Consider the following 57671-nt stretch of genomic DNA (forward strand, 5'->3'; position numbering starts at 1 on the left):
CTTGCGGCCACGCTCGATGCACTTGTGAACGACTACATCGGGCCTACGGAACGAGAACCCCGGAGTATGCGGCCGAATTCGCTGATAGTGCATCTCGAAGTCGGTGACGACCCGGATGCACGGCTCCTGCGGGCGTGCCGCTTCGAACGCATTGGCCAGCCTGCGGGCCACGATATTGTGCTCTGCACTTCCACTGCGGCAGAAGATCACTCGACCGTCGATGACTTCGATCTGCTTCTGCACCTCATCGGGAAGCGCGTCGTAGCCGTCCTCGGTGATGAGCAGCATCTCCGGATCGTTCGCCCAGGCAGGCAATGTGGTCATGGAGTCCTCGCTCTCGAGCAGGCGGCACCGCACATCCTATGCGGAAGGCCGGTCCACCTGGTGGTGGACCGGCCTTCGCGACTAGCGAGAACTCGCTGATCCGGGGATCAGAAGTCCATGCCGCCCATGCCACCGGTCGGGTCGCCGGCGGGAGCGGCGGCCTTCTCCGGCTTGTCGGCGACGACGGCCTCGGTGGTGAGGAACAGGGCCGCGATGGAGGCCGCGTTCTGCAGCGCCGAGCGGGTGACCTTGACCGGGTCGGCAACGCCGGCGGCCAGCAGGTCCTCGTACTCGCCGGAGTCGGCGTTCAGGCCGCTGCCCGCGGGCAGGTTGGCGACCTTCTCGGCGACCACGCCGGGCTCGAGGCCGGCGTTGAAGGCGATCTGCTTCAGCGGAGCCGACAGCGCGACCTTCACGATGTTCGCGCCGGTGGCCTCGTCACCGGTCAGGTTCAGCGCGTCCAGCGCGGGGGCCGACTGCAGCAGGGCCACGCCACCACCGGCGACGATGCCCTCTTCGACGGCGGCCTTCGCGTTGCGGACGGCGTCCTCGATGCGGTGCTTGCGCTCCTTGAGCTCGACCTCGGTGGCCGCGCCCGCCTTGATCACCGCGACACCGCCGGCCAGCTTGGCCAGACGCTCCTGCAGCTTCTCACGGTCGTAGTCCGAGTCGGAGTTCTCGATCTCGGTGCGGATCTGCGCAACGCGGCCCTTGATGGCCTCCGCGTCGCCCGCGCCCTCGACGATGGTGGTCTCGTCCTTGGTGACGACGACCTTGCGCGCCTGGCCGAGCAGCTCGATGCCTGCGGTCTCCAGGGAGAGGCCGACCTCTTCGCTGATGACCTCGCCACCGGTCAGGATGGCGATGTCGGCGAGCTGAGCCTTGCGGCGGTCACCGAAGCCGGGAGCCTTCACGGCGACGGACTTGAAGGTGCCGCGGATCTTGTTGACCACCAGGGTCGACAGGGCCTCGCCCTCGACGTCCTCAGCGATGATCAGCAGCGGCTTGCCGGCCTGGATGACCTTCTCCAGCAGCGGCAGCAGGTCCTTGACGGTCGAGACCTTCGAGCCGACCAGCAGCAGGTACGGGTCCTCGAGGACCGCTTCCTGACGCTCGGGGTCGGTCACGAAGTAACCGGAGATGTACCCCTTGTCGAAGCGCATGCCCTCGGTCAGCTCCAGCTGGAGGCCGAAGGTGTTGCTCTCCTCGACGGTGATGACGCCTTCCTTGCCGACCTTGTCCATGGCCTCGGCGATCAGCTCACCGATGGACGCGTCGCCCGCCGAGATACCGGCGGTGGCAGCGATCTGCTCCTTGGTCTCGACCTCCTTGGCGGTGTCGAGCAGCTTGGCGGTGACGGCCTCGACGGCCTTCTCGATGCCGCGCTTCAGACCCAGCGGGTTCGCGCCGGCCGCGACGTTGCGCAGGCCCTCGCGCACCAGCGCCTGAGCCAGGACGGTGGCGGTGGTGGTGCCGTCGCCCGCGACGTCGTCGGTCTTCTTGGCGACTTCCTTGACCAGCTCGGCGCCGATCTTCTCGTACGGGTCCTCCAGCTCGATCTCCTTGGCGATGGAAACACCATCGTTGGTGATCGTGGGGGCGCCCCACTTCTTCTCCAGGACAACGTTGCGACCCTTGGGGCCCAGCGTCACCTTGACCGCGTCGGCGAGGCTGTTCAGACCCCGCTCGAGGCCGCGACGGGCCTCTTCGTCGTACGCAATTGTCTTGGCCATTGCGTTGAGATCCTCCATTAGTAATGGGGCTGACACACAGGGCGACCCCTTTCGGATCGTCCCATTTACGCTGGCCAGGTTCGGTGCCCGCGACGGACGACCGAGGGTGTCGATGAAACCCGGTCTCACCGTCCCGACCCTGGCACTCACAGGTCGAGAGTGCCAAAGCCATTTCTAGCACTCGGGGGTGGCGAGTGCAAGGTCCCGGGGGCGGACCGGGCACCCCCGCGACGATCTCGGGTCTCAGCGCCGGTTGTCGAGGCGCATAACCAGCGCGACGAACGCGTCGGCGCGGCGCTGTTCCTGCGTCCTCGGTTCCTCGTCGTCCAATGTGACGAGCTCGGCGTCGTGCAGCAGGAGTTCGGCCTCGATACGCATGACCGCGCGGACGAAGGGCGGCGCCACCTCCGGGGGCAGATCGCCGTTCAAGATGTATTCGCCGTCCGGCCCGGATTCGGTGTGCACATACGACATGGCGCGCACAAGATCGGCGCGACTTTCGCCCGCAATTAGGTCGGAATCCGTTTCTGTCGATTCATCCGCCATCGCTATAGCTTAGCGGTCGGCGGTGACGACACCGGGCCGAGCAACCCGCAGGCACACCCCGCGACCTCCCCTCACGCGGCGACCCGGACCCGAATCAGGGGCTGGCGGCGGAGTCTGCGGAAATTCGCGCCTGCGCCGACCCCCTAAAGTGACCGGGTGAGTGTTGGACCCGGCCGGGATGCGATCGATGACGTCCTGGCACAGCTGTACGGCGAGCTACAACCGGTGCACTGGACGGTCGGGCACCCCTGGTCGCTGGGCGGACCCGACCCGCTGGAGGGCGTCAGCGCGTACCCGAGGACCGATCCGGTGCCGCACTGGCACTACATCGGGTACGGCATGAGCGAACTCGGTCAGAAGGAGTGGGACGACCCGGCGGTCTCCGGGTGGGGGTTCGAGTTCACGTTCCGGCTCGCGGGCGATCCGGGGGCAGCGCAGGCACCGATCTGGCCCGCGCATTTCCTGCAAGACCTCGCCAGGTACGTCTTCCAATCGGGCAAGTGGTTCGAGCCAGGCCACACCATCAAGGCGAACGGACCGCTCGCCGCAGACCGGCCCGATTCGGCGCTCGAGGCCGTCGGCTTCGTCACCGACCCCGAGCTGGGCGCCATCGCGACCCCCAACGGCCGGGTCACGTTCCTCCAGATCGTCGGGCTGACGATGACCGAGTACCAGGCGGCGCTGGGCGGAAAACTGCTCGCCCTGCTGGACGGCCTCGCGCCGCGACTGCCATTGTTCGTCACCGATATCGACCGGGAATCGCTGGTCGCCGCACCCAAGCCGCAGGCGCAGTGGCCGCGCTGGGGCGGCGGTTTGCGCGGGCGCGCGTAGATTCCGCAGTGGAACACGATCGCGTTCGGCCCGAAAGGGGACGAGATGGACGGACTTCCGTTCGATTCGCTGTACCGTCACGGGTTCGCCCGGGTAGCGGTCGCGGTGCCGCGGATGCGGGTCGCCGATCCGGCGTACAACGTCGACGAGACGCTGAATCTGGCACGGCGGGCGGCCGCCGACGGCGCGGTGCTGACGGTGTTTCCCGAGCTCGGCCTCTCCGCCTACACCGCCGACGACCTGTTCCATCAGGACGCGCTGGACGACGCGGTGGACGCGGCGCTGCGCAAGGTGGTCGCCGAGAGCGCCGATATCGACACCGTGCTCCTCGTCGGCGCGCCGGTGCGCTCGCAGGGACGGCTGTTCAACTGCGGCATCGCCGTCTGCCGCGGGCGGGTGCTCGGCGCCGCGCCCAAGAGCTATCTGCCGAACTATCGCGAGTTCTACGAGAAGCGCCAATTCGCCGCGGCCAGAGAGAATCTCGCTGGACACATCACGATCGCGGGGCAGCGCGCGCCCTTCGGCGCGGATCTGCTCTTCACCGCGACCGATCTGGCCTCCTTCACTTTTCACCTGGAGATCTGCGAGGACGGCTGGGTGCCGCTACCGCCGAGCGGCTACGCGGCGCTGGCCGGGGCCACGGTGCTGGTGAATCTCTCGGCCAGCAACATCGTGATCGGCAAGGCCGACTACCGCAGGGCGCTGTGCACCTCGCATTCCGCGCGATTCCTCGCGGCCTACCTGTATTCGGCGGCGGGACACGGGGAATCGACGACCGACATGGCCTGGGACGGGCAGGCGCTGGTCTGCGAGAACGGCGATCTGCTCGCCGAGGGCGAACGCTTCGCCGACCACCCGCAACTGGTGACGGCCGACATCGATCTACAACGGCTGGCCGCCGACCGGCTCCGCACCACCAGCTTCGCCGACAACGTGCACGACCACCGCGAGCGATTGAGCGCCATGCGCCGCGTCGAATTCGATCTGCCCGTGCCGCAGGACGCGGTGCCGCTGAGCCGCGAAATCCAGCGCTTCCCTTATGTTCCCGCCGATCCCGCCGCGCGCAACGAACGCTGCGCCGAGGTGCACCACATCCAGGTGGAAGGACTGAGCACCCGGCTGCGCGCGACCGGCTCGGGGCGGCTGGTGATCGGCGTCTCCGGCGGACTCGACTCGACCCAGGCGCTGATCGTCGCCGCCAAGACCATGGACCGGCTCGGACTGCCACGCGCGAACGTGCTGGCCTACACCATGCCCGGATTCGCGACGAGCGCACGCACCCGCACCGACGCGCACCGGCTGATGGCTGCCCTCGGGGTGACCGCGACGGAGATCGACATCCGCCCCTCGGCGACGCAGATGTTGCGCGATCTGAATCACCCTGCGGCCGACGGTGTTCCGCAGTACGACGTCACCTACGAGAATGTACAGGCGGGCGAGCGCACGTCGCATCTGTTCCGGCTGGCCAACCAGCACGGCGCGCTGGTGGTCGGCACCGGCGACCTCAGCGAACTCGCGCTCGGCTGGTGCACCTTCGGCGTCGGAGACCACATGGCCCACTACAGCGTGAACGCCTCGGTGCCGAAGACCTTGATCAAGTACCTCATCGCCTGGTCCGCCGACACCGGGCAGTTCGGCCCCGAGGCGTCGGAAGTCTTGAAATCCATTCTGCGGACCGAGATCTCACCTGAACTCGTGCCGGGCTCCGATACCGACGCCGACGGGCCGAGTCAGAGTTCCGAGGCCACGGTCGGCCCGTACGAGCTCCAGGACTTCCACCTGTACTACCTGCTGCGTTTCGGCTATCGGCCGAGCCGGGTGGCGTACCTGGCCAGGCACGCCTGGTCGGACCGCGAGCGCGGGCCGTGGCCCGACCTGATCCCGGCCGATCAGCGCAACGCCTACGATCTGCCGACCATCAAGCGCTGGCTCGCCGAATTCCTGCGGCGGTTCGTCCAAACCAGCCAGTTCAAGCGGTCGACCTTGCCCAACGCGCCCAAAGTCGGCTCCGGCGGCTCGCTCTCGCCGCGCGGGGACTGGCGCGCGCCGAGCGACGCCTCGGCCGCCGCCTGGCTGGACGAGCTCGAACGCAACGTGCCCTGATCACGGCGACGCGCGGTACGCACGATCCGGCGACGCCGCGCACATTCGGCATACGCGTACCGAAAACCTTTGAACAGCAGTAGGATCCGCCCATCGCGCAAGCGCCCGCGCGTGCCGGCGACCGACCGGAGTGCCATGGCGACCAGGGCGGCGGAGAACGCCACCCAAGCGCCGCGACGCCCCTTTTTCATTGCTTCTGGGCGGCGATCACCGAAAGCAGTTCCACCAGGTGCGCTTCGGTCTTCGCCTTGTCCATGCCGAGGCCGGTCAGCAGGCCCGCGCCGTTCTCCTGTTCGAGCAGGGCGAGCAGGATGTGCTCGGTGCCGATGTAATTGTGACCCAGGCGAAGCGCCTCGCGAAAGGTCAGCTCGAGCGCCTTCTTGGCCTCGGCGTCGAAGGGCACCAGAGCGGCGGGGCCGCCCTCGCCGTCCGGCTCGGCGGGCGGAAGCGCCGCGGTCGCGGCCGCGCGCACCTCGTCCAGGTCGAGGCCCGCGGTGAGAATCTCCTTGGCGGCAAGACTTGCGGGCTCGCTCAGCAGTCCGAGCACCAGGTGGACGGGCCCGATGAGCTTGTTGCCCGCGGTCTGCGCGGCCTGCTGAGAGGCCATCACCACCGCGCGGGCGCGCGGAGTGAACTTGGCGAATCCGGCGTTCGGATCCATCGCCGCGGCCTCGGCCGGGTCGCCGGGTCCCTTGGCCACGAACCGTTTCTGCGCGGCCTGCTTCGTGACGCCCATGCTGGCGCCGATATCGGTCCATGACGCGCCGGAGCGGCGAGCTTGGTCGACGAAGTGGCCGATCAGGTGATCGGCCACTTCGTCGAGATGACCCGCGGCGATGACCGCGTCGGAGAGCTGCTCGAGCACGTTGTCCGGCCGAGCCTTCTTGATGGCGGAGATGAGGTCGTCGAGGCGAACGGAAGAAGTCATGCGTCAACCATAAGTTGACGCCGTATCATCGTCAACCTTTAGTTGACGATCTTGATCGGACGCTCCCCCGTCGCCGCTAGCGCAACCCCGCCGCGGCCGCCGCGCCGCGCACGATGAGCTCCTTGACCCGGGCGCCGAGACGCCCACGCAGCACGGTCCGCGCCGGTGTGTCGTCGGCGTGCAGCAGCTGGACGACCGCGTCGCGCCTGCCGAGGCTGATGCACTGGAGGACATACCGGAACCGCAGATCACCAGGCTCGCGTCCGCGCAGCCGCGCCGCGACCACGTCGGCCGCGTACTTGCCGGTGGGCAGCGCCGTCGCGCACGCCATCCGCAGCGAGCGCTCGCCCGGACCGGCGATCACCGCGCTGTCGCCCGCGGCGTAGATCTCCGGGTGCGAGATCGAGCGCAGGGTTTCGTCGGTCAGCACCCTGCCCGCGCCGTCCACCGCGAGACCGGCGCGGGCCGCGAGCTCGGGCACGGCGAAACCGGTTGTCCAGACCGTTGTCTCGGCCGCGATGAACTCACCGCCCGCGAGCCGGACACCGTCCGCGGTCACCTCGACCACCTTGACGTCCGCGCGGATCTCGACGCCGAGCTTCTCCAGCACCGCCCGGATGTGCGCGACCGCCTTCGCCGAGAGCCAGGCGCCGGGTTCGTCGGCGCTGAGCAGGACGACGCGCGAATCCCGCTGAGACTCGGCGATTTCGGCGGCCAGCTCGATGCCGGTGGCGCCCGCGCCGACGACGGCGATCGTTCCACCGTTCGCGGTCCAGGACGAAACCTCGGGCGTGGCAACGGACTTGGCGAACTCCGCGGCTCCTGGGACGCCACCGGGATCGGCGAGGCTGCCCAGTGCGTAGATCAGCACGTCGTAGCCGACGGAATCGCCGCCGTCCAACTCGATCCGCTTACCTACGGCATCGATCCGCGTCGCCCGCGCCTGGACGAATCGAATGCCCTTGCGCTCCAACACCTCCGCCAAGCTCCACCGGCGCAACCGCTGCCCGGCGACCTGCTGGTGCAACCGCACCCGCTCCACGAACTCGGCGCGGGCGTCGACAACGGTGATCCGCGCGGTCCCCGCCCGCCCGGCCAGTCGCCGCGCCGCGGCCAGACCCGCGTATCCGGCGCCAAGAACGACGATGTGCTGCTTCCCGGTCATGATGGTGGCTCCTCTCGTTGGCCGATACCCCTCAGACTGGGTCGGCCCCCGATTCCTGACAGCCCACGGCATGAGCCGCGTCACACCGGCTACGCCGTCCGGTCGGCGGCGGCGAAATAGGCCAGCTTGTCGGGGTTGAGGACGAGATGCAGTGCGCGCGCCCGATCGCCGTCGAGATCGACGCCGACGACCAGCATGGGCGTTTCGGCGACCCGCACGACCACAGCGAGGGCGCCGTTGACCTCCTCGACGGCGATCGCCATGCCGGGAACCTCCCAGCGGAACAGGCCGACGAGGTAGCGCGCCACGCGATCGGCGCCGTGCACTGGCCGTCGCGCGGCGTTGATCCGGCCGCCGCCGTCCGCGGTGGCGGTGACGTCGGCCGCGAGCATCCGACCGAGCGTTTCGACATCGCCGGAGTGCGCGGCCGCGAGGAAGCGCTCGATCAGCGCTCTGGCATGACCTGGTTCGACGTCGAAGCGCGGCCTGCCGTCGCGCACGCGCTGTCCGGCCCTGCGATACGTCTGCTGCGAGCCCGCCTCGGTGAGGTCGAGCATGTCGGCGATCTCCCGATGGGCGTAGCCGAACGCCTCGCGCATCACGAAGACGGCGCGCTCCACGGGGCTCAGCCGCTCCAGCGCGGTGAGCAGCGCCAACGAGACCAGCTCGCGTTCCTCGACGGTCTCCAGCGGGCCGAGTTCGCCGTTCGCGGTGGCGACCGGCTCCGGCAGCCAGGGGCCGACATAGGTCTCACGCCGCGCACGCGCCGAGACGAGCCAGGTCCGGCAGAGATTCACCACGGCGGTGGTGAGCCACGCCTCCGCGGATCGGATGGTGGCCCGGTCGGTGCCGTCCCAGCGCAAGTAGGTCTCCTGCACCGCGTCCTCGGCCTCGGCCGCCGAGCCGAGCATGCGGTAGGCGAGCGCGAACAACCGCGGCCGATGCGCCTGGAATTCGCGCAGTCCGTCGGGTTCCACCGTCACCTACCTCCCCGCTCGGCGGCCGCGTTCGCCGGTATCAGCGAACTATGTCCTCCGCCCGTTCCTTTCGACCGCCGGGCCTGCGCAGCCGCAGCCGCGCGCTCGAGCTGCGGATGCCGGACCTGATGGCGGGCCTGCGCCGCTGCGCCTTGCGCTGCGCCCTGCGCTCGGCGGGCTTGTGCTCCCAAGTCTCCGGCCGAGCCGCCACCCAGCGCTGCGAATACCAGGCGAACGGAATGTGCCCAAGGTAGAGCGCGACGAGCATGAGCAGCAGCACGATCGGATAGGTCACCAGCAGGGCCGCCGCCAACGCGACGAGCACGAGCAGCCCGGCCGCGGCTTGCGGCGCCACCGACACCGACTTCATCGCCAAGGTCGGAATCGTGCTGACGCACAACGCCGCCGCGAACACCGTCCACGCGGCGACCTCGTAGAAGCCGACCCACCAGCCGTCGCCGAACTGCACGTACAGCCCGATCGGCACGAGCGCGATGAGCGCGCCTGCGGGCGCGGGCACACCGACGAAATAGTCACGCGACCAATCGGGCCGGGTGTCGTCGTCCATCAGGGTGTTGAACCTGGCCAGGCGCAGCACGACGCTCACCGCGAACAACAGCGCGATGATCCAGCCCGCGCTGTTCTGGTCGAGCAACGCGACATACAGCACAAGCGCGGGCGCGACGCCGAAGGAGATCGCGTCGGAGAGCGAGTCGAGCTCGGCGCCCATCTTGGTGGTGGCGTCGAGCATGCGGGCGAGGCGGCCGTCGAGGGTGTCGAGCACCGCGGCGGCGCCGACCATGGCCAGCGCGGTGGCGAGCTCGCCGTCCAGCGCGAACTTCACCGCGGACAGGCCAGAGCACAGCGCCAGAATGGTGACGATGCTCGGAAGCAGCCGGACGCTGCGACGCCTGCGCCGTTGAGTGGGCACAGCCGCTTCCATCATGACAACACGGCCAGGACGGTCTCGCCCCCGATGGTGCGCTGCCCCGGCTGCACAAGCAGCTCGGTGCCCGCGGGGAAGTAGGTGTCGACCCGGGAGCCGAAGCGGATCAAACCGTAGGTGTCGCCAATGGTCAGGACGTCGCCGACCTGCGCGTCGCAGACGATGCGCCGGGCGAGCAGACCCGCGATCTGCACCACGACGAGCCGCTCGCCCGCCGGGGTCTCCAGCACCATGCTGTTGCGCTCGTTCACCGAGCTGGCCTCGGGCAGATCGGCCGAGCGGAACTGGCCCGCCTGGTGGTGCACCGCGCGGACGACGCCGGAGACCGGGGTGCGCTGCACGTGCACGTCGAGCACGGAGAGAAAGATGCTGACCCGGGGCAGCGGCTGGTCGCCGAGCCCGAGTTCCGCGGGCGGCGCGGCCGTGTCGACCAGGGCGATCTCACCATCGGCGGGGGCGACGACGGCGCCTGCCCGGTTCGGCGGCACCCGCGTCGGGTGACGGAAGAAGGTGGCGCAGGCCGCCGCTGCCAGCAGACCCGTCCGGCGCACCCATTTGCGCTTTCCGCCGAGCACCGCGACCGCGAGCGGCGCGGCTACGAAGGGCAGCCCGGCGGGATGCAGCGGGGGAACGGCGGCCCTGACCAGGTCGACGACGTGGCCGACGCCGGTCGTTTCGGGCGTGCCGGGCGGGGTGGGACGGCGTGCCACAGGCTCCTCTTTCGTGCTAGATGCAGTCGGTTGCGCCCTTCAACGATAGGTCCGGCGCAAGCGATCACACCTTACGGGAGGAGCCGGTGACACGTCCGGTCAGCGCAATGCCCTGCGGCCGGTGACCAGGCTGACGAGGAACAGCAGAATTATCGCGCCGCCGAGGCAGGTGAAGAAGCTGAACCACAGCCCGCCGCCCTCGACGTCGACGCCGAACAGCTTCAGCAGGAATCCGCCGAGCAGACCGCCGATCACGCCGACGACGATGTTCAGCAGGATGCCCTGTTGGGCGTCCGTTTTCATGATCTTGCTGGCGATCCAACCGGCGAGACCGCCGATGATGATCCAGCCGATGATCCCGAGACCGAGCATGGTGACCTCGCATCAGTAGTTGGTTAGGCACGCCTAGTGCTCAGCGACGTGCTTCCGCAGACATACCCGGCGATTGTGAGAATAAGCACTTCCCGTGGCAACCCTCGGGTAATATGAGGGAGCCTCATGTCTACGCATTCGTAGCGAGTGGCGAACCGATGAGGAGTTCGAGGCTCCGCCGGATCCCCGGCAGCAGCGCCGCAGGTATTAGGAGATCCATCATGTCTGCTCGAATCGCCCAGACCACCGGGGCTGAGCACACCGCGATCCTCGGGCTCGGCGTCTATCGCCCGGCCCGTGTGGTCACCAACGACGAAGTAGCAGGACCGATCAACTCCAGCGACGAGTGGATCCAGACGAGGTCGGGCATCAAGACCCGGCGTTTCGCCTCCGAGGACGAGACGATCCAGAGCATGAGCGTGGCCGCCGCGCAGAACGCGCTGGCAGCGTCGGGCGTGGATTACGACGAGGTCGACTGTGTCATCGTCGCCACGTCGACGCATCTGCTGCTGACACCGGCCGCTGCCCCGCGCATCGCCACCGAGCTCGGCATGAACGGCGTTGCCGCGTTCGACGTCTCCGCGGGCTGCGCGGGGTTCTGTCACGCGCTGGCGATGGCGTCCGACCTCGTTCGGTGCGGCACGTCCAAGAACGTGCTGGTGATCGGCGTGGAGAAACTGACCAACACCATCAACATGAGCGACCGCTCCACCGCGTTCCTGTTCGCCGACGGCGCGGGCGCCGTCGTGGTCGGCCCAGCCGCGGAGCAGGGCATCGGCCCGACCGTGTGGGGCTCGGACGGCACCCAGCACCACGCGATCCGCCAGGACAAGGACTGGATGGAGTACTTCGCCGAGATCGACGAGAAGGGCCTCGACGCCGTCCGGCCGTACCTGACCATGGAGGGCACCGCCGTCTTCCGTTGGGCCGCGCACTCGTTGGAGAAGGTGTGCCGCGACGCGATCGACCGCGCCGGACTCACCACCGACGACATGCAGGCGATGATCCCGCACCAGGCCAACGGCCGGATCATCGAGATCATGGCGCGCGTGCTCAAGCTGCCGGAGAACTGCGCGCTCGCGCACGACATCGAGGAGACCGGCAACACCTCGGCCGCGTCCATCCCGCTGGCCATGGAAGCGCTGCTACGCAACGGCGAGTCGAAGCCGGGCGACACCGCGCTGCTCATCGCCTTCGGCGCGGGTCTGTCCTACGCGGCGCAGGTCGTCACCCTGCCGAACTGGAAGTAGTCGCTTCCGCGAGCCGCGCCCTCGCCCCACAAGGGGCGAGGGCGCAATCGCCTCAGGCGCTCGTCTCGGCCACGGCCTTGATCTTGGCGAGCGTCTCGTTCATGCCGCGGACCAGGTTGGCCTCGAAGGCCTGTTCACCGCCGAGCACGGCGTCGATGACCTTGCGAATCACCCAGGTGACACCGTTGGACACGTCGCGCCGCTCGATCAGCCGGGTGCCGTTCGCGGTCGGCTCCAGCGTGTAGCTCCACACCGTGTGGTTCTCGATCATCCGGAACGCGAAGGCCTGATTGGGCTCGAACCGCACGATGCGCGAGGTCGTCGGCCAGCGCTTCCAGCCGTCCTTGTTCCAGTTCACGGTCCAGGTACCGGCCTTCGGCGTGCCGAGCGGGACCATCCTGAGGGTCATCGGGCTGAACTCGGGCATGCGCTTCAGATCGGAGACGATCTGCCAGACGCGCTCCGGGGGAGCGGCGATGTCGACGGTCGCTTCGAGGTGGTTGGGCAACGCTGCCTCCGGTGATGCGCGGTCCGGACAATCCGGACACTTGTGTACGGCAAGTTACAGACATCCTAAACGGGCGCCCATGGAAGACAACTGTGTCACATTTTGGCTTTTTGGTTGGCTGCGCTCGTAATGGTCCGCGCACAATTGCGGATAGACGAAGCACAAGCCACAGCCACGAGCTTTTCCGTCCAGCGTGAGGTGATCGGCCGTGAAACTCAGCTCGCTTCTTCATCGTCGGCAGGCGGACCAGGTTCCGCTGCTTCCCTCCTCAGAACCCGATGACGAGCCCGCGGAGCGCGGTGCGCTGACGCGTCGGGCCGAGAAGGCGCTCGCCCAAGAAGAACGGCTGGAGCGATTGCTCACACCGAGCGAACTCGAGATGGTGCTCCAGCACCGCGTGTGAACCAGGTCGCGCATCGCGCGGCGATGCCCCTGCGGGGGCGAGGGGATGACTCGAGGGGCGGGAAACTCCGGCGACACTCCCGACGCCGAAGCGACATAATTTTGTGGTGACTGCACCCGCTGCTACGAAACCGGCAATCCTGAGCGTCGACGACGATCCGGGCGTCTCCCGGGCGGTCGTACGCGACCTGCGCCGCCGCTATGGCGCCGACTACCGGATTCTGCGCGCGGAATCCGGCCCGCAGGCCCTCGACGCCCTGCGCGAAATGAAACTGCGCGGCCAGCCGGTCGCCGTGCTGATCGCCGACTACCGGATGCCGGGCATGGACGGCATCGAATTCCTGGAGCAGGCCATGGACCTGCACCCGTACGCGCGTCGCGTGCTGCTGACCGCCTACGCCGACACCAACGCCGCGATCGACGCGATCAACGTGGTCGACCTGGACCACTACCTGCTCAAGCCGTGGGACCCGCCGGAGGAGAAGCTCTACCCGGTGCTCGACGGCCTGCTCGACGCGTGGCGCAGCAGTGAACACCGGCCGGTGACCGAGACCAAGGTGGTCGGCAACCGCTGGTCACCGCGTTCCTCCGAGGTGCGGGAGTTCTTGGCCCGCAACCAGTTGCCCTACCGGTGGTACCTGGCCTCCGAACCGGAGGGCGTCCGGCTGCTGGAGGCGGCGGGCGCCGACCCGAACCGATGTCCGGTGGTGATCACGGCCTCCGGCGACGCGCTGGTCCAGCCGTCCGACAGCGCACTGGCCGAGAGCGTCGGGCTGAACGTCACCCCCACCGGCGATTTCTACGACCTCATCGTGGTCGGCGGCGGCCCCGCCGGGCTCGGCGCCGCCGTGTACGGCGCGTCCGAGGGCCTGCGCACGGTGCTCGTCGAACGCACCGCGACCGGCGGCCAAGCCGGGCAGAGCTCCCGCATCGAGAACTATCTCGGCTTCCCCGACGGACTTTCGGGCGCGCAGCTGGCCGACCGGGCGCGGCGGCAGGCCGCCAAGTTCGGCGCCGAGGTGATCACCACCCGCGAGGTCGTCGGACTCGAGGTCAACGGTTCGGCGCGCACCGTGCGTTTCGCCGACGGCGGGACGCTGTGCGGCCACACCGTGATCATCGCGACCGGCGTGGACTATCGGCGTCATCCGGCGCCCGGCGTCGACGAATTCACCGGCCGCGGTGTGTATTACGGCTCGGCGATGACCGAGGCGTCCGAATGCGCCGATCACGAGGTCTACATCGTCGGCGGCGCAAACTCGGCCGGGCAGGCGGCGGTGTTCCTCTCCCGCAACGCCCGCACCGTGCACTTGGTGGTGCGCGCGGACTCGCTGGAGAAGTCCATGTCGCACTATCTGATCCAGCAGATCGCGCAGATCCCGAATATCAAGGTGCACACCAACACCGAGGTCACCGCCGCCGATGGCAGCGATCATCTGGAACGAATCGTGTTGCGCGACAACGCCACAGGCGCGGAAGAGAAGGCCGATGCGGAGCGACTGTTCCTGTTCATCGGCGCGGCGCCGCAGACCGACTGGCTCGACGGCGTCGTCAAGCGCGACGACGCCGGTTACGTGCTCGCCGGACCGGACCTGATGGTCGACGGCGCGCGTCCGGCGGGCTGGGAATTGCCGCGACCCCCACACCATTTGGAAACCAGCGTGCCCGGCGTGTTCGTCGCGGGCGACGTGCACGCCGAATCCGCCAAGCGGGTCGCCTCGGCGGTCGGCGAGGGCGCGATGGCGGTCATGCTCGTGCACCGGTATCTCGCGTGAAATCAGGAGGGCAGTAGTGACAATCGAAAACGCCGCGCGCCGTTCGCATCTGGTCTGCGATCCGGCCGAACTGCGCACCCTGTTCCTGTTCGAGAAACTCGACGACGACCAGCTGGCCTGGCTGTGCGCCGACGGGCGCATCGAGTACATCGAGCCCGGACTCGTCTTCCGCGAAGGCGATCCGGCCACTTGCTTCTACGTCCTGATGGACGGCGAAGTGCGGCTGACCAAGCTGTCCGGCGGCACCGAGATCGAGCTGAACCGCACCGATCACAAGGGCGCCTACGCGGGCGCGTGGAGCGCGTACCTGGGCGACAAGGCCGACTCGAACTACACCGGTTCGATGTACGTCACCCGCAAGTCCCGGTTCTACGTGCTGGACGCGGGGACCTTCGCGCGCATGATGCACGAGTGGTTCCCGATGGCGGTGCACCTGCTGGAGGGCGCGTTCTTCGGCAACCGCAACACCACTCAGCGCGTGGCGGAGCGGGAGCGGCTGCTCGCGTTGGGTTCGCTGTCGGCGGGTCTGACCCACGAGCTGAACAACCCGGCCGCCGCGGCGGTGCGCGCCACCTCGGGCCTGCGCGAGCGGGTCGCGGGGATGCGGCACAAGCTGGCCATGATGGCCGACGGGAAGTTCCAGCCGGAAGTCCTAGTCACCCTGGTTCGGCTGCAAGAGGAGGCGGCGGCCCAGGTCGCAAAGGCGCCCGAGCTGACCCCGATGGAGGCCGCCGACCGGGAGGACATGCTCGGCGAGTGGCTCGAGGAGCACGAGATCGGCGACGGCTGGGCGCTGGCGCCCAACTTCGTGCAGGCCGGCTTCGACGTGGACTGGCTGGAAGGGGTGTGGGGCACCCTGGAGTGCTGCCCGAACAAGGTGTTCGAGGGCGCGATCCGCTGGCTGAACTACACCATCGAGACCGAGTTGCTGATGAACGAGATCGCGGATTCGACCGCGCGGATCTCCACGCTGGTCGGCGCCGCCAAGCAGTACTCGCAGATGGACCGGGCGCCGTTCCAGGTGGTCGACATCCACGAGCTGCTCGACAGCACCCTGGTGATGTTGAACAGGAAGCTCGGCGACGGCGTGCACGTGGTCAAGGAGTACGACCGCAGCCTGCCGCCGGTGCCCTGCTACGCCGCCGAGCTCAACCAGGTGTGGACGAACCTGATCGACAACGCGGTGTACGCGATGCGCGGCGAAGGCACCCTCACCGTGCGGACGTGTAAGGAGAACGATTGCGCCGTCGTCGAGATCGGCGACACCGGCCCCGGCATCCCCGCCGACGTGCGCCGCCGCGTCTTCGAACCGTTCTTCACCACGAAACCGGTCGGCGACGGCACCGGACTCGGCCTCGACATCTCGTTCCGCATCGTCGTCAACAAGCACAACGGCGACATCCGTGTCGAATCCGAACCAGGCGACACCCGCTTCATCGTCCGCATCCCGTTGCACCGCCCGGAGCAGAATGAAGCCGGGGGACTGGAAACCCAGTAGAACAAAAGATCTGAACGCAACATCCGCACTCTGCCAACCACCCAGGGGCGAGTCTTACGAGCCCGTTCGCGGCCCGTCTCGCGTCCGAGCGTTCGCGACGCATGCGCCGCAGGCGCGAGACGTGAACGCTCGGACGCGAGACACCAGGGGGCCGCGAACACGCGCGCGCCAGCGCGCCGAAAACACAGGAGGCACGCGAATGACGGAAGCCATCGAAGGCATCAACCCGGCCGTTCCGCCCAGCGGTACCGGTTGCCTCGAATGCGAAACCGCGCAGGGCTGGTGGGTCCACCTCCGCCGCTGCGCCGAGTGCGGCCATATCGGCTGCTGCGACACCTCTCCCGCCCAGCACGCCTCCAAGCACGCGAAGGACACCGGCCACCCGTTCATCCAGAGCTTCGAGCCCGGCGAGGACTGGTTCTGGGATTTCCGCAGCGAGGAGATGTACGGCGGCGGCCCCGAACTCGCGCCTCCGCACAGTCATCCGGCCGATCAAGGCGTGCCTGGCCCGCGCGGACGGGTGCCCGCCGACTGGCAGGCCCACATCCACTGAGCAGTTCCGCATGCGACGCGGTCGCCGGTCTCGAACGCTCGAACGCGAGACACCGGGGGCCGCGAGCACGCGAGCACCGGCGTGTCCAATTACACTCCCCCACGCGCCGGAGGCTCCGGCGCCGTGTAGTACCCGGGAAGCACCAAATGAAGCGAATTTCCGTCATCGTCCTGGCAGTGGGCGCGGTGGCACTGGCGGCGACCGGCTGCGGCGGGTCGGACGAGTCCAGCGACGCGAGCGGCCTGCGCAAGGGCACTCCGGGCACGAGCGCGAGTGCGACGCACGCGCCGACCACGACCAAGGCTTCGGCGCCGCCGACGTCCGGCAGCGCGGCGACCACCACGCAGGCGGACACGTCCGGCCTCGGCCCGGCCTCGCGCACCACGTGCGGTGAGTTCAAGGGGCTCGACAGCGACGCCGAGAAGCGGGTCATCGAGGAGATCCTCGCCGAGAATCCGGACAGCGAGTTCGCGGGCAGCCCGAATGTCGCGCTCGGCACCGCCAAGCTGGTGTGCTTGTCACCGGGCAACGTCGACAAGCCGGTGGCCGTGGCCGCCCGCATCATCGCACCCGCGTGAACTAGGTCTGTTTCAGTCCTCGCGTCGGCGACTTCACCTGCGGTCTCTGCCCACCCGCGCGCTGACGCGGGCAGAATGGCACGGTGGCTGATCTGGCGCTCACCGCTCGACTGAATCCGTCCGCCGCCGACGCGCGACGCGGGGTGGTGCGCCTGCATCCAGAGGCGCTGACGGCACTCGGCCTGCGTGAATGGGACGGGGTCGCGCTGGCTGGTTCGCGCCGTACCGCGGCGGTGGTCGGCATCGCGCCCGCGGGCACACCGGCGGGCGTCGCGCTGCTGGACGACGTGACGCTGTCGAACGCGGGCCTGCGCGAGAACGCGACGGTGGTGGTCTCCCCGGCAACCGTATTCGGCGCCAAGCAGATCTCGGTGACCGGTTCGGTGCACGCCACCCGCAGCATCCCGGCCGCCACACTGCGTCAGGCGCTGCTCGGCAAGGTCGTCACGGTGGGCGACGCGGTGTCGCTGCTGCCGCGCGATCTGGGGCCGGACATTCCGTCGTCGGCGGCCAGCCAGGCGCTGTCGCGCACCTTCGGCATCGCGTGGACCACCGAACTGCTGACCGTGACGGCCACCGATCCGGTGCGCGGACCGGTGAGCGTGCAACCCAACACGGCCGTCGTCTGGGGCCCTGGCGTGGTCGCGGCGCTGGACGCCGCCGACCGCGCGGCGGCGGGTCACCCGGTGCCGGGAGCGACCGAGGCGGCCGCGGACACCGACGTCGCGACCCTGGTGCGCGGTGTGCCGCCGCGGGTGCCCGTGGAGGAACTCGTCGGCGTGCAGGCGCAGGCGGCGAAGCTGACCGAATGGCTCAGCCTCGCGCTCGACGAACCCGAGCTGCTCAGAACCCTCGGCGCCACACCGCATCTCGGGGTGCTGATCACCGGGCCGGCCGGTGTCGGCAAGGCAACGCTGGCCCGGTCGGTGACCGCGCCGCGCCGCCTCGTCGAGTTGGACGGGCCAACGGTCGGCGCCACGGAAGGCGGAGCCAGACTGCGCGAAGTGGCGGCCGCGGTGGCCGACGTGGGTTCCGGGCGGGGCGGCATCCTGCTCATCACCGATATCGACGCGCTGCTGCCCGCCGACCCCGAGCCGGTCGCGACGCTGATTCTGGACCAGTTGCGCGCGGCGATGGCCGAGACCGCAGTGGCTTTCATCGCGACGACAGCGCATCCGGCCGGTATCGACGCTCGGCTGCGCGCGCCGGATCTGTGCGACCGGGAGCTCGCACTTCCACTGCCCACCGCGGCGGTGCGAAGGGCGCTGCTGGAGCACAGGCTGCGCAAGGTGCCGACCGGCGATGTGAAACTCGACGAGATCGCCGCGCGCACACCGGGTTTCGTGGTGTCCGATCTCGCGGCGCTGTGCCGGGAGGCGGCACTGCGCGCGGCATCGCGGGTGAGCAAGGAGCAGGCCGACGCGCGCCTGACCCAGGAGGACCTGGAAGGCGCGCTGAAGGTGATCCGTCCGCTGTCCCGTTCCGGCATGGAGGAATTGGCCATCGGCAGTCTCGGCCTGAACGACGTGGGCGACATGATCGAGACCAAGCAGGCGCTCACCGAGGCGGTGCTCTGGCCGCTGCGCCATCCTGACTCCTTCGCCAGGCTCGGCATCGAACCGCCACGCGGCGTACTGCTCTACGGCCCGCCCGGCTGCGGCAAGACGTTCCTGGTGCGCGCCTTGGCCGGGTCGGGCCAGCTCAGCGTGCACGCGGTCAAGGGCGCGGAGCTGCTGGACAAGTGGGTCGGCGCGTCCGAACGCGCGGTCCGCGAGTTGTTCCAGCGGGCAAGGGATTCCGCGCCGTCGCTGATCTTCCTCGACGAGGTGGACGCGCTCGCGCCGCGACGCGGGCAGAGCACCGATTCCGGCGTCGGCGACCGGGTGGTCGCGGCGCTGCTCACCGAGCTCGACGGGGTGGAGCCGCTGCGCGACGTGGTGGTGCTCGGCGCCACGAACCGGCCCGAGCTGATCGATCCCGCGCTGCTGCGGCCCGGACGGCTGGAGCGGCTGGTGTTCGTCCCGCCGCCGGACAGTGCGGCGCGGCTGGAGATCCTGCGGACCGCGGGCCGCTCGGTGCCGCTGGCCGACGACGTCGACCTCACCGCGCTGGCCGCCGACCTGGACGGCTACTCGGCCGCCGACTGCGCCGCGCTGCTGCGTGAGGCCGCGTTGGCGGCGATGCGCCGCGACGTGGACGCCGCCGACGTCACCGCGGCGGATCTCGCCGCCGCCCGCGCCGCTGTGCGCCCTTCGCTGGACCGGGATCAGGTCGAAGCCCTGCGCCGGTACACGGAAAACCGCAGCTGACCGATATTCGACATGCGGCCGACCAGCAATCACCGATTCGGCGCCGCGGCGCGGGTATGTTGCCCACGTGCGGCGATGGATCGGCGACGGAGTCGACGTGGTCACGGCCTTCATCGGGGCCGCGGTCGCGGGGATCGCGCTGTTCCTGCCGATCACCTTCAGCTGGACCGCGCAGAGCACCCCCTACCGGATCGCCAGCCTGATCAACAGCGTGCCGCGCGGCGCGGCGATCGGCATGGTCGTCGCGGTCACCGTCGCGGTGCTGATCGCCACCTTCGCCAAACCGCTGGCCGGCTGGATCGTGGCGTTCGGCGCGGCGTTCGGTCTCTTGGTCAACCACTTCGCCGGACGCAACGTCTCCTCGACCGACCTGCTCACCACGCAGAACTACATCGACTCGGTGTGCGGCGGAATCCTGTTGGGCGCGTTGGGTATCGCCGCGCTGCGCAAGCCCGCCCCTGCGATCGGCTACGTGCTCGGCACGGCGACCTTCTTCGTCTTCGGTGACCTCGCCGACTGGCTCGACCTGCCCGCTCAGGACCCGTTGACGGTGCTGGAGACACCGCCGCGCTGGATGATCGGCATCTCGGTGGCGCTGCTGTTCGTCGCCATCGCCCGCCATCGCCCCAGGATCGGGCGGCAGCCCGAGTCGACGGTACCCATCGATCTGCCCATCACGCCGATCCTCGCGGCGACCGTGCTCGGCCTGATCGTCCTCGCGGCGACCGAATGGCTGGCGGGCCAGTACAACAACGTCTCCGCACCGACCGACAACCGGCTGGAGATCGCGATCGCCGTCGCGGCCACCATCATCGCCGCGCTGATCGCGGCCATGCTGCTGCCCGGCCGCGACGGCATCGGCGTGCTGCTCGCGGTAAGCCTGGTGGCGACCGCCGACGCGCTCGGCTACGCGCCGCGGCCCTGGTGGAGCGTCATCGCGGTGCTCGCGCTGACCGGGCTCGGCCTGTTCGCCGGGCTCCGCGCGCCGTCACCGTTCCTGGCGCTGCTGGCGCTGATGTGCGTTGCCGTGTTCGCGTTTCTCGACGCGCACGGCGACGACGCCGTGTACTACTCCGTCGCGACGGCGCTGCTCGCGTTGACCGCCGGGTACAGCTGCGGCGCCGCCCGGCCGCGCTACGGCCCGAGCGCCGTGCTCGCCCTCGCCGCCCTCTATCTGCCGAGCATCAACACCGCGCTACCGGTGGAGGGCGAGACCTGGCCGCCGCGGGACAATATGGCCGACGCCACGACACCGGGACGGGTGGCGCTCACGATCGTGATCGGCTGTGCGATCGCCCTGTTCCTGGTGTACCGGTTGCGTCCGCGGATTTACCGCAAACCCGCACCTCCCGAGCCGCGGAACGAGGTAGCGGACATATAGCCGAAGCGCTTCGACATGGCTGACGCCATAGTGAGCGGTCCCGCGAAAAACGCTGGCTCCACGTAGGCTGGAACCGCACCACCGCCCGCTACGACATGACGGAGTGCAGTTTGCTCGTAATCCTGCTCGCGCATGCGCTTGCCGCACTGGCCGCGCCGCTGTGCGTACGGGTATTGGGCCGCAACGCTTTCGCGGTGCTCGCGCTGGCGCCGCTGGCCGGGTTCGGCTGGGTGATCGCGAATTGGGATAGCACGCAGCAGGTTCGGCTGAGCTGGGCGCCGGGCATCGCGATGAACATCGATCTGCGCTTCGATTCGCTCGCGGCCGTCATGGCGGCGCTTGTACTCGGCGTCGGCACGCTGATCCTGCTCTACTGCACCCGCTATTTCGAGGACGACGAACCGAGGCTCGGCGTGTTCGCCGCCCAGTTCGTCGGCTTCGCCGGAGCCATGTTCGGGCTGGTCACCAGCGACAACATGTTGCTGCTCTACGTCTTCTGGGAGACGACGACGGTGCTGTCGTTCCTCCTGGTCGGCCACGACGCCGAGCGCGCGATCAGCAGACGCGCCGCCTTGCAGGCACTGCTGGTCACCGGGGCGGGCGGGCTGGCCATGCTGGTCGGCATCGTCATCCTGGGGCAGACCTCGGGCAGCTATCTGCTGTCCGACCTACTGGCGATGGAGAGCCCGCCGGAGGGCGTCGCGGTATCGGTAGCCGTAGCCTTGCTGCTCGTCGGCGCGCTCAGCAAGTCCGCGATCGTTCCGCTGCACTTCTGGCTTCCCGGCGCGATGGCCGCGCCGACCCCGGTCAGCGCATACCTGCACGCCGCCGCCATGGTGAAGGCGGGCGTGTACCTGGTGGCCCGACTCGCACCGGTCTTCGCGAACAGCCCGCCGTGGCAACCGATGGTGCTCGTCCTCGGCGCAGTGACCATGCTGCTCGCGGGCATTCGCGCGCTGCGGGTGACCGATCTGAAGCTGCTGCTCGCCTTCGGCACCGTGAGCCAGCTGGGTTTCCTGATCGTGCTGGTCGGGCTCGGCACACCGGACGCCGCGCTGGCCGGGACGACGCTGATCGTGGCGCACGCGCTGTTCAAAGCGTGCCTGTTCATGGTGGTCGGAATCGTGGATCACGGTGCGGGGACCAGGGATCTGCGCGAGCTGTCCGGGCTCGGGCGACGCGCTCCCGTGCTGTGCGGCGTTGCCGTGCTCGCGGCGCTGAGCATGGCGGGCATTCCGTTGCTGCTCGGGTTCGTCGGCAAGGAGAGCGCGCTCGGCGCGATCCTGGACGCGGACACTGTTCCCGCACCTACGCGCACGGCACTCTGCGCGGCGATCGTGCTCGGTTCCATGCTGACGGTCGGTTACAGCGCCCGCTTCGTCTGGGGCGCGTTCGGCGACAGGCCGCTCGACGAGGAGCCGTCGTGGCACGCGCCAGGGTGGCTGTTCCTCGCGCCGCCGGCCGCCCTCGCCGTCGCGAGTCTCGCGGCGGGCATCGGCGCGCAATGGCTGGACGAACTGCTCCGCGGATACGCGGAAACGCTTCCGGGAGAACTCGTTTCGCATCTCGCACTGTGGCACGGGTTGACGCTGCCGCTGGCTCTGTCGGTCCTGATCGTCGTCGCGGGTTCCGCGCTCTTCCTGGTGCGCAACCGATTCGGCGAGACCGCGCATCCGCGTCTCGGCAACGCCGACCGCGCCTACGACGCCACGCTGCGCGCGATGGACCGGCTCTCGCTGCGGATGACCGGATCGGTGCAGCGCGGCTCGCTGCCGCTGACCCAGGCCACCATCCTCGGCACCGTGATCATCCTGCCCTCCGCCCTGCTCGCGCTCGGCACCAGGACGGGAGTCGAACTGCGCCTGTGGGATTCGCCGCTGCAATTGGCCATCGCGGGAATCATGGCGGCCATGGCGTTCGCGGCCACCGTGCTGCGCAACCGGCTCGCCAGCGTGCTGGTGGTCGGCGTCACCGGCTACGGCTGCGGCGTCGTCTTCGCGCTGCACGGCGCGCCCGATCTCGCCCTCACCCAGTTCCTCGTGGAGACCCTGACGCTGGTCGTCTTCGTGCTGGTGCTGCGCGCCTTCCCCGCCGAGATCGAGGCGAGCAGGACCGCCGCGTTCAAGGCCCGCCGCGCCGTGCTGGCCGCGGCGGTGGGCGCGACCGTGACGGTGCTCGCCGCCTTCGCCACCGCGGCACGCGGCGCGGAACCGATCTGGCGGAGCATCCCGGAGGCCGCCTACCGGATCGGCGGCGGCAAGAACGCGGTCAACGTGCTGCTGGTCGACATCAGGGCGTGGGACACCCTCGGCGAGGTCTCGGTGCTCATCGTCGCCGCCACCGGCGTGGCTTCGATGGTGTTCCGCACCAGGCGTTTCGGCGCCGCACCACGCGCCGCCGACGCACCGAACTACAACCCGGATCTGGTCAGCTGGCTGCCCGCGGGACGGTTGGTCGATCGCCGGGAGCGCTCGATGGTTCTGCAGATCACCACCCGCCTGCTCTTTCCGACGATCATGGTGCTCTCGATCTACTTCTTCTTCGCCGGCCACAACGCCCCCGGCGGCGGTTTCGCCGGCGGGCTCACCGCGGGCCTCGCGCTGACCCTGCGCTACCTCGCGGGCGGCCGCTACGAACTCGGCGAGGCGCTGCCGCTGGAGGCGGGCCACGTGCTCGGCGCCGGGCTCACGCTGGCGGCCGGCACCGCGGCCACCTCGCTGCTGCTCGGCGCGCCGCCGTTGTCCTCGGCGATCGTCGAGGTGACGCTGCCGCTGTTCGGACACGTCAAGCTGGTCACGTCGCTGTTCTTCGACCTCGGCGTCTACCTGATCGTGGTCGGCCTCGTCCTCGACGTGTTGCGCAGCCTCGGCGCCCGCCTGGACAGCGAACTCGGCGACACCACTGACGAACCCGCTCGGCCCCAGCGAGGCGGCGCATGAGTGAACGCAGTGAGCCGAACTATGTGCCAGCGCGCCGCGCGCATGGCGGCCCAATGAGCGAACGCGGTGAGCGAATCATGTGCCGACGCGCCGCGCGGATGCCGGAGCCGAGCGTCAGCGAGGTGCGGGCATGACCGCGAATCTGACCCTGCTCGTCCTGATCGGCGTCCTGACCGCGTGCGGGGTGTACCTGATCCTGGAGCGCGCCGTCTCCAAGATGCTGCTCGGCATGATCCTGTTCGGCAACGCGGCGAACCTGCTGATAATCACCGTCGGCGGCCCGGACGGCGAACCGCCGATCGGCGGCGGGGAGCCCGAGGGGATGGCGGACCCGCTGGCCCAGGCGATGGTGCTCACCGCGATCGTCATCACGATGGGCCTCGCGGCGTTCGTGCTGTCCCTCGCCTACCGGTCCTACATGCTCACCACCACCGAGGACGTGCAGAACGATCCCGGCGACGCGGAGGTGGCGGCCCAGCGCGACCGAGAGGATCCGGAAGATTGACCCTCTCCCCGCACTTGTTGCCCGCGCTGGCGCCGCTGCCGGTGCTCGTCCCGCTGCTCGGCGCGGCGGCCACGCTGGTGTTCGGACGCAGGCCGCGCATTCAGCGCACCTTCACCTTGGTGGCGCTCACCGCGGTCGTGGTCATCACCGGCCTGCTGCTGTATCTGGCCGATCGGGACGGCACCACCGCCGTTCAGGTCGGCGGATGGGAAACCCCCATCGGCATCACGCTGGTGGTTGACCGGCTGTCCTCCGCCATGCTGCTCGTCTCGGCCATCGTGCTGCTCGCCGTCTCGGTCTACGGCGCGGGCCAGAACATCCGCGACGGTGACCAGCGCCAGCCGACGTCCATCTACCGCCCCACGTATCTCGTTCTGACAGCGGGTGTTTCGGCGGCGTTCTTGGCCGGTGACCTGTTCAATCTGTTCGTCGGCTTCGAGATGCTGCTCGCCGCGTCGTTCGTCTTGCTGACCGTTGGCGCGACCACCGAACGCATCCGCGCCGGCGTGGGATACGTGATGGTGTCGATGCTCTCGTCGCTGATCTTCCTGACCGGCATCGGCCTGGTCTACGCGACCACGGGGACGCTGAACCTGGCGCAGCTCGCGGTGCGCCTCGGCGCCGCTCCGGACGGCGTGCGCATGTCGATCTACGCGGTGCTGCTGGTGGCCTTCGGCATCAAGGCGGCGGTGTTCCCGCTCTCGAACTGGCTGCCCGACTCCTACCCTTCCGCACCCTCGCCGGTAACCGCCGTCTTCGCCGGCTTGCTGACGAAAGTCGGTGTCTACTCGATCATCCGGACGCACACGCTGTTGTTCCCCGACGGCGGTTTCGACACCGTCCTGCTGATCTGCGGCCTGCTCACCATGGTGATCGGCATCCTCGGCGCGATCGCGCAGCACGATATCCGACGGCTGCTCTCGTTCACGCTGGTCAGCCACATCGGATACATGGTCTTCGGTGTCGGGCTCGCCACCACGGCGGGGCTGGCCGGCGCAGTTTTCTATGTGGCGCATCACATTCTGGTGCAGACCACGCTGTTCCTGGTGGTCGGCCTGATCGAGCGGCAGGCCGGATCCACCTCGCTGCGCAGGCTCGGCGGGCTGGCCGCGGCGAGTCCGGTGCTCGGCGTGCTGTTCCTGGTGCCCGCGCTGAATCTCGGTGGCATACCCCCTTTTTCGGGCTTCATCGGGAAGGTCGCGCTGCTCCAGGCCGGTGCGTCGGACGGACGCGTGCTGGCCTGGGTGTTGGTCGGCGGCGCCGTACTGACCAGCCTGCTGACGCTCTACGCGATCGCGCGGGTCTGGGTCAAAGTGTTCTGGCGGCCGCGCACCGAAGCGCCGGAAGGGCACCTGGCAGCGGCGAATCCGCCCACCCTGATCGAGGATTCGACCGACGTGCTCTACGACGAGCGCACCGATCCCGGCCGCATCCCACCGCTCATGTTGCTGCCGACCATGGCGCTGGCCGCGGTCGGCCTCTGCCTCACCGTGCTGGCGGGCCCGATCCTCGGCATCGCCGATCGCGCCGCCGCCGACCTGCACGATCCCGCGGTGTACGTCGGCGCGGTACTCGGCGTACCGGAGGCGTACCGGTGAGCACGGGCGACGGGATTCGTGAACCGTCCGACGAGACCGGCAAGCGCCGGATCGGCAGGGACAGCGTGGTCCGCGTCGGGGTGCTGTTCTGGCTCGCCGCGGTCTACATGGCGCTGTGGGGCGATCTCAGCGTCGGGAACCTGGTGGGCGGGCTGGTGGTGGCCGCTCTGATCATGGTCGCGCTGCCGCTGCCCCGGATTCCGGTGAGCGGGCGGCTCAATCTGCTCGCCATGGCCGAGGCCACCGTGGTGAGCGCCTATTACGCGCTCGAATCCAGCCTCCAGATCGCCTGGTTCGCGATCCGCCCGGCACCGCCGCCGGTCTCCGGCGTGCTGCGGGTCGCCCTCAGCACGAGGTCGGACCTGGTGCTCGTACTCACCACCGACCTGCTGAACCTGATCCCCGGCACCATGGTGCTGGAGATCGACCGGAATCGCTGCCTGGTCTACGTGCACGTGCTCGACGTCGGCAGCGACGCCGCCGTGGCGCGGTTCTACCACCAGACCCGCCGCCTGGAGCGGCTGCTGATCTCCGCTTTCGAGCGGCCCTTCCCGAAATCCGACCGGAGGTGAACGCATGACCGTCGTCGCCGTGCTCGCGGGCGTCCTGCTCGCGGCCGCCGCCGTCATCACCAGCTACCGCATCCTGGCCGGGCCGAACACGCTCGACCGGGTGGTCGGGATCGATTCGCTGATGGCCATCGCGGCGTCGGGGCTCGCCGTGTGGGCCGCCTACACCGGCGACGCCACGGTGCTGCCCGCCATCGTCGCGCTTGCGCTGGTCGGGTTCCTCGGTTCCGCCGCCGTCTCCCGCTTCCGAGTCAGGGACGACCGATGACGGCCTGGCAATGGCTCGCGGCCGCGCTGATCCTGAGCGGCGCCGCGCTGGCCTGCACCGCCGCGATCGCCATCGTCCGCTTCCCCGACACCCTCACCCGCATGCACGCCGCGACCAAACCGCAGGTGGTCGGGCTGCTCCTGGTGCTCGCGGGCGCGGCCATCGAGCTGCGCGGCAAGGGCAACGTGTGGCTGCTCGCGCTGGTCGGCTTGTTCACGCTGCTCACCGCCCCGGTGATCGCGCACCTCATCGGCCGCACCGCCTACCGCGAGCAGCGGCACCGCGACGGGCTGCTGCGCGTCAACGAACTCGGCGACGAGATCGACTGAGCCGGGCGTTTCGCGAACCGGTCGGCTCGGCGTCGGCGCGTGAGCGCCTCAGCGCTCGACCGGCTCGACCTCACGCACCGTGACCACCTGTTCCCGCTGACCAGCGAACCAAGTCGCGTGGAACGCGGCCGCCATGCCCGCCAGCAGCGCCAGCACGATGGTCCCGGCGGGCACCGCGTACTCCGCCATCGGCACCGCCAGATAGCGGTAAGACAGCAGCAACACGGCCAGCACCGCCGCCCCGCCCGCGACCAAGCGGATACGGAACCAACCCCAGCCGCGTTCCGGCTCGCGAAGCGCGGATTCGACAGTCAGGCACAGCACCGCGCCCGCGACCAGGTCGACGCCGTAGTGGTAGCCGAAGCCGAGGGTGGCGGCCAGCGTCGCGAGCAGCCAGAAGGCGCCGCCCCAGCGCAGCCAGCGCGGCGCGCGTGACCCGTCGGCGTCGCGGCGGGTGTGCAGGAAGACCGACAGCGCCCACGCGGTGTGCATGGACGGCATGCAGTTGCGCGGAGTCGCCGCGTCGAACGGCAGCGGCGCGGGATTGCGGTCGATCGGCGGGAGCACGCCGGGCCAGTAGTTGCCCACCTGGAGTCCGTTGCCGTCCACGCCGAAGGCGAACATCGGCCCGACCACCGGAAAGAGCACGTAGACGATCGGTCCGACCAGCCCTAGCACCAGGAAGGTGCGAACCAGGTAGTGGGTCGGCCACCGCCCCGAGTCGACCACCCGCCGCAACTGCCACACCGCGACCACGATCGCGGCCACCGGCAGCTCGATGTAGACCCAGTGCAGCACGGCGTAGACGACCGGTCCGAGCGTGTCGACGACCCGGCCCATCACCCAGGACGGATCGCCGAGCGCGTGATCGGCCAGCATCACGTACTCGTCCAGCACGTCAGGACCGCTCAGCACGGTGATGTGCAGCCAGACGTCGCCGACCTTGGTGGCCAGGATCAGCAACGCGCCGAGGGCGGCCGCGTGCAGCGCGTTACGCCGCTCGACGCCACTCCAGCACAGCCAGGCGATCAGAGCCAGCGCGGTGAGCACGATCACCGGACCGTTGCCAACCGTCGGCGTGTCACCGGAAAGCAGACGCGCGCCAGCGCACACGAGATCGATGATCACCGCAGCACCCAACGCGACGAGCCTGCGCTGCATGGAGATACCGACCAGCGCCAGGATCAACCCTGCCCACGGCAGCGACATCGATTTCGGCGTGCCCGTGTAATCGCGCCACAAGCTCTCCAGCGGACCCTCGAATCCCTGCTGAAAGGCGACGAGCTGGAGCACGATCAGCAGCGTGGGCACCGCCGCGACGGCCGCTGTCACCCAGACCCGGGACGGCGGTATCTTCAACCGCCGCACCGTACTTCCTACGCTGGAACCCGGGTCTTCGACAAGCACGTCGACCATAGTAAACGGGGGATGAACGCCGTCCCCCTGACCAGCTGAACGTCAGACGACCGCTCGCCGCGGCGAAACGCTACTTGTCGAGCTCCTTGACCAGCGCGTCCACCACCGCGATCAGGTCGCCCTGGGTCGCGGCGGCCACCTTGCGCTGGCGCTGATAGGACGCCCCACGCTGGGGTATCTCGGCGACATAAGACAATTCGTCGGAGCAGCCGAGCCGCTTGGCCGTGGGTTCCAGCCGGTTGAGCACGTCCATCAGGTCATCGGTGACCAGCCGCTCGGTGTTGTCGGAATCTGTGATGACAATCGCATCGAGGCCGTAACGCGCGGCGCGCCACTTGTTCTCCTGAACGTGCCATGGCGGCAGCGATCCGAGATGTTCGCCCTCTTCGACGCGGTGGTCGAGATCCACGATCAGGCAGTGGATGAACGCCGCGAGCGCGGCCAATTCGGCCCTGGTGGAAATGCCGTCGCAGATTCGCACTTCGATGGTGCCCCATTTGGGCGCGGGCCTGATGTCCCAGTGCATGCCGCCGAGCTGCTCGATAACGCCCGTCTGCATCTGGTCGTGCACGAAACGTTCGAACTGCGTCCAGTTCTCGAACTGGAACGGCAATCCCGCGGTGGGCAGCTGCTGGAACATCAGCGTGCGGTTGCTCGCGTATCCGGTGTCGGAACCGGCCCACATCGGAGAGGAGGCCGAGAGCGCGAGCAGATGCGGGTAGGTGAGCAGCAACGAGTTGAGGATCGGAAAGACCTTGTCCCGGTGCGAGACTCCCACGTGCACGTGTACGCCCCAGATCATCATCTGGCGGCCCCACCACTGGGTGCGCTCGATCAGCTCGTCGTAGTGCGGCGAACGGGTCAGCTGCTGCGCCGACCACTGGGCGAACGGGTGGGTACCCGCGCAGAACAGATCGACGCCGAGCGGGTCGGCGGCGCGGCGGACCGTGTCCATCGTGCCGCTCAGATCGTCCACCGCGGCGCCGACGGTGTCGTGCACGCCGGTAACGATCTCCACGGTGTTGCGCAGCAGCTCCTTGGTGACCTGCGGTGTGCCGTCCCAGGCCCGCAGATCACCGACAGCGTCGAAGACCGCCGCCGCGGTGTTGGAAAGGTCGCGCGTCACCTTGTCGACGAGCGCGACCTCCCATTCGATGCCGATGGTCGGCCGGGGCGAACCTGGAAATGGAACTTTCTCGATTGCCCCGCCCATAACGACACCTTGTCTACTGGACTACACCGCAGGCGAAGCGGCCGCCCGCGTCGCCGGTCGCCAGTGTGTTCTCGTCCGGGCCTGCCACGCCGTCGGCACGGACGTAACGGTTGGGAATGTTGCCGAAGTTGTCGGCATCGGCGTGGATGATCAACGCGCGATTCTTCAGGTCGTCGAGGGTCACCGCGTCGGTGGTGGTGACCAGCCTGGCCTGGCCGTCCGAGCGGACCTCGAGCGAGGTCAGGTCACCGCTGGCCGGGTGGGCGTTGGCGCTGCCCACCTGAAGGTGGCCGCCCGCCGAGAGGAAGTCACCGGCCGCTCCGCCCGTCGGCGCCACCGAGTTGGGCTCGCACTTGCCGACCTGGTGGAAGTGCAGACCGTGGAATCCCGGCTTGAGGCCGTGCGCCTCGACGGTGATCACGAGGTGGTTGCCGTCCTTGGCGATGTTCGCGGTGGCGACCGAGCTGCCCGCGGCGTCCTTCAGCTCGACCTTGGTGCCGGGCTGGTTGGCCGGGCTGCCGTGCTCGGTACCGGTGCCCTGCCCCTCGGCCGGAGCGGAGGCACCGGTCCACACCGGTGGTGTGGTTCCCTTGACGTCGCTCGATTCCTGGCTGTTCGAGCAGGCAGCGAGGCCGAAGACCGCGACCGCAAGCACCGGGGTCACAGTCCGCCAGGACGGGCGACGAGTTGTGGACGGGGCCATCGGGGAACTCCTTTACGAGTACCGAGTTTACGAGTAAAGCTGGGTGAACACTGTCGTTACCGGACAAGATGATGCCACGCCCGCCGTGTCGCGCCTCGAAGGGGCCGGGCGCGCCGCACTCTTGTTTCAGTTACCCGTCAAAATGACGATGACACCGGGAGAACCGTCTCCGATTCCGGTCGACTTGGGCTCGACGGTCGCGCCGAGCTGCGTGGCGATCGCCATCGCCGCCTCCCGTTCGCCGGCCGAATTTCCGTAGTACACAGTCGTTTTCGCGATATTCCCGCCCGCGTAGTTGCCCGGCGAGACATTGGTCCAGCCGCTCGCCGTCAACTGGTCGGCTGTACGGGCGGCCAGACCGGGGACCAGGCTGTTGTTCAGCACGCGCACCGGCACGGCCCGATCGATCGTCGCCGCCGGCGTGCCCGCGGCGGTCGTGGGGGTGGCCGACGTGGTGGGCGCGACGGTGACCGACGCCGTCGTCGACGCCACCGCTGTCGATGCCACCGTGGTCGGCGCGGCCGTCGTCGCGGGCGCGGCCGAGGTGACCTGCTGGGCCGCGGTGGCCGAAGACGACTCCTCGGCGTTCGTGCCGTCGGAATCGGAACTCGACAACGACATCGCGCCGAGACCCGCGAAGACGATGGCCAGCGCGATCAACACCATCGCCAGCGCGCGCAGCGGCGGCCCGCCGGAGGTGGGATTGGTTTGACTCACGCTGTCGACCCTAGTCGTATATCGGGTCTCACTGCCCGCATGACGACCCGAAAACGTGTCATACCTGGAAACCGAGACGCCGTGCGGCTCTGGCTTTCTGCCTGCTCGCGCGCAGCCTGCGCAGCCGCTTCACCAGCATCGGATCGACGGCGAGCGCTTCCTGCCGGTCGACCACGGCGTTGAGCACCTGGTAGTACCGGGTCGGTGACATACCGAACAGTTCGCGGATGGCCTCTTCCTTGGCGCCCGCGTACTTCCACCACTGCCGCTCGAAGGCCAGGATCTCGTGTTCGCGGCGGCTGAGGCCGCTGCCGTCGTGCTCGGACTGGGCCGAAGCGCTCGCGGTCGTCTCTTCGCTCGCGGAAGGGCCGTCCTGGATCGCGGAAAGATTCCGAGCCGCTGCGCCGTCCATCTCGCTCCCTCGCCGAGTTGTCACCAGACGAAAAATGGTGCTTGTACGTCGCGGATCATTCAACCACGCGGCGGCGGGGATGCTCTCCCTTCGTCCCGGCGTGTTGACAACGCCCAGGTAGGCGCGTTTCCACGTGCGCTACGAGCCGTGCGCGGGACTGTCGACGGGCCACGTCCGGCGGCGTAGGTCGGCGCAGCTCCGCCTTCGCTCCGGCCGCGCGCAGGGGCTGTCGACGGACTGCGTCCGGCGGCGTAGGTAGGCTGTTTTCCCATGGCAATCCTCCCCATCGTGATCGTCGGTGACCCCGTGCTGCACAACCCGACCGAGCCGGTCACCAAATCACCGGAGGACCTCGCCCCGCTGATCTCGGACATGTACGAGACCCTGGATGCCGCAAACGGCGTCGGGCTCGCCGCCAACCAGGTCGGGGTGTCGCTACGCCTGTTCGTCTACGACTGCCCTGACGTCGGTTCCGACGGCAAGACCTTCCGCCGCCGCGGCGCGGTGATCAACCCCGTGCTGGAGACCTCCGAGATTCCGGAGACCATGCCGGACCCCGATCACGACGAAGAGGGCTGCCTCTCGGTGCCCGGCGAGCAGTTCCCCACCGGCCGGGCCGACTGGGCGCGGGTCACCGGCACCGACGAGCACGGCGAGCCGGTGTCCATCGAGGGCAACGGCTTCTTCGCCCGCATGCTCCAGCACGAGGTGGGCCACCTCGACGGCTTCCTCTACGTCGACGTGCTGATCGGACGCCACGCGCGCGCCGCGAAGAAGTCGATCAAGCGAAACGGCTGGGGCACACCGGGTCTCAGCTGGGTTCCGGGTACCGTTCCCGACCCCTTCGGGCATGACGACTGAGCCCGCTCCCGCGCAGATTCCACTCGGCCGCCGGGTGGTGATGCGCTATCAACTGCCCGCCGGTTATCCCCAACCGCTGACCGATGTGATCGGCGAACTGGTTTCGCTCGACCCGCCGACGGTCCGCGGCGCCGACGGCCAAGTGGTCTCGGTGTCGCCGGACCGGGTGATCGCGCTGAAAGCCATCGGGCCCAGGCCGATTCGGACCAGGGAGATCAGGGCGCTGGAGGCGGCCGCTGCCGACGCGTGGCCGGGGGGCGAGACCGCCTGGCTCGACGGCTGGCTGCTGCGCGCCGGGCACGGTTACACCAACCGCGCCAATGCCGCTGTGCCGCTGGGTGATTCGGGACGACCCGCGGAGCTCTCCACCGACACCCTGCACCGCATCGGCGAGTGGTACACCGCGCACGGCCTGCCGCTGCAATTGCTGCTGCCCGATCGACTCGCACCGGTGCCGCCGGGCTGGCGCACCTGGAACGAAACCCTGGTGCTCGGCATCGACATCACCAATTTCGTGCTGCCGCAAGGCCCGCCGATGGTGCGGATCGCGCAGCGCCCCGACGAGGCGTGGCTCAGGCTGCACCGTTATCGCGGTGAAGACCCTGCGGCACAACATGTTCCGGAGCCGGTCACCGAGGTGTTGACCGCCGTGCACGAGGGCGAGCTCGGTTTCGCCTCGCTCGGACTGCCGAGTCCTATCGCCATCGGACGCGGCGCGTGCACCACCGCGCCGGACGGCCGCCGCTGGATCGGCCTCACCTGCGTCGCGGTGGCCGCCGAACACCGCAGGCATGGCCTGGCCACCCTGGTGTGCGCCGAGTTGATCCGCTGGGGACACGAGCGCGGGGCCACCCACGCCTACGTCCAGGTGTCGGCCGACAACGCGAGCGCGCTCGAGCTCTACCGCGGTCTCGGTTTCCTGGACCATCACGGCTATCGCTACGCGGCTCCGCACGGCGGAGAATGAGACTCGACGGCAAGAGGAAGGCATTTCGTGCGTCTGGCGACCTGGAACGTCAATTCGATTCGCTCCCGTCTCGACCGGGTGGCGGCCTGGCTGGACCGCCAGGACATCGACGTGCTCGCCATGCAGGAAACCAAGTGCCGCGACGACCAGTTCCCGTTCGAACGCTTCGATGAACTCGGCTACGAGGTGGCGCACCTCGGCATCAACCAGTGGAACGGCGTAGCGATCGCGTCCAGGGTCGGCCTGGACGACGTCGAACTGGGCTTCCCCAATCAGCCCGGTTTCGACAAGGACGCGGGCGAATCCCTCATCAGCACACCGGTCGTCGAATCGCGCGCGCTCGGCGCGACCTGCGGCGGCGTGCGGGTCTGGAGCCTGTACGTGCCCAACGGCCGCACCCTCACCGACCCGCACTACACCTACAAACTCGAATGGCTGGAGACCCTGCGCGACAACGCGGCAGCCTGGCTGACCGAGGATCCGCAGGCCAAGGTCGCGCTGGTAGGCGACTGGAACATCGCCCCGACCGACGACGACGTGTGGTCGCCCGCCTTCTTCGAGGGGAAGACGCACACCTCGCAGCCGGAGCGTGACGCGTTCACCGCCATCGTGGACACCGGCTTCGCCGACGTCATGCGCCCCTTCGCGCCTGGGCCTGGCGTCTATACATACTGGGACTACACACAGCTGCGCTTCCCACGTAAGGAAGGCATGCGCATCGATTTCGTGCTCGCCTCTCCAGCCCTCGCCGCCGCCACCACGGACGCGGGCGTCGACCGCGAGGAGCGAAAAGGCAAGGGAGCCAGCGATCATGCCCCGGTCATCGCCGAATTCGACATTCCCGTAGAGCGCCGCTGACGGCGGCGCCCGGCATCCGACCGGGCCACTTCATTCACGAACGTAGCATTATTGTTCTTCGGTGTAGGAAACCCGGCGAGGGCCGCCCGACCTGGGAGAACCGGAGGCGGTCGCTGCTATGTTGGTGCCCATGGGTACCGAGCAAGCCGCGCGAACGCGGCAGCGGGCGCGGCACCTCGGACCGGAACGCCGCCGCCCGCAGGTGCTCGACACCGCACTGGCCATCGCCGTCGAGCACGGCGTCGCGTCGGTCACCATCGCAGCCGTCGCCGAGCGGATGAACGTCACAAGACCGGTGGTCTACGCCTGCTTCGCCGATCGCGTCGAACTCATTCGGGAACTGATCCGCCGCGAGGAGGGCCACCTCGTCGACGGCCTGCTCGAGGCCACCCCGCGCCGCGCGGTCGACGCGGGCGAGACCGTCTTCGTCGAGGGCTTCCAGGCACTGCTGGAGATCGCCGCGGCCCGGCCGGATTCGTGGCGGCTGCTCTACGGCAATCCCGATCCCGCGGTTGCGGATTCGTTCGGCCGCGGCCGCAAGCTGGCGGTGCGGCGATGCACCCAGCTGCTGCGGCCGACGCTGCGCGCGTGGGGCACCGAGGACGCCGAACGAAAGCTGCCGATCCTGGTGGAGCAGTGGGTCTCGGCGGGCGAGGGCGCGGTGCGCTCGCTGCTCGCCGACGAGGGCGATTGGACGCCGCAGACGCTCGGCGCGTTCGTCGGCGCCGCGGTCTATCGCGCGCTGCGCCACGCCTGACCCGCCGTCCGAAGGAAGTCCGCCGATACCCCGCCTGGCTCGCAGCACAGGCCAGCACGCCCGATCGGTCCGGGCCAGCTCCGCACGCGGCCGGAGTTGGTCCGATATTTCTCCGGCAAGTTGGATCGACTGTCGGCGAGATGCCGCCGAACAGGCCGATACGGCGGCAGATTTGCATTCATGCGCGCGCGTTTCCCGATCGGCGCCGACGTCGGCTCACTACGATGGAGATCGACTGATCCGACCAGCGATCTGGCGGGAGGTGCGAGCATGGCGTTCTATCGGCAGGTCGGCGCGGTGCCGCCGAAGCGGCACACCCAGCACCGCGACAAGCACGGCAAGCTCTACTACGAGGAGCTGATGGGCGAGGAAGGCTTCTCCGGCGATTCCGCGCTGCTCTATCACCGCGGGCTGCCGCCCGCGATCGTCGACGCCACGGTCTGGGAGCTGCCGGACCAGACGACGACGCCGAACCATCCACTGCGCCACCGTCATCTGCGCCTGCACGAGCTGTTTCCCGGCGACGTCGCGGCCGAGACCGACCCGGTGACCGGCAGGCGCCTGCTGCTCGGCAACGCCGACGTGCGGATCTCCTACGTCGCGGCCAAGGGCGCGTCGCCGTTGTACCGCAACGCGATCGGCGACGAACTGGTGTACGTGGAGGCGGGCGAGGCCACCGTCGAGACCGTCTTCGGAACGCTGCCCGTCCGCCAGGGCGACCAGGTCCTCATTCCGCGCGCCACCACCCATCGCTGGCTGCCCGCCGGGCCTGAGCCGCTGCGGGCGTACGCGATCGAGGCCGCGAGCCACATCACGCCGCCTAAGCGCTACCTGTCGAAATTCGGTCAGCTGCTCGAGAATTCGCCGTACTGCGAGCGCGATCTGCACGGTCCGGACGCTCCGCTGCTCGAATCGGGGACCGACGTCGAGGTGCTGGTGAAGCACCGTGCGAGCGGCCGGGTGGTCGGCACCCGCATGGTCTACGCGACGCATCCGTTCGACGTGGTGGGCTGGGACGGGTGCCTGTATCCGCTCACGTTCAACATCGCCGACTTCGAGCCGATCACCGGGCGCGTGCACCAACCGCCGCCGGTGCACCAGGCATTCGAGGGGATCAACTTCGTGGTGTGCGATTTCGTGCCGCGCAAGGTCGACTACCACCCGCTGTCGATCCCCGTGCCGTACTACCACTCGAATGTCGACTCCGACGAGATCATGTTCTACTGCGGCGGAAATTACGAGGCGCGCAAGGGTTCCGGCATCACGCAGGGTTCGGTGTCGGTGCATCCCGGCGGCTACGCGCACGGACCGCAGCCCGGCGCCTACGAACGCAGCATCGGTATCGAGTTCTTCGACGAACTGGCGGTCATGGTGGACACCTTCCGCCCGCTCGAACTCGGCGAGGGTGCGCTGGCCTGCGAGGATCCCGCCTACGCGTGGACGTGGTCGGGTCGGGGTCCGCGGTGAGGACCCGCCTCGACGTGCCGGACGATTCCCTGTTCGGCCGCGACAACCTGCCCTACGGGGTGTTCGCGCCGTCCGGGGGCGGACACCGGGTCGGCGTGCGGTTCGGTGATCACGTCGTCGATCTCGCTCTGGCGCTGGAAGATTCGACCTTCGTAGCAGCGGACCTGAATCCGTTCCTGGCGCAGGGGCCCGCGCGCTGGCACGAGGTGCGCGAGCGGGTGCGCGAACTGGTCGAATCCGAGATACCCGCCGAGGCGGTCCACTCCCTCGCGGACGTGTCGCTGTCGCTGCCCATCCGCGTCGGCGACTACGTCGACTTCTACGCGAGCATCGACCACGCCGCCAACCTCGGACGCCTTTTCCGTCCGGATGCCGAACCACTGCTGCCGAATTGGCGGCACCTGCCGGTCGGCTACCACGGCAGGGCGGGCACCGTCGTGGTCTCCGGCACCGAAGTCGTTCGCCCCAACGGTCAGCGCGGAACCGATTCGGGTGCACCGGATTTCGGTCCGGCTCGACGGCTGGACATCGAAGCCGAACTCGGCTTCGTCGTCGGCGTCGGTTCCGGACTCGGCAGGCCGATCGATATCGCAGAGGCCGAGAACCACCTGTTCGGCGTGGCACTGGTCAACGACTGGTCGGCCCGCGACATCCAAGCCTGGGAGTATCAGCCGCTCGGACCGTTTCTCGGCAAGTCGTTCGCGACCTCGCTGTCGGCCTGGGTGACGCCGCTGGCCGCCCTCGACACGGCGCGGATAGCGCTGCCGGAACAGTCCCCACCACCACTGCCTTATCTAGCCGCCGATCGGCCGTGGGGGCTGGATATCGACCTGACCGTCCAGTGGAACGGCCACGCCGTCGCCCGTCCGCCCTACGGACGCATGTACTGGTCGCCCGCGCAGATGCTCGCCCATTTGACCGCCAATGGCGCATCGACCCGCACCGGCGATCTGTTCGCGTCGGGCACCATCTCCGGCCCGGAGCCTGGACAGCGCGGCTCGTTCATCGAATTGTCCTGGGGAGGAAAGGAACACGTTCGCGTCGGAGAGGAGCTGCGGACGTTCTTGGAGGATGGTGACGAGGTGGTGATCACCGCGTCTGCTCCTGGCCCGGGCGCCGCCCGCATCGGACTCGGTGAAGTGCGCGGGCGAATTCTGCCCGCCTTCGGCAGATAGCCCCAACCCAGAGAACGTGACAGCCCGCACTTTCGCCTATAGAAGTGGTCAGCATCACCACTCCGGCCGATTCAGTTAGGTCGACCACCCGGTTTACCGTTCGGTGAATCACCCATCGGACGGGAGCCCGCGGCAATGTTGACCACCCTCGCTCGGTTCGCCGTCGCGCGCCCACGCGTCGTTCTCGGCCTCGCGCTGCTGCTCATGCTGTTGTGCGGACTGTTCGGGGCGACCGCGCAATCGCACATGAAGTCCGGCGGGTTCGTCACTCGAGACCTGGAGTCGGTCCGGGCCGCAGATTTCATCGCCGACCATTTCACCGGCGGCGACCCGAACTATGTCCTGCTGATCACCGCCGAAGACGGGGTCGACAGTGCGGCGGCGAAGGCGGCCGCGCAGCGGGCGACCGACCAGCTGCGCACCTATCCCGAGGTCAGCGGCATCCAGTCGTACTGGTCGGCGCGGCCCGACCTGGCACAAGCGCTGCGCGGCAGGGACGGTCGCAGCGGAATCGTCGTGGCCAGCATCGAGGGCGACGACGGCGAGCTCAGCGAACGCGCCGCGCAGATCAGCGAGACGGTGCAGACCAGCGGCGATAGCGTCACCGTCCGCGCGGGCGGGCTGGCCGCCGTATTCGCGGACATGAACGCCCAGATCAGCGAGGACCTGATCGTCGCGGAGTCCATCGCGGTGCCGCTGACCGGCCTCTTGCTGATCCTGGTGTTCGGCAGTGTGGTGGCCGCCGCGCTGCCGATCGCGATCGGCCTGTTCGCCATCGCCGCCGCGCTGGGCATTCTGCGGGCGCTGACGGCGGTCACCGACGTCTCGATGTACGCGTTGAACATGACCACCGCGCTCGGTCTCGCGCTGGCCATCGACTACAGCTTGTTCATCGTCAGCCGATACCGCGAGGAGCTGGCCCGCGGCCTGGATTCCGGTGCGGCCGTGGTGCGCTCGATCCAGACCGCGGGCCGCACCGTGGTGTATTCGGCCTTGGTGGTCGCGCTTTCGCTGGCGGCGCTCGCCGTGTTTCCGCAGTACTTCTTCAAATCGTTCGCCTATGCGGGCATGGCGGTGGTCGCGGCGGCGGCGGGCGCCGCGGTCGTCGTCCTGCCCGCGATTCTGGCGCTGGTCGGTGAGCGGGTGAATTCGCTGGACCTGCGGGTCCCGTTGCGCCGCGTGCTCGGCCGGCCCGCGCCCGCCGAGCAGGCGCCGGAACGCAGCCTGTGGTACCGATGGGTCGTCGGGGTGATGAAGCGCGCTGTCCCGGTCGCGGTGATCACGACTCTCGCGCTGTTGCTGCTCGGATCCCCGTTCCTGGCAGCGCATTTCGGCTATCCGGATGATCGCGCCCTGTCGCAGTCCGCGCCGAGCCGCCAGGTCGGCGACGCGCTGCGCAGCGACTTCTCCGCCGACCTCGGCGCGAGCACCTACGCGGTGCTGCCCGGATTCCACGGCAACCAGGCCGAGATCGGGGCGTACGCCACGGCGCTGTCCAAGGTGGCCGACGTGCCCGCGGTGCTGTCGAGCGAAGGCGTCTACGTCAACGGACTGCGCGCCGCCGCGGCGCCGCCCGGCATGTCCGGCGCGGCGGGCGCTTTCCTGTCCATCGGGACCCGCCTCGATCCGTATTCGACGAAGGGGAAGGATCAGCTCGCCGAGTTCCGGGCGATCCCCGCGCCCGGCGACGTGCTCTTCGGCGGCGCCGCCGCGCTCAACCAGGATTCGGTCTCCGCGATCGCGGACCGGCTCCCGCTCGCCGCCGCGCTCATCGCCGTTACCACCTTGATACTGTTGTTCCTGTTCACCGGCAGTCTGCTGCTTCCGGTGAAAGCCTTGCTGCTCAATATTCTTTCGCTGGCCGCCACCTTCGGCGCCATGGTGTGGATATTCCAGGACGGGCACCTGTCAGGACCGCTGGGTTTCACCCCCACCGGCAAGCTCGACCTCGCGATGCCGATCCTGATGTTCAGCCTGGCGTTCGGCGCGTCGATGGACTACGAAGTGTTCCTGCTCTCCCGGATCAGGGAGGAGTGGCTGGCGGGCGAGAAGACCGCGGCCGGCAACACCCACGCCGTCGCCATGGGTGTCGCGAGGACCGGCCGGATCTTCACCGCCGCAGCGCTGCTGATGAGCATCGTCTTTCTCGCGCTCGCCAGTTCCGGTGTCGCGGCGATGAAGCTGTTCGGCATCGGGTGTGCGCTCGCGGTGCTCAGCGATGCCACGGTGATTCGCGCACTGCTCGCACCCGCGCTGATGCGGGTGATGGGAACCGCCAACTGGTGGGCGCCCAAACCCCTTGCGGCGCTGCACCGGCGCTTCGGCTTGTCCGAGGAATCGGAGGTTCCGACACCGCGAGGCGCGGGCGTCACCGCGGTAGCCGAAACCGCCGATCAGGTCCTCGTGCGCGAATAGCGCTGCACGGCAGAGTATTAGGACTGCGTACCGCGTCCGACGTAGACCACGCCCACGAATTCGGTCAGGTCGTCGATCAATGTCTGCACGTCGTCGCGCGCGCCCCCTTCATCGTGATGGTGCAGCCAATCGGCGATCAGCTCGAACATGCCGCCGATGGTGGCCAGCGCCAGAGCAAGCCGTCTCCGCTGCGCGCGCTCGTCCGACGCGGAACCCGATGACCATTCGCCGTCCAGAAACGCCGCCGCCCAGCGCCGGTTGCCCCTGCGCTGCTTCTCCACGGTCGGCGAAATACCCGCCGCCTCACCGAAAGTCACCTTCGCCAGGCGCGGGTCGTCGGCGATCGCGTGCACGAACGCGCCGATGACCGCAGTGGCGCGCTGCGACCAGTCGCGTCCCGCCACCTCCGCCGCGACCTCGGCCACGCGTTGCTGGACCTGCGCCGTGATCTGTTCGACCAGAGCGACATAGCAGGCTTCTTTGCTGTCGAAGTGGTCGTAGAACCCCTTCGTACCGACGTAGGCGCGCTGGCAGATCTGTTCGATCGAAGTGCCCGAAAAGCTCTGTTCGGCAAACAGTTCGGTGGCGGCCTCCAGCAGTTGACTGCGTCGCTGCGCGCTGCGCTGCTCGGCGTCGAGGCCGCGAATCCGGCGGCGGACCGGAGCCGGGTCGGGCCGCGCGGCGGATTTGCTGCGGGTCATGTCACGACGATAGCGGTAGTCGTTTCAGAAAGAAGTCTTGTCGAACGGCCCCAGCGAGCCCAGGCCGCGGTCGCACATTTCCTCCGATCGTGCGATGAATTCGGCGGAGCTGGGCAGTCTGCACAGGCGAGGACCGACCCACGTGAGGAGATGGCCATGCAGAAGATCGTCACGAACCTCTGGTACGACACCCAGGCCGAGGAGGCGGCGAAGTTCTACTGTTCGCTCTTCCCGGACTCCAAGATCACCGACATCCAGTACTACGGCGAGGCGGGGCCGCGCGAGGCCGGGCTCGCCATGGTCGTCGACTTCGAGCTGAACGGTCAGAAGTTCACCGCCATCAACGGCGGCGGCGAATACCACTACACGCACGCCATGTCGCTGCTGGTCAACTGCGAAAGCCAGGTGGAGGTCGACCGCCTGTGGCTCGCGCTGCTCGCCGACGGCGGGCAGGAGATCGAGTGCGGCTGGCTCAACGACAAGTACGGCATCCCGTGGCAGATCTGGCCGGTGCAGGCCAACGAGCTGATGAAGGGCGATCCCGCCGCGGTCGCGCGCGCGACCAAGGCCATGCTCGGCATGAAGAAGATCGACGTCCAGGCCATGCGGGACGCCTACGAGGGTTCCTGACCGTCGCACTTCACCGCACCGAATCCCGCGTCGTGAGTCGCCGGCCTGGGCGAATCGCGCGCGGGTTCGGGTCATCGCCGGGCGTGTCCGCTCGGCGGGCGGGTATGGTCGGGCGGGAAAATTCATATCGCCAACGGGGGCTCGCACCAGCGGGCTGAGAGGACGGCTAGCCCGAGAGGGCGAACGAGGGCCGTCGACCGTATGAACCTGACCGGGTAATGCCGGCGTAGGGAGGAGAAGCATGGCCACCGCCAACGGCGCCGCCGCGCCCGTCGACACCGTGACCACCGGCCCCATCGAGGGCAGCGTCAAGCACTACCAGGAAGTCGACGACCTGCGCATTCCGGTGCGCCGGGTCAATCTCACCAACGGCGACACCTTCGACGTGTACGACACCTCGGGCCCGTACACCGACGACAACGCGACCATCGACCTGGAAGCCGGACTGCCGAAACTGCGCGACACCTGGGCCAAGCCGCAGGTCGACGGCGCGCCCACCCAGCTGGCCTGGGCGCGGCAGGGGATCATCACCCCGGAGATGCGGTTCATCGCCGCTCGCGAAGGTGTCGAGCCCGAGCTGGTGCGCGACGAGGTCGCGGCGGGTCGGGCGGTCATCCCGGCCAACCACAAGCACCCGGAGCTGGAGCCGACGATCATCGGCAAGAAGTTCCTGGTGAAGATCAACGCCAACATCGGCAACTCCGCGGTGTCCTCCTCGATCGCCGAGGAGGTGGAGAAGATGGTGTGGGCCACCCGCTGGGGCGCGGACACCATCATGGACCTGTCCACCGGCAAGAACATCCACGAGACCCGCGAGTGGATCCTGCGCAACTCCCCCGTCCCGGTCGGCACCGTGCCGATCTACCAGGCGCTGGAGAAGGTGAACGGCGATCCGACCCAGCTCACCTGGGAGATCTACCGCGACACCGTCATCGAGCAGGCCGAGCAGGGCGTGGACTACATGACCGTGCACGCGGGCGTGCTGCTGCGCTACATCCCGCTGACCGCCAAGCGGGTCACCGGCATCGTCTCGCGCGGCGGCTCCATCATGGCCGCGTGGTGTCTCGCCCACCACCGGGAGTCGTTCCTGTACACGCACTTCGAGGAACTCTGCGAGATCCTGGCGAAGTACGACGTGACCTTCTCCCTCGGCGACGGCCTGCGTCCCGGCTCCATCGCGGATGCCAACGACGAGGCCCAGTTCGCCGAGCTGCGCACCCTCGGTGAGCTGACGAAGATCGCGAAATCCCATGGCGTGCAGGTGATGATCGAAGGCCCCGGCCACGTTCCGATGCACAAGATCGTGGAGAACGTGCGGCTCGAGGAGGAGCTGTGCGAGGAGGCGCCATTCTACACCCTCGGCCCGCTCGCCACCGACATCGCGCCCGCCTACGACCACATCACCTCGGCCATCGGCGCCGCGATCATCGCCCAGGCGGGCACGGCCATGCTCTGTTACGTCACGCCGAAGGAGCACCTCGGCCTGCCCAACCGCGACGACGTGAAGGTCGGCGTGATCACCTACAAGATCGCCGCGCACGCCGCCGACCTCGCCAAGGGCCACCCGCACGCTCAGCGGCGCGACGACGAATTGTCCAAGGCCCGTTTCGAATTCCGCTGGCGCGACCAGTTCGCCCTCTCGCTCGACCCCGACACCGCGCGGGAGTACCACGACGAGACCCTGCCGGCGGAGCCCGCCAAGACCGCCCACTTCTGCTCCATGTGCGGCCCGAAGTTCTGCTCCATGCGCATCTCCGCAGACGTGCGCGAGTACGCGGAGAAGAACAATCTCACCGACGTGGAGGCCATCGAAGCGGGCATGGCGGAGAAGTCCGCCGAGTTCGCGGATTCCGGGAAACAGGTTTACCTGCCGGTGGTTTCGTAGGTTCTTCTCGGTTGCGCCCGCCTCGACCGCTCCGGTCGAGGCGGGCGTTTGCCGTCTAGCGCACGGTGCTCTCGATCAGACGCCGCGCGGCCTTGTCGGTACGGCTGACGTCTCCTGTTATGACGCGATCCTGAAGTATCCCCCGCAAGCCTGAAACCAGGAGCGTCGCAACAACTTCCGCATCATCCACACCGAACCCGCGCAGCCCTTCGGCAAGCGCGGCGACGAAGGTGCCGATGGCGTCGGTGGCGTAAGCGGCATAGGGGCCGTCGGACGCGCAGGCCGCGCCGAGTACTTGCAGCATCACCTGCACGCTGGTCGCACCGGCGCCGGTGGTGTTCGCGCGCCAGAAATCCCACAGGCGGGCGCGCAGGGCCGCGGCGTCGGCGATGTCGGCGAACAGGGCTCTGATGTCCGGGCGCTGGGTCGCGAGGGCTTGGACCAGCAGCTCTTCCTTGGTGTCGAAGTAGTAGATGAGCATGCGCGAGCTGGTGCCGAGCTCGGCGGCGAGCGGGCGCAGCGAGAGTTCGGCGAGGCCGTGCGCGGCGATGTAGTCGACGACGCCGGCGAGGAGCTCGGCGCGTTTGGCGTGGTCGAGTGGGCGGCCCATGAGTTGACTGTAGCGAGTGCTACAGGTATTCATGACACCGTGACTGTAACACTCGCTTCAGAAACTGCGGATTCCGTCGTCGTCACCGCCTACGCGGCCACCACTTCGCTCGCCGACGACATGGATACGACCTGGTCGGAGCTGTTGCGAGGGCGGACGGGCATCGGCGTGCTCGACGACGACTTCGTCACCGAATTCGACCTGCCGGTTCGCATCGGCGGCAAGCTGAAGGTGCATCCGTCCGCGCAGCTGAGCAGGATCGAGCAGCGCAGGCACTCGTACGTCGAGCAGCTGGCCCTGGTCCTCGGCAGGCGGGTCTGGCAGGCGGCGGGCGCGCCGGAGGTCGAGGGCGAGCGGCTGGCGGTGGCCATAGGCACCGGCCTCGGCGGCGGCGACGCGCTGATCGACGCCGTCGACGCCATGCGCGCGGGCGGCTACCGGAAGGTGTCTCCCATGTCGGTGCCGATGGTGATGCCGAACGGTCCGGCCGCCACGGTTGGCCTCGAAATCGGCGCCAAGGCAGGCGTTTTCGCTCCCGTCTCGGCGTGCTCCTCGGGCTCGGAGGCGATCGCGCACGCGTGGCGGCTGATCCGCTCCGGCGAGGCCGACGTGGTGGTCACCGGCGGCGTCGAGGGGCACATCCACGCCGTGCCGATCGCGAGCTTCGCCATGATGCGCGCGATGAGCACCCGCAACGAGGAACCCGAACGCGCCTCGCGGCCCTTCGACCGGGATCGCGACGGTTTCGTCTTCGGCGAGGCGGGCGCGCTCATGGTGCTCGAATCCGAGCGGCACGCCAGGGCGCGCGGCGCCGAGATCCACGCCCGCGTGCTCGGCGCCGGCATCACCTCCGACGCCTTCCACATCGTCGCCTCCGACCCGGAGGGCGTCGGCGCGGCCAGGGCCATGCGCAAGGCCATCGAGACGGCCGGGCTGAGCACTTCCGACATCGCCCACGTCAACGCGCACGCCACCTCGACACCGATCGGCGACGCCTCGGAAGCCAACGCCATCACCGCCGTCACCCCGCACGCCTCGGTCTACGCGCCGAAATCCGCGCTCGGGCATTCCATCGGCGCGGTCGGCGCGCTCGAATCCATTCTGACGATGCTCACCCTGCGCGACCAAATCGTCCCGCCCACCCTCAACCTCGACAATCAGGCCGCCGACATCGACCTCGACATCGTCGCGGGCGCGCCGCGGCGGCAGCGGATCGACTACGCGGTGAACAACTCCTTCGGCTTCGGCGGCCACAACGTCGCGCTGACCTTCGGCCGCGCCTGAGCCATCCGCCCCGAGACCGGGCGATCACGCCACAACCGCGTCATCGCGCGCTGCGGCACGCGCCGCATCGAGCCGCCGACTCGGGACATCGTCGGCCGGTAAGCCACCCGCGCTCGCGCGCCACTACCAGCGGACGCACGGCCGATCCTGTCCCGCCAACCATCGTGCTGGTCACGCACGCGCTGTCCAGCCCGTTCGGTCGCTCGGCGCGCGTGGCAGAATCGTTAACCGGACGAACTATTCGACGACCGGCAGCGGCGCCGGCCGAGGGACGGACGACAACGTGAGCGACGCCTTTTACCTCCCGGATCCGGACGACCCGACGCGGTTCATCTCCACCGAACTCACGCGCGGGCCGTGGTCGCCCGACGCTCAGCACGCGGGGCCGCCGTCGGCGCTGCTCGGGCACGTCATCGAGCGGTGCGAGCCGCGCGAGGGGTTCCAGGTCGGGCGGGTCGCGGTAGAGATTCTCGGGCCCGTGCCGTTGCAGCCGCTGTTCGCCGAGGCGAGGGTGACTCGGCCGGGGCGCAGCGTCGAGTTGGTGGAGGCGACGCTGTCGACCGAGCGCGGGCCGGTCATGAAAGCCAATGCCTGGCGGTTCAAGCTCGCCGAGCCCGAACTGACGCTGCCGGAGGAATTCCATCCGGCGGGCGCGCGTCCAGGTCCTGACCACGCGCCCGCACCGACGCCGTTCCCGACGTCACACCAGGTCGGCTTCCACACCGGCATCGAATACCGTTTCGTCACAGGCGCTTTCGGCGAACCCGGACCGGCGATCTGCTGGATTCGGCTGAAGTATCCGATCGTCGCGGGCACCGCCCCGAGCCCGCTGGAGCGCACCCTCGCCGCCGCCGACTCGGGCAACGGCGTCAGCGCGGTGCTCGACTGGAACCGCTACCTGTTCATCAACACCGATCTCACCGTCACCCTGCACCGCCAGCCGGTGGGCGAATGGGTCTGCCTCGACGCGGTCACCTACCCGCAGCCGCACGGTATCGGCCTGGCCGAATCGGCGCTGTTCGACGAGAAGGGCCCGCTCGGGCGCAGCACCCAGACGCTCTACCTCGGCATCCGCTGAGCTACGGCCCGGCGGAGATCTGCTGGATCGCCCAGCCGTTGCCGTCGTAGGAATGGTCGCGGGCGGGTCACTTCACCCGCGCGGTTGCCAGCGCCAGGCGAACTCACCGGGCTCGGGGGGCGGGCCGGGCAGCTCACCCTCCACCTCGAGACCCGCGACGAGTAGTGCCAGCGTCCGCCTGCGCAGCTGGGCGGTGCGTTCCGCGTCCGGCATGGCGATCGCCGAGCAAGCCTCCAGGATCAGCCCGAGGTCCAGCGGATTCACTTCCGCCCGAAGCCGCCCGGAGTCGTGCGCGCGTCGGATCAATTCTTCGTTGACCTCCCCCGCGTGCACCACGTCGGGCCACATCGCGTCGTCGGGGGTGAAGGTGCCTGCCAGGTGCACGGCGAGCGAGTGCACGTCGGCGTCGACCACCCGCTCGAGAAAGCCGACCAATCCGCGCCATCCATCCGGATCCTCCAGTGCCGCATCCGCTTCCGCGTTGTAGCGACGCAGCCCCTCGTGACACAGGGTGCGCAGCAGCACCTCTTTGCTCGGATAGCGGCGATACAGCGCGCTGATGCCGACGCCCGCCCGCTCCGCGACGGCGGCGATCGGCGCGTTGGCGTCGGCGAGGAACACGGCCCGCGCCGCTTCCAGAATCAGCCCGTCGTTGCGCGCGGCCTGCGCCTTGCGGCCGGGCAGACCCTTGCGAGCTGCGACTTCTTGCGTCTTCGACATGACTTCAGCTTAGCACTTGAAACGGAACGATCCGTTCTGTTACGGTTTAAACAGAACGAAGCATTCCGTTTCCGTTTCGAACAAGGAGCGCCCAATGGCCACCATCACCCCCTTCCGCATCGACATCCCGCAGGCCGAGCTCGACGACCTCCAGTCGAGGCTGGCCAGGACCCGGTGGGCCGATCAGATCCCCGGCTCCGGCGACAGCTACGGAGTGAGCGTCGATCGGGTGCGTCACCTGGTCGACTACTGGCGCGACGGATTCGACTGGCGCGCGGTGGAATCGAAGATCAACGCCCACCCACAGTTCACCACCGAGATCGACGGCCAGACCGTGCACTTCCTGCACGTGAAATCACCTCGGGACAACGCCTTTCCGCTGATCCTGAGCCACGGCTGGCCCGGCACCTTCGTCGAGTTCCTCGACATCGTCGATCCGCTCTCCGCGGCAGGCTTCGACCTGGTGATCCCCTCCGTCCCCGGATACGGATTCTCGGGCCCGACAAAGGAATCCGGCTGGGACAACACCCGAATCGCCAAGGCGTGGGCGGAGCTGATGAGCAGGCTCGGGTACTCGCGCTACGGCGCGGTCGGCAACGACGGCGGCGCGCAGATCTCCGCCGAGATCAGCCGGGTCGATCCCGAACACGTCGCGGGCGTGCATGTCTCGCAGGTGTACTCGTTCCCGTCCGGCGATCCGGCCGAGCTGACCGACCTGACCGAGGACGAGCAACAGTCGCTTGCGACGCTGGAGTGGTTCGCGCAGAACAAGATGAGCTTCAACATCCTCCAGGCGCAGCAGCCGCAGACGTTGGCGCACGCGATCTCGGACTCGCCGACCGGGCTCGTCGGCTGGAACGCACAGCTGCTCGGCCCCGACCTGGACGACGAATTCGTGCTCACCAACATCGCGATCCACTGGTTCACCAACACCGCGGGCTCGGCGATCCGGCAGTACTTCGAGAACGCGAAGGCGCAGCAACCGTCCGAGCCGACCACCGTCCCGCTGGCGCTCTGCGGCTCCACCGGCGATTTCCACGGCATCCGCCGCTTCGCCGACCGCGACCACAAGGCCATCGTGTCCTGGCGGACCCACGACGTGCCGACCCACTACCTGCACCACTCGGCGCCCGAGCTGATCGCGGGCGAGATCACCGCGTTCTTCGCGGTGTACCGGTAGCCCCGCAGTCCGAAGCGGCGCGCATCCGTTCCCGGGTGCGCGCCGGGACGTGTGGACGTTCGCTTATGTCATCGAGAGTCACGGCCATGGTTCGTCTCGCTTCCCGTTGATGTACTGGATTCACCAACGGCACAACAGCTTTCACCGCGAAGGAGAACACCATGAAAATCGCAGTCTTCGGAGCCACCGGCAGCGTCGGCCGCTTGATCGTCGAGCAGGCGCTCGAGCAGGGTCACGAGGTCACCGCCTTCACCCGCGACGCGGCGGGCGTCACCCAGCGGCACGAGCGCCTGCGCGTGGTGGAGGGCGACGTCTTCGACACGCACCAGGCCGAGCGGGCGGTCGCCGGTCAGGACGCGGTGCTGATCGCGCTGGGCGACGGTCGCAAGGGCCTGGTCCGCTACGCCGGAACCAAATCGGTGGTGGAGGCGATGCACCGGACCGGCGTGAAGCGGCTGATCTGCCAGAGCACCCTCGGCGTCGGCGACAGCCGCGACAACCTCGACTTCCTCTGGAAGTACGTGTTTTTCGGCCTGCTGCTGCGCCGCGCCTACAACGACCACGTCGAGCAGGAGGCGTACGTGCGAGCCAGCGATCTGGACTGGACCATCGTGCGGCCGAGCGCGTTCACCGACGGACCGCGCACCGGCAGCTACCGGCGCGGGTTCCCCGGGTCCGAGCGCGGGCTCACCCTGAAGATCGCGCGAGCCGACATCGCCGACTTCCTGCTCGAACAACTCACCGATTCGACCTATCTGCACCTGACGCCGGGCATCTCGAACTGATGCCGCGCATCGAAAGCGATCTCCCACACAGGCCACACGCCCCTCACAGCCTGCGCTTATGTGGGGCGTGTGAACCCTGTGTGCGATCACCTGCCGCGACCAACGCCCCCTCAATCGCGCGTGGGCCGCGGCGGGTTGGGCTGGCGAGCTGCGGCACGATGAAGCGGACGCGGCACTTCACCGGCGCGACCACCACGGTTCACGCGTGCTCGTGCAGCTCACCCCACGCCGGGAACGGGTCGTCGAATTCGGCCCAAAGCTCTGGGCCCGCGGTGAATTCGGCGTCGGTGAGCAGGGCGTCGTCCAGCAGCGCGCGCACCCGGTCGCCGTCCAGCTTCACGCCGATGAAGACGATTTCCTGTCCCGCGGGCACTTCCAGCGACGACCACCACGCGGCGGGCTCGAAGGTCAGATTCGGTCCGGACTGCGACCAGATCGCCGCCAGATTCGCCCTACTGGCGATCCAGCAGAAACCCTTACTGCGCAACATGCCTCGCAGCTGATCGAGAGCCGATGCCAATCGAGCCGGATGGAACGGGCGCTCCGCGGTGTAGGTGATGCTGCGGATGCCGTACTCCTCCGTCTCCGGAACATGGCCACCTGCAAGCTCTTCGGCCCAGCCTTCCGCCTCGGCCGCGACCACCGGGTTGTACCTTCCGGTGCCGAGCACCTCGCCGAGCTCGACGACGCCACGCTCGGCGCGCAGCACGCGAGCGCGCGGATTGAGCCGTCGCACCGTGGCTTCCACCGTCCCCGCGGCGTTGGCGCTCACCAGGTCGGTCTTGTTGATCAGCAGCACGTCGGCGAATTCCACCTGGTCCACCAGCAGATCGGCGATGCTGCGCTCGTCGCCCTCGCCCGCCTCCAGATTCCGTTCCGCCAGCGCCTGTCCGCGCACCAGCTCGCCGAGAAAGGTCGAGGCGTCCACCACCGTCACCATGGTGTCGAGCCGGGCGATGTCGCCGAGCCGAAAGCCGTCTTCGAATTCCCAGTCGAAGGTCGCCGCCACCGGCATCGGCTCCGAGATCCCCGTCGATTCGATGACCAGCTGATCGAAACGCCCCTCCTTGGCCAGCCTGCCCACCGCCTCGATGAGGTCCTCGCGCAGCGTGCAGCAGATGCAGCCGTTGGTGAGCTCGACCAGCTTCTCTTCGGTGCGGTCCAGGTGTCCCTGGCCCGCGACCAGCGCCGCGTCGATGTTCACCTCGCTCATGTCGTTGACGATGACCGCTACCCGGCGGCCCTCGCGATTGGCCAGGATGTGGTTGAGCAGCGTCGTCTTGCCTGCGCCGAGGAAACCGGACAGCACGGTGACGGGTAGCGGATCGGAGCGCGTGGAAGTGGTCACAGGCTAATGATAATGGTTTTCATTTGCTTGACGGCGGCCGGGTGCGCGTCGCCCTTCAGGGGTTAGGGTCGGGCTGTGAAACTGCTCCCCCTTCCCGCCGACGGACAGACCCCGGTCCGCGTCCTCACCATCGCAGGCACCGACTCCGGCGGCGGCGCCGGAATCCAGGCCGACGCGCGCACGATGGCGATGTGCGGGGTGCACGCCTGCGTCGCGGTCGCGGCGGTGACGGTGCAGAACTCGGTCGGCGTGAGCGGCTTCCACGAGATTCCCCCGCAGATCGTCGCCGACCAGGTGCGTTCGGTGGTCCTCGATATCGGCGTCGGCGCGGCCAAGACGGGCATGCTCGCCTCGACGGCCATCATCGAGGCGGTGGCCGAGGTCTGCCGCGAAGTCGGCATCGGCCGCGACGGCGTGATTCCGCTGGTGGTCGATCCGGTGGCGGCGTCCATGCACGGCGACCCGCTGTTGCACGCCGAGGCGCTGGATGCGGTGCGCCACACGCTGATTCCGCTCGCCACGATCGTGACGCCCAACCTCGACGAGGTCAGGTTGATCACCGGAATCACGGTCACCGACCAGGCCGAGGCGCGCCGCGCGGCCGAGGCGCTGCACGCCATGGGGCCGCGCTGGGCGATCGTGAAGGGCGGGCACATGCGCTCCTCCGAGCTGAGCACCGACCTGCTCTTCGACGGCGAGAACTATTACGAATTCCCCGCGCCGCGCATCACCACCGGCAACGACCACGGCGGCGGGGACACCCTCGCGGCGGCCATCGCGTGTGCCCTAGCGCACGGTTATCCGGTGCCGGAGGCGGTCGAATTCGCCAAGGAATGGACCCGCCGATGCCTGGCCGCCTCCTACGATCTCGGCGCGGGCCACGGGCCGGTCTCGCCGCTGTGGCGGCTGAGTCGTTCCTGACGTCCGCGCCGTCTGGTGCGGCGAGCCGGGCGGGAAAACTTGTCGGTGGGCGGGTCCATACTGAAGTTGTCGCGAACACGGCCGGCCTCAATGGCGCGGCTCGGCCAGGAACAAGGGCGTTCGCAGTGGACGCGGCAAGGCCCCCGTGCCGTCCGCGGCGGCACCTTCGGGGTCAGGATGACTCGGTCGAAAAGGCGTGGTGCAGGGGTAGATCGGTGTCGATGACGATGCCGTTGAGACGGGCGTTGGCCTCGGCGAGCGCCGAGACGATCTCGGCGATGTAGGCGACGAACTTCTCGATCGGCATGGCGTTGGCCTGGAGCCGATTCGCGCCGAGCCACCAATCGGTGGCGGAGGCGACCGCGCCGAATATCGAATAGTTGACGAGCTCGACGCTGGCCACGTCGATCGACTCGTCCTCGACCAGACCGGCGAACAGCTCGGCGGCCCTGCGCGCCGACTGCCTGGCCGATTGCAGCGCGCGCTCGGACTCGTCGGCCTGTTGGGTGAAGTGACTGTGCAGCATGAAACGGAAGACGTTCGGGTGCTCGGTGACCGCAAGCGCGTATTCCGCCGCGCCGCGGCGCACCAGTTCGCGAGCGGAGTCGTTGGTGAGGTCGATGCTGGAGATGACGCGCTCCCACAGCATGTCGCGCACTCGGTCGACGATGGCGTTGTAGAGGTCGGTCTTGTCCTCGAAGTGCCGGTACAGCTTGGGCTTCGCGGCGCCCGCTTCCTTGGCGATATCGCCCATGCTGACGTCGGGGCCGAACTTGTCCAGCGCGCGGAACGCCGCGTCGACGAACTCGTCGCGCACCTTCACCCGATGCGCACGCCACCGCTCGGTGCGGGCGTCGACCCGCTTGGGCCGCGCCTTGTCGACTTCCCGGCGGCTGTGCATCACGGATCCGACCGTACCAATCCCTCACCCGACCTCGGGCAACTCGGTCGGAACCGGGAACGGCGGACTGCTCTTGCCCGTGATGCGAAATCGCCGCCACGGATCGGGATCGCCGACATAACCCTCTCGGGCGCCGTGTTCGGTGCGGATGGTCACCTTGGTGCGCGGCTCGTCACCGAGCGCGGCGGCCAGGTCGTCGTTGGGGCGGATCCGGCCGAACCACCGGTAGATGCCGTCGATCGGTTCCCGATAGCCACGCAGTTCGACCTGCACTTGGATCTCGCGGCCGTGGGCGAGGATGGTCGCCGCGCCCAGGTAATCGGAGCCCGCGTGCGGACTGTCGGCGAAGGCGCTGTTCATCGCGGCTCCTGTGTTCGCTCGTAAAAACCCGGCTCGACCTCGACCGTTGACATCGAGTGAGACGTGGGACACACTCGTCAATGTACACGGAACTAGCGGTACTGGATACTAGGAGTTCCGCATCAGCGGGTCCTCGTTCCTCCGCCTTCCGGCACAGCGGATCGCAACCCAGCACAGAGAGCTGGTGGGGACGATGACGTCCAGCCACGACTACGGCTTCCGGCCTGCCACAACGCCGTCCGGCGGGGCCGTCCGACGCCGCCGCCACATCGGCGATCGGCAGGCCACCGCACGACGGCTGCTGTCCGCGGGCGCCGCGGAGGCGGCCTACGATCCCGATCTCGACATCGATTGGGACGCACCACCCGATCCAGCGAAGCATTGGCTTCCGCCGGAACGCGTGTCGCTGTACGGCAGCAGGCTGTGGGAGCTGCTGACCCCCGAGCAGCGACGCGAACTCGGCAAGCACGAGCTGGTCAGCATGCTCGGCATCGGCATCTACGCGCAATCGATGGTCTCCATGCTGATGTTCCGCGACGTCGTCGAAAGCCGCGATCCGGTAGACGATCACACGCGATTCACGCTCGCGGCGATCCGCGACGAGAGCCGCAACTCGACCATGTACAGCAGGCTGATCAACGCGACGGGCCTGCCGCCCTATCGGCTGCCTGCGCCGCTGCGCGCGCTGACCAAGCTCACGCTGTGGATTCCGGATGGTCCGAGCGCGCTCGGCTTCCGCTTGCTCGTCGAGGAGATGGCGGCACAGCTGCTGCGCGAGCTCACCGCCGACTCGGACATCCAGCCGCATCTGCGCCAGCTGGCGATGCTGCACGCCGCTTCCAGCGCCCGCCACATCGCGGTGACGCGCGCGGAGTTGTTGCGCGCCATCGACTCTCGCGGGCCGATACGCGTCGCGCTGCACCGCTGGGCGCTCAGCGCCGTGGTCGCGGTCGCCTACGCGACGCTCGTACACCCGGCCGTCTATCGCGCCGTCGGCATCCATCCGCTCGCCGGAGCCGCGGTCGCCGTCACCACCGGCGCCTATCGACGCAACGCACGCGCCGCGACCGCGACCGTGCGCGAGTTCCTCCGCGAAACGCCACGGCCGCAGGGCAGTTCGCGGGTTCGCTCGATCACGAACAGGAGAGCGGTGCGATGACCACCGAAGCCAAACCCATCGTCACCACCGCGGGCGCTTCGACGGTGCGCCGCAAGACGGTCGGCGACCGGCAGAAGACCGCCGTGCGCCTGCTGCGCTCCTCCGCCGAGCGCGCCTACGACGGCGAGGTCGACATCGATTGGGACGCGCCGATCGAGCCGGGCAAGCACTGGATGCCGGAACACCGGCAGTCGCTGTACGGCACCGCGCTGTGGGAAAGGCTCACCCCGGAGCAGCGCACCGAACTCGGCCTGCACGAGCTGGTCAGCGTGCTCGGTTTCGGCATCTTCGCGGAGGCGGGGCTGAGCACGATGCTCTTGCGCACCGTGCTGGAGAGCGAGCGACTGGTGGACGATCACACCCGCTACGCGCTCGCCGAGATCGGCGAGGAGACAAGGCATTCCACCATGTTCGGCCGCCTGGTGAATCTCACCGGCCTGCGCCCGTATCTGTTGCCGAAGACCGGCCGCAAGCTGGGCCGCCTCGCCGCCTTCATTCCGCTCGGGCCATCGACCTACGCGGGCACCTTGCTGATCGAGGAGATCCTGGACCGGTCGCAGCGCGAGGCCATGAACGATCCGGACCTGCAACCCCATGTGCGACAGCTGATGAAGATCCACGTGCTGGAGGAGGCGCGCCACATCACCTACGCGCGTGAGGAATTGGTGCGCGCCATCGATGCGCGCGGTAAGGCGTCCAACGCCTTTCACCGGCTGGTCTTCGCGGTGATGGTGCTCGGCGTGTATCCCGTGCTGATCGATCCGCGCGTCTACCGGTCGGTCGGCATCGATCCGCTGCACGGCTTTCTCGCCGCCTTCACCTCACCGAATTTCCGGGCGAACGCGACCTTCGCGGGCGAACCGCTGCTGCGTTTCGCGCACGAGGTCGGCATGCTCGACGGCGCGGTGATGCGACGGCTCTACCGCATGTCGCGCAGCGTGCCGCAGGACATTCTCGACGACCTCGACCGCCGTGCGGCGGCGTGACCGGTGGGAGTGAAGCGATGGCGACACGGCACTCGGCTCCGGTGCGCACCGGGGTACTGATCATCGGCAGCGGATTCTCCGGCCTCGGCATGGGAATCGCGCTGGACAAGGCTGGATTCGGCGACTACCTGATCGTGGAGAAGGCCGACGACATCGGCGGCACCTGGCGCGACAACACCTATCCGGGCTGCGCCTGCGACGTGCCGACGCACCTGTACTCGTATTCCTTCGAGCCGAGGTGGAATTGGCGGCGGCTGTTCTCCGATCAGCCGGAGATACTCGCCTATCTCCAGGAAGTCGTGGCCAAGTACCGGCTGCGCGAGCGAATCATATTCGGCAAATACATGGTTCGCGGTTATTGGGACGAGGACGAGGGACGCTGGCACGCGTTCAGCGCCGACGGACAGGAGTACATCGCGCGCTTCATCGTCTCGGCCATCGGGGCGCTGCACGTTCCGAGCATTCCGGAATTCCCCGGCAGTGCCGAATTCGCGGGAGCGACTTTCCATTCTGCGCGATGGGACCACGGGGTCGACCTGCGCGGCAAGCGGGTGGCGGTGATCGGGACCGGGGCGAGCGCAGTCCAATTCGTGCCGGAGATAGTCGGCGAGGTGGGCTCGCTGACGGTATTCCAGCGCACCGCGCCGTGGGTGCTGCCGCGCGCCGACGTGGTCTTCTCCGATCGGTTCCGCGCCGCGTTGCGCCGGGTGCCCGGACTGCGCTTCGCGCTGCGCAACGGCATCTACTGGGGCGCCGAGGTCGGCGCGTACGCGATGACCCGCAGGCCCGACCTGCTGAAGACGCTGGAATGGGTCGGCAAGCGGCACATCGCGCGCCAGATCGCCGATCCCGCGCTGCGCGCAACGGTGACGCCGGACTACCGCGCCGGCTGCAAGCGGCTGCTCGGCTCAGACACCTACTATCCAGCGCTGGCCGATCCGAAGACCACGGTGGTCACCGACCGCATCGACCACCTCACCGCCGGTGGCATCGTCACCGCGGACGGCGTCGAACACCCGGCCGACGTGATCATCTACGGCACCGGATTCCACGTCATCGATTCGTTCACCGACCTGTCCATCACCGGACGCTACGGCATCGACCTCGCCGCGCGCTGGACGGTGGAGGGCGTGCAGGCGCACCGCGGGATCACCGTGGCCGATATGCCGAACGCATTCTTCTTGCTCGGCCCGAACACCGGCCTCGGTCACAACTCGGTCGTCTTCATGATCGAATCGCAGATCCACTACGTGCTGGACGCGATCCGGCGGGTGCGGTCGCGCGGAGCGGTGGCGCTGGTGCCACGGCGGACGGCGCAGGACCGATTCAACGCCGAACTCCAGCACAAGCTGGTCCGCTCGGTGTGGAACACGGGCGGCTGCCGCAGCTGGTATCTGGACGAGCACGGCAACAACCGCACGTTGTGGTCCGGCTTCACCTGGCAATACTGGCTACAGACCAGGCGGCTGCGCGCGGACGAATACGAGTTCATCGGTCCCGTGCCGAACGCTCCGGCGCTTCCTACCGTCGCGCTGGAAAACGTTCCCGCCCAGACCTTCCCGAGCGCCGTCACCGGCAATTGACAGGGGGATTGCGTGCGCCGTTTCGACAACAAGGTCGCCGTCATCACCGGCGCGGGCTCGGGCATCGGCCGGGCGCTCGCGCTGGAGCTGGCGCGGCACGGCAGCCGCCTCGCGCTTTCCGATATCGACGCCGGTGCGGTCGCGGACACCGCGGTCCGCTGCGAAAAGCTCGGCGCCACAGCGGTTCCCTATCAGCTCGACGTCGCGCAGCGGGCGGCGGTCTACGCGCATGCCGAGGACGTCCGCGCGGAATTCGGCGGCGTGAACCTGGTGGTGAACAACGCCGGGGTGGCGCTCAGCGCCGACGTCATCGACATGGATTGGGACGATTTCGACTGGCTCATGAACATCGACTTCTGGGGCGTCGCGCACGGGACCAAGGCCTTCCTGCCCGATGTGATCGCATCCGGCGACGGGCACATCGTCAATATCTCCTCGGTCTTCGGGCTGATGGGGATTCCGTCCCAAAGCGCCTACAACGCCGCCAAATTCGCGGTGCGCGGCTTCACCGAGGCGTTGCGGCAGGAAATGCGCATCGCCGGATATCCGGTCGGAGTCACCTGCGTGCATCCCGGCGGCGTGTCGACCGCCATCGCCGCGAACGCGCGCGGCATTCCGGAGGGGGTCGACCGGGAGAAGGTGCGCCGCGGCTTCGAGCTGATCGCCATGACCAGCCCGGAAGCGGCCGCCGAGATCATCCTGCGCGGCGTGCGCAAGAACAAGGCGCGCGTGCTCATCGGGCCGGACGCCCGCGGCTTCGACCTGATCCCGAGGCTGCTCGGGCCGCACTACGAGGATCTCGGCGTGCCGCTGTACCGGCTGGGCAAGCGGGCCGCGGGCCGGTTCGGCATCGAGTTGTAGGCGGGAACGATGGAGCGGGCCAATTCGCGTGCACACCCTGGAAGTGGTGGAGGTGACGCCGATCTCGCCCTCGGCCTGACCCTCGCGTGCCAATCCGTTCCCATTTCCGGCCGCGTCCACATCGATTTCGATCAGTAGTCGCTTTGCCGAAACAGCAAAGAATCTGGCTCGGCATCTCCACTTGCGTGCACCATGCTCTTGCGGGTGCTTCCCGCAGTTCATCACCGGCATACGCAGGTCAGGAGAGGCGTTCGATGACCGATACCACCGCTCAGGAGTACTGGGAAGACTTCTACCGTGAGCGCGATCAGGTGTGGACCGGGAAACCTAACGTGTTGCTGGTTCGCGAAGCCGCCGATCTCACGCCGGGCACCGCGCTCGACCTGGGCTGCGGCGAAGGCGGCGATGCCATCTGGCTGGCCGAGCGCGGCTGGCGGGTCCGGGCGGCCGACGTGTCGGCCATCGCGCTGGCGCGCGGAGCCGAGCGCGCCGCGGCGGCGGGCGTCGCCGACAGAATCACCTGGGAGCGACACGATCTCGCCGAATCGTTCCCCGCAGGCTCGTTCGATCTGGTGTCGGCCCAGTTCCTGCATTCGCCGGTCGCCGCGGACGGCGAACGCG

General features: G+C 68.6%; 56 protein-coding genes (2 of these 56 running past the window's edge). 35 read left to right on the plus strand and 21 right to left on the minus strand.

Translation table 11 applies throughout. The annotated features are described in order from the left end of the window. The 3 genes from NX1_RS16995 to NX1_RS17005 form a co-directional block, all read right to left on the minus strand. Positions 1-324 carry the 5' portion of a Uma2 family endonuclease gene (locus tag NX1_RS16995; RefSeq protein ID WP_068060008.1) on the minus strand. 273 nt of this gene lie to the left of the window's left edge, so the window shows 324 of its 597 coding nt (coding positions 1-324); it begins with the start codon at positions 322-324; the stop codon falls past the left edge of the window. 107 nt (positions 325-431) lie between these two features. Next, positions 432-2057 carry a chaperonin GroEL gene (groL, locus tag NX1_RS17000; RefSeq protein ID WP_068060010.1) on the minus strand — a complete coding sequence of 542 codons (1626 nt, stop codon included), beginning with the start codon at positions 2055-2057 and terminating at the stop codon, positions 432-434. A 243-nt stretch (positions 2058-2300) separates the two neighbouring features. Beyond that, the gene (locus NX1_RS17005; protein WP_068059782.1) at positions 2301-2603 is read right to left on the minus strand and encodes a DUF222 domain-containing protein; all 303 of its coding nucleotides are present in this window, start codon (positions 2601-2603) and stop codon (positions 2301-2303) included. Positions 2604-2759: 156 nt separating this feature from the next. Here NX1_RS17005 and NX1_RS17010 point away from each other — a divergent pair, with 156 nt between their 5' ends. Both NX1_RS17010 and NX1_RS17015 read left to right on the plus strand, forming a co-directional pair. Beyond that, entirely contained in the window at positions 2760-3434 is a 675-nt protein-coding gene (locus tag NX1_RS17010) for a suppressor of fused domain protein (RefSeq protein ID WP_068059785.1), read from the plus strand. Positions 3435-3479: 45 nt separating this feature from the next. After that, positions 3480-5537, plus strand: coding sequence for an NAD(+) synthase (locus NX1_RS17015; protein WP_068059788.1), 2058 nt, complete (start codon positions 3480-3482; stop codon positions 5535-5537). 187 nt (positions 5538-5724) lie between these two features. On the opposite strand, the gene NX1_RS17020 is transcribed toward NX1_RS17015, so the two are convergent. The 6 genes from NX1_RS17020 to NX1_RS17045 all read right to left on the minus strand — a co-directional run bounded on the left by NX1_RS17020 (position 5725) and on the right by NX1_RS17045 (position 10635). Then, complete coding sequence (locus NX1_RS17020; RefSeq protein WP_068059791.1) at positions 5725-6465, minus strand: Clp protease N-terminal domain-containing protein; 741 nt, start codon at positions 6463-6465, stop codon at positions 5725-5727. Positions 6466-6541: 76 nt separating this feature from the next. After that, positions 6542-7630: an NAD(P)/FAD-dependent oxidoreductase gene (locus NX1_RS17025; protein ID WP_068059795.1), complete on the minus strand. Its 1089-nt coding sequence runs from the start codon at positions 7628-7630 to the stop codon at positions 6542-6544. An 89-nt stretch (positions 7631-7719) separates the two neighbouring features. Then, positions 7720-8613 carry an RNA polymerase sigma-70 factor gene (locus NX1_RS17030; protein WP_373864881.1) on the minus strand — a complete coding sequence of 298 codons (894 nt, stop codon included), beginning with the start codon at positions 8611-8613 and terminating at the stop codon, positions 7720-7722. A 34-nt stretch (positions 8614-8647) separates the two neighbouring features. Further along, a complete protein-coding gene (locus NX1_RS17035) occupies positions 8648-9550 on the minus strand; it encodes a CDP-alcohol phosphatidyltransferase family protein (RefSeq protein WP_068059797.1) in 903 nt (300 codons plus the stop codon). Beyond that, entirely contained in the window at positions 9550-10263 is a 714-nt protein-coding gene (locus tag NX1_RS17040) for a phosphatidylserine decarboxylase (RefSeq protein ID WP_068059799.1), read from the minus strand. Before NX1_RS17040 ends, NX1_RS17035 begins: the two co-directional genes overlap by 1 nt. Before the next feature lie 99 nt (positions 10264-10362). After that, positions 10363-10635 (minus strand): GlsB/YeaQ/YmgE family stress response membrane protein, encoded by a 273-nt coding sequence (locus tag NX1_RS17045; RefSeq protein ID WP_068059803.1) that lies wholly within the window; start codon positions 10633-10635, stop codon positions 10363-10365. Positions 10636-10856: 221 nt separating this feature from the next. Between NX1_RS17045 and NX1_RS17050 the strand changes: the two genes are divergently transcribed. Continuing rightward, positions 10857-11885, plus strand: a complete 1029-nt coding sequence (locus NX1_RS17050) for a beta-ketoacyl-ACP synthase III (protein WP_068059806.1) — start codon at positions 10857-10859, stop codon at positions 11883-11885. A 52-nt stretch (positions 11886-11937) separates the two neighbouring features. On the opposite strand, the gene NX1_RS17055 is transcribed toward NX1_RS17050, so the two are convergent. Beyond that, positions 11938-12393 carry an SRPBCC family protein gene (locus tag NX1_RS17055; RefSeq protein ID WP_068059809.1) on the minus strand — a complete coding sequence of 152 codons (456 nt, stop codon included), beginning with the start codon at positions 12391-12393 and terminating at the stop codon, positions 11938-11940. A 208-nt stretch (positions 12394-12601) separates the two neighbouring features. On the opposite strand from NX1_RS17055, the gene NX1_RS17060 reads away from it, so the two are divergent. The 13 genes from NX1_RS17060 to mnhG all read left to right on the plus strand — a co-directional run bounded on the left by NX1_RS17060 (position 12602) and on the right by mnhG (position 27097). Continuing rightward, positions 12602-12796 carry a hypothetical protein gene (locus tag NX1_RS17060; RefSeq protein ID WP_068059812.1) on the plus strand — a complete coding sequence of 65 codons (195 nt, stop codon included), beginning with the start codon at positions 12602-12604 and terminating at the stop codon, positions 12794-12796. Between the two features lie 106 nt (positions 12797-12902). Then, entirely contained in the window at positions 12903-14570 is a 1668-nt protein-coding gene (locus tag NX1_RS17065) for an NAD(P)/FAD-dependent oxidoreductase (protein ID WP_068060016.1), read from the plus strand. Between the two features lie 16 nt (positions 14571-14586). Further along, positions 14587-16068, plus strand: a complete 1482-nt coding sequence (locus NX1_RS17070) for an ATP-binding protein (RefSeq protein ID WP_245668539.1) — start codon at positions 14587-14589, stop codon at positions 16066-16068. Positions 16069-16267: 199 nt separating this feature from the next. Continuing rightward, a complete protein-coding gene (locus NX1_RS17075) occupies positions 16268-16621 on the plus strand; it encodes a UBP-type zinc finger domain-containing protein (RefSeq protein WP_068059815.1) in 354 nt (117 codons plus the stop codon). Positions 16622-16767: 146 nt separating this feature from the next. Beyond that, positions 16768-17199 (plus strand): hypothetical protein, encoded by a 432-nt coding sequence (locus NX1_RS17080; RefSeq protein ID WP_068059818.1) that lies wholly within the window; start codon positions 16768-16770, stop codon positions 17197-17199. Between the two features lie 83 nt (positions 17200-17282). After that, complete coding sequence (locus NX1_RS17085; protein WP_068059821.1) at positions 17283-19508, plus strand: AAA family ATPase; 2226 nt, start codon at positions 17283-17285, stop codon at positions 19506-19508. A 67-nt stretch (positions 19509-19575) separates the two neighbouring features. Next, on the plus strand, positions 19576-20889 hold the full coding sequence (locus NX1_RS17090) for a hypothetical protein (protein WP_068059824.1): 1314 nt from the start codon (positions 19576-19578) through the stop codon (positions 20887-20889). A gap of 110 nt (positions 20890-20999) precedes the next feature. After that, complete coding sequence (locus NX1_RS17095) at positions 21000-23828, plus strand: Na+/H+ antiporter subunit A (protein WP_068060022.1); 2829 nt, start codon at positions 21000-21002, stop codon at positions 23826-23828. A gap of 130 nt (positions 23829-23958) precedes the next feature. Continuing rightward, the gene (locus NX1_RS17100) at positions 23959-24333 is read left to right on the plus strand and encodes a Na(+)/H(+) antiporter subunit C (RefSeq protein WP_068059827.1); all 375 of its coding nucleotides are present in this window, start codon (positions 23959-23961) and stop codon (positions 24331-24333) included. After that, a complete protein-coding gene (locus tag NX1_RS17105; protein WP_068059830.1) occupies positions 24330-25931 on the plus strand; it encodes a Na+/H+ antiporter subunit D in 1602 nt (533 codons plus the stop codon). Before NX1_RS17100 ends, NX1_RS17105 begins: the two co-directional genes overlap by 4 nt. Beyond that, positions 25928-26503, plus strand: a complete 576-nt coding sequence (locus NX1_RS17110) for a Na+/H+ antiporter subunit E (protein ID WP_307650921.1) — start codon at positions 25928-25930, stop codon at positions 26501-26503. The genes NX1_RS17105 and NX1_RS17110 overlap by 4 nt, the downstream gene beginning before the upstream one ends. A 4-nt stretch (positions 26504-26507) precedes the next feature. Further along, the gene (locus NX1_RS17115; RefSeq protein ID WP_068059837.1) at positions 26508-26768 is read left to right on the plus strand and encodes a monovalent cation/H+ antiporter complex subunit F; all 261 of its coding nucleotides are present in this window, start codon (positions 26508-26510) and stop codon (positions 26766-26768) included. Then, positions 26765-27097, plus strand: a complete 333-nt coding sequence (mnhG, locus tag NX1_RS17120; protein ID WP_068059839.1) for a monovalent cation/H(+) antiporter subunit G — start codon at positions 26765-26767, stop codon at positions 27095-27097. Before NX1_RS17115 ends, mnhG begins: the two co-directional genes overlap by 4 nt. A gap of 48 nt (positions 27098-27145) precedes the next feature. On the opposite strand, the gene NX1_RS17125 is transcribed toward mnhG, so the two are convergent. From NX1_RS17125 to napA, 5 genes are all read right to left on the minus strand, one after another. Next, positions 27146-28513, minus strand: coding sequence for a phosphatase PAP2 family protein (locus tag NX1_RS17125; protein WP_068059842.1), 1368 nt, complete (start codon positions 28511-28513; stop codon positions 27146-27148). 70 nt (positions 28514-28583) lie between these two features. Further along, complete coding sequence (locus tag NX1_RS17130; protein ID WP_068059845.1) at positions 28584-29726, minus strand: glutamate--cysteine ligase; 1143 nt, start codon at positions 29724-29726, stop codon at positions 28584-28586. A 13-nt stretch (positions 29727-29739) separates the two neighbouring features. Beyond that, positions 29740-30429 carry a superoxide dismutase[Cu-Zn] gene (sodC, locus tag NX1_RS17135; protein ID WP_068059851.1) on the minus strand — a complete coding sequence of 230 codons (690 nt, stop codon included), beginning with the start codon at positions 30427-30429 and terminating at the stop codon, positions 29740-29742. Positions 30430-30555: 126 nt separating this feature from the next. Beyond that, positions 30556-31146 (minus strand): LytR C-terminal domain-containing protein, encoded by a 591-nt coding sequence (locus NX1_RS17140; RefSeq protein WP_068059854.1) that lies wholly within the window; start codon positions 31144-31146, stop codon positions 30556-30558. Positions 31147-31204: 58 nt separating this feature from the next. Beyond that, positions 31205-31558, minus strand: a complete 354-nt coding sequence (gene napA / locus NX1_RS17145) for a nucleoid-associated protein NapA (protein WP_068059857.1) — start codon at positions 31556-31558, stop codon at positions 31205-31207. Between the two features lie 270 nt (positions 31559-31828). On the opposite strand from napA, the gene NX1_RS17150 reads away from it, so the two are divergent. From NX1_RS17150 to NX1_RS17180, 7 genes are all read left to right on the plus strand, one after another. Then, positions 31829-32419: a peptide deformylase gene (locus NX1_RS17150; RefSeq protein ID WP_068059862.1), complete on the plus strand. Its 591-nt coding sequence runs from the start codon at positions 31829-31831 to the stop codon at positions 32417-32419. Further along, positions 32409-33386, plus strand: a complete 978-nt coding sequence (locus tag NX1_RS17155) for an N-acetylglutamate synthase, CG3035 family (RefSeq protein ID WP_068059864.1) — start codon at positions 32409-32411, stop codon at positions 33384-33386. Before NX1_RS17150 ends, NX1_RS17155 begins: the two co-directional genes overlap by 11 nt. A gap of 27 nt (positions 33387-33413) precedes the next feature. Next, positions 33414-34244, plus strand: coding sequence for an exodeoxyribonuclease III (locus NX1_RS17160; RefSeq protein WP_068059868.1), 831 nt, complete (start codon positions 33414-33416; stop codon positions 34242-34244). 130 nt (positions 34245-34374) lie between these two features. Continuing rightward, complete coding sequence (locus tag NX1_RS17165) at positions 34375-35001, plus strand: TetR/AcrR family transcriptional regulator (RefSeq protein ID WP_068060028.1); 627 nt, start codon at positions 34375-34377, stop codon at positions 34999-35001. Between the two features lie 270 nt (positions 35002-35271). Next, a complete protein-coding gene (locus NX1_RS17170; protein ID WP_068060031.1) occupies positions 35272-36468 on the plus strand; it encodes a homogentisate 1,2-dioxygenase in 1197 nt (398 codons plus the stop codon). 14 nt (positions 36469-36482) lie between these two features. Continuing rightward, positions 36483-37643 carry a fumarylacetoacetase gene (gene fahA / locus NX1_RS17175; RefSeq protein WP_245668541.1) on the plus strand — a complete coding sequence of 387 codons (1161 nt, stop codon included), beginning with the start codon at positions 36483-36485 and terminating at the stop codon, positions 37641-37643. Between the two features lie 135 nt (positions 37644-37778). Further along, positions 37779-40058, plus strand: a complete 2280-nt coding sequence (locus NX1_RS17180) for an MMPL family transporter (RefSeq protein WP_068059870.1) — start codon at positions 37779-37781, stop codon at positions 40056-40058. Positions 40059-40075: 17 nt separating this feature from the next. Here NX1_RS17180 and NX1_RS17185 read toward each other — a convergent pair whose 3' ends face one another. Beyond that, the gene (locus NX1_RS17185) at positions 40076-40759 is read right to left on the minus strand and encodes a TetR/AcrR family transcriptional regulator (RefSeq protein ID WP_068059872.1); all 684 of its coding nucleotides are present in this window, start codon (positions 40757-40759) and stop codon (positions 40076-40078) included. Positions 40760-40915: 156 nt separating this feature from the next. Here NX1_RS17185 and NX1_RS17190 point away from each other — a divergent pair, with 156 nt between their 5' ends. Continuing rightward, complete coding sequence (locus NX1_RS17190; RefSeq protein ID WP_068060041.1) at positions 40916-41389, plus strand: VOC family protein; 474 nt, start codon at positions 40916-40918, stop codon at positions 41387-41389. Between the two features lie 241 nt (positions 41390-41630). Continuing rightward, positions 41631-43274 (plus strand): phosphomethylpyrimidine synthase ThiC, encoded by a 1644-nt coding sequence (thiC, locus tag NX1_RS17195; RefSeq protein WP_068059877.1) that lies wholly within the window; start codon positions 41631-41633, stop codon positions 43272-43274. Positions 43275-43329: 55 nt separating this feature from the next. Here thiC and NX1_RS17200 read toward each other — a convergent pair whose 3' ends face one another. Beyond that, positions 43330-43884, minus strand: coding sequence for a TetR family transcriptional regulator (locus NX1_RS17200; protein ID WP_068059881.1), 555 nt, complete (start codon positions 43882-43884; stop codon positions 43330-43332). Positions 43885-43923: 39 nt separating this feature from the next. Here NX1_RS17200 and NX1_RS17205 point away from each other — a divergent pair, with 39 nt between their 5' ends. Next, complete coding sequence (locus tag NX1_RS17205) at positions 43924-45168, plus strand: KasA/KasB family beta-ketoacyl-ACP synthase (protein WP_068059884.1); 1245 nt, start codon at positions 43924-43926, stop codon at positions 45166-45168. 283 nt (positions 45169-45451) lie between these two features. Beyond that, positions 45452-46246 (plus strand): thioesterase family protein, encoded by a 795-nt coding sequence (locus NX1_RS17210; RefSeq protein WP_068059887.1) that lies wholly within the window; start codon positions 45452-45454, stop codon positions 46244-46246. Positions 46247-46318: 72 nt separating this feature from the next. Here NX1_RS17210 and NX1_RS17215 read toward each other — a convergent pair whose 3' ends face one another. After that, positions 46319-46966, minus strand: a complete 648-nt coding sequence (locus tag NX1_RS17215; protein ID WP_068059890.1) for a TetR/AcrR family transcriptional regulator — start codon at positions 46964-46966, stop codon at positions 46319-46321. A 94-nt stretch (positions 46967-47060) separates the two neighbouring features. Here NX1_RS17215 and NX1_RS17220 point away from each other — a divergent pair, with 94 nt between their 5' ends. Both NX1_RS17220 and NX1_RS17225 read left to right on the plus strand, forming a co-directional pair. Then, entirely contained in the window at positions 47061-48146 is a 1086-nt protein-coding gene (locus tag NX1_RS17220; protein WP_068059893.1) for an epoxide hydrolase family protein, read from the plus strand. Between the two features lie 161 nt (positions 48147-48307). Further along, on the plus strand, positions 48308-48931 hold the full coding sequence (locus tag NX1_RS17225; protein WP_068059895.1) for an NAD(P)-dependent oxidoreductase: 624 nt from the start codon (positions 48308-48310) through the stop codon (positions 48929-48931). A 199-nt stretch (positions 48932-49130) separates the two neighbouring features. On the opposite strand, the gene NX1_RS17230 is transcribed toward NX1_RS17225, so the two are convergent. Then, positions 49131-50279: a GTP-binding protein gene (locus NX1_RS17230; protein WP_068059898.1), complete on the minus strand. Its 1149-nt coding sequence runs from the start codon at positions 50277-50279 to the stop codon at positions 49131-49133. Between the two features lie 75 nt (positions 50280-50354). Here NX1_RS17230 and thiD point away from each other — a divergent pair, with 75 nt between their 5' ends. Beyond that, a complete protein-coding gene (gene thiD / locus NX1_RS17235; RefSeq protein ID WP_068059900.1) occupies positions 50355-51200 on the plus strand; it encodes a bifunctional hydroxymethylpyrimidine kinase/phosphomethylpyrimidine kinase in 846 nt (281 codons plus the stop codon). A gap of 172 nt (positions 51201-51372) precedes the next feature. Here thiD and NX1_RS17240 read toward each other — a convergent pair whose 3' ends face one another. Continuing rightward, a complete protein-coding gene (locus tag NX1_RS17240) occupies positions 51373-52101 on the minus strand; it encodes a TetR/AcrR family transcriptional regulator (RefSeq protein WP_068060043.1) in 729 nt (242 codons plus the stop codon). 24 nt (positions 52102-52125) lie between these two features. Beyond that, positions 52126-52461, minus strand: a complete 336-nt coding sequence (locus NX1_RS17245; protein WP_068059903.1) for a DUF4873 domain-containing protein — start codon at positions 52459-52461, stop codon at positions 52126-52128. 193 nt (positions 52462-52654) lie between these two features. Between NX1_RS17245 and NX1_RS17250 the strand changes: the two genes are divergently transcribed. The 5 genes from NX1_RS17250 to NX1_RS17270 all read left to right on the plus strand — a co-directional run. Continuing rightward, positions 52655-53620 carry a diiron oxygenase gene (locus NX1_RS17250; RefSeq protein ID WP_068059906.1) on the plus strand — a complete coding sequence of 322 codons (966 nt, stop codon included), beginning with the start codon at positions 52655-52657 and terminating at the stop codon, positions 53618-53620. Then, positions 53617-54606 (plus strand): AurF N-oxygenase family protein, encoded by a 990-nt coding sequence (locus NX1_RS17255; RefSeq protein ID WP_068059909.1) that lies wholly within the window; start codon positions 53617-53619, stop codon positions 54604-54606. Before NX1_RS17250 ends, NX1_RS17255 begins: the two co-directional genes overlap by 4 nt. A gap of 17 nt (positions 54607-54623) precedes the next feature. Then, the gene (locus NX1_RS17260; RefSeq protein WP_068059912.1) at positions 54624-56189 is read left to right on the plus strand and encodes a flavin-containing monooxygenase; all 1566 of its coding nucleotides are present in this window, start codon (positions 54624-54626) and stop codon (positions 56187-56189) included. A gap of 12 nt (positions 56190-56201) precedes the next feature. Further along, complete coding sequence (locus NX1_RS17265) at positions 56202-57050, plus strand: SDR family NAD(P)-dependent oxidoreductase (RefSeq protein WP_068059914.1); 849 nt, start codon at positions 56202-56204, stop codon at positions 57048-57050. 254 nt (positions 57051-57304) lie between these two features. Beyond that, on the plus strand, positions 57305-57671 hold the 5' portion of the coding sequence (locus NX1_RS17270) for a class I SAM-dependent methyltransferase (RefSeq protein ID WP_068059916.1). The gene runs 263 nt beyond the window's last position; the window shows 367 of its 630 coding nt (coding positions 1-367); the start codon lies at positions 57305-57307; its stop codon lies beyond the right edge, outside the window.

Origin of the sequence: Nocardia xishanensis NBRC 101358, assembly GCF_001613365.1 — a bacterium.
In the GTDB taxonomy this organism is placed as follows: Bacteria; Actinomycetota; Actinomycetes; order Mycobacteriales; family Mycobacteriaceae; genus Nocardia; species Nocardia xishanensis.

Excerpts from the sequence above, each read along its gene's own strand:
- NX1_RS17150 (WP_068059862.1), top strand. The coding sequence starts at position 31,829 with ATGGCAATCCTCCCCATCGTGATCGTCGGTGACCCCGTGCTGCACAAC.
- NX1_RS17185 (WP_068059872.1), bottom strand. The coding sequence starts at position 40,759 with ATGACCCGCAGCAAATCCGCCGCGCGGCCCGACCCGGCTCCGGTCCGC.
- NX1_RS17170 (WP_068060031.1), top strand. The coding sequence starts at position 35,272 with ATGGCGTTCTATCGGCAGGTCGGCGCGGTGCCGCCGAAGCGGCACACC.
- NX1_RS17050 (WP_068059806.1), top strand. The coding sequence starts at position 10,857 with ATGTCTGCTCGAATCGCCCAGACCACCGGGGCTGAGCACACCGCGATC.
- NX1_RS17125 (WP_068059842.1), bottom strand. The coding sequence starts at position 28,513 with ATGGTCGACGTGCTTGTCGAAGACCCGGGTTCCAGCGTAGGAAGTACG.
- NX1_RS17005 (WP_068059782.1), bottom strand. The coding sequence starts at position 2,603 with ATGGCGGATGAATCGACAGAAACGGATTCCGACCTAATTGCGGGCGAA.
- NX1_RS17255 (WP_068059909.1), top strand. The coding sequence starts at position 53,617 with ATGACCACCGAAGCCAAACCCATCGTCACCACCGCGGGCGCTTCGACG.
- NX1_RS17025 (WP_068059795.1), bottom strand. The coding sequence starts at position 7,630 with ATGACCGGGAAGCAGCACATCGTCGTTCTTGGCGCCGGATACGCGGGT.
- NX1_RS17240 (WP_068060043.1), bottom strand. The coding sequence starts at position 52,101 with ATGCACAGCCGCCGGGAAGTCGACAAGGCGCGGCCCAAGCGGGTCGAC.
- NX1_RS17115 (WP_068059837.1), top strand. The coding sequence starts at position 26,508 with ATGACCGTCGTCGCCGTGCTCGCGGGCGTCCTGCTCGCGGCCGCCGCC.
- NX1_RS17045 (WP_068059803.1), bottom strand. The coding sequence starts at position 10,635 with ATGCTCGGTCTCGGGATCATCGGCTGGATCATCATCGGCGGTCTCGCC.
- napA (WP_068059857.1), bottom strand. The coding sequence starts at position 31,558 with ATGGACGGCGCAGCGGCTCGGAATCTTTCCGCGATCCAGGACGGCCCT.
- NX1_RS17075 (WP_068059815.1), top strand. The coding sequence starts at position 16,268 with ATGACGGAAGCCATCGAAGGCATCAACCCGGCCGTTCCGCCCAGCGGT.
- NX1_RS17215 (WP_068059890.1), bottom strand. The coding sequence starts at position 46,966 with ATGTCGAAGACGCAAGAAGTCGCAGCTCGCAAGGGTCTGCCCGGCCGC.
- NX1_RS17015 (WP_068059788.1), top strand. The coding sequence starts at position 3,480 with ATGGACGGACTTCCGTTCGATTCGCTGTACCGTCACGGGTTCGCCCGG.
- NX1_RS17260 (WP_068059912.1), top strand. The coding sequence starts at position 54,624 with ATGGCGACACGGCACTCGGCTCCGGTGCGCACCGGGGTACTGATCATC.
- NX1_RS17080 (WP_068059818.1), top strand. The coding sequence starts at position 16,768 with ATGAAGCGAATTTCCGTCATCGTCCTGGCAGTGGGCGCGGTGGCACTG.
- NX1_RS17020 (WP_068059791.1), bottom strand. The coding sequence starts at position 6,465 with ATGACTTCTTCCGTTCGCCTCGACGACCTCATCTCCGCCATCAAGAAG.
- NX1_RS17155 (WP_068059864.1), top strand. The coding sequence starts at position 32,409 with ATGACGACTGAGCCCGCTCCCGCGCAGATTCCACTCGGCCGCCGGGTG.
- NX1_RS17035 (WP_068059797.1), bottom strand. The coding sequence starts at position 9,550 with ATGGAAGCGGCTGTGCCCACTCAACGGCGCAGGCGTCGCAGCGTCCGG.
- NX1_RS17250 (WP_068059906.1), top strand. The coding sequence starts at position 52,655 with ATGACGTCCAGCCACGACTACGGCTTCCGGCCTGCCACAACGCCGTCC.
- NX1_RS17180 (WP_068059870.1), top strand. The coding sequence starts at position 37,779 with ATGTTGACCACCCTCGCTCGGTTCGCCGTCGCGCGCCCACGCGTCGTT.
- NX1_RS17165 (WP_068060028.1), top strand. The coding sequence starts at position 34,375 with ATGGGTACCGAGCAAGCCGCGCGAACGCGGCAGCGGGCGCGGCACCTC.
- NX1_RS17130 (WP_068059845.1), bottom strand. The coding sequence starts at position 29,726 with ATGGGCGGGGCAATCGAGAAAGTTCCATTTCCAGGTTCGCCCCGGCCG.
- mnhG (WP_068059839.1), top strand. The coding sequence starts at position 26,765 with ATGACGGCCTGGCAATGGCTCGCGGCCGCGCTGATCCTGAGCGGCGCC.
- NX1_RS17100 (WP_068059827.1), top strand. The coding sequence starts at position 23,959 with ATGACCGCGAATCTGACCCTGCTCGTCCTGATCGGCGTCCTGACCGCG.
- NX1_RS17220 (WP_068059893.1), top strand. The coding sequence starts at position 47,061 with ATGGCCACCATCACCCCCTTCCGCATCGACATCCCGCAGGCCGAGCTC.
- sodC (WP_068059851.1), bottom strand. The coding sequence starts at position 30,429 with ATGGCCCCGTCCACAACTCGTCGCCCGTCCTGGCGGACTGTGACCCCG.
- NX1_RS17225 (WP_068059895.1), top strand. The coding sequence starts at position 48,308 with ATGAAAATCGCAGTCTTCGGAGCCACCGGCAGCGTCGGCCGCTTGATC.
- NX1_RS17200 (WP_068059881.1), bottom strand. The coding sequence starts at position 43,884 with ATGGGCCGCCCACTCGACCACGCCAAACGCGCCGAGCTCCTCGCCGGC.
- NX1_RS17190 (WP_068060041.1), top strand. The coding sequence starts at position 40,916 with ATGCAGAAGATCGTCACGAACCTCTGGTACGACACCCAGGCCGAGGAG.
- thiC (WP_068059877.1), top strand. The coding sequence starts at position 41,631 with ATGGCCACCGCCAACGGCGCCGCCGCGCCCGTCGACACCGTGACCACC.
- groL (WP_068060010.1), bottom strand. The coding sequence starts at position 2,057 with ATGGCCAAGACAATTGCGTACGACGAAGAGGCCCGTCGCGGCCTCGAG.
- NX1_RS17245 (WP_068059903.1), bottom strand. The coding sequence starts at position 52,461 with ATGAACAGCGCCTTCGCCGACAGTCCGCACGCGGGCTCCGATTACCTG.